We start from the raw sequence: 47,395 nt of genomic DNA on the forward strand, positions 1-47,395 counted from the left end.
GCCGCGCCGGTGCTGGGGCTGCTGCGCAAGGAGCCGGCGGCGCGGACGACGGCGGCCCGCTTCGCCGACGAGCTGCGCGCCGTACTGGACCCGCCGCGCGTCCCCGCCCAGCCCGCGGCCCCGGCCGGCGCCGAGCCGGCGCCCGTCCCCCCGCCGGGCCGTGCGATACGGGTGCTGCCCCGCAGCCGCCGCGGCCGCGCGGTCACCGCGGGGGCGGCGGCCGTCGTGGTGGCGGCGGCCGTGGTCGTGGTGGTGTCGCCGTTCGGCGGCGGCGGGATCCCGAAGGGCTGGAAGTCGTACGACGAGAAGGGCGTCGGCGCCACCCTCGCGGTGCCCGGCGACTACGTACGGAGCATCGACGACAAGGCCGTCACGTACACCGACCCGCAGAAGGTCTTCCGGGTGACCCTCACCAGGGCCCAGGGCGAGAAGCGCAGCGCGGCGGCGGTCGCGAACGCCACCCTGGACTGGTACAAGAAGGGCGGCACGGTCAACTACACCAACACCGCGGACGAGGCCGACGGCACGGTCACCGAGGCCGAGCAGCAGGGCGAGCCGGCCGCCCTGCTCGACCTCCACTACACCGACCTCACCGACGACGACAAGCCGGCGCTGCGCGAACTCGAACTGGACGTGGTCAGCGGCACGGGCGACCTCTACACCCTCGACGTCGTGATGCCGGCCGCCACGGCCCAGTCGCAGGAGGGCGAGCAGATCTTCGACCGGGTCAAGGACCACCTGGAAGTCCACTCGCTCTGATCCGGGGCAGGCCCGCTGCCGACCGGGCGTCAGGACGGCGGGCCGCCGATGAGCAGCCGGTGGCCCTCGGGCAGCAGGCAGCACAGCTCGTGCGCGTCCCAGGGCATGCGCTGCACGGGTCCGTCGGTCCGCCCGCCCGCCGCGGTCCAGCGGTCCGCGAGACCGGCGAGCGGGACACCTGCGTCGAGGGCGACCGTCACCGGCGCGATCGGCTCGCCGCCGGGCGCAAGCGCGAGCCGCAGGCCGGGGCCGACCGACCACGGGCCGAGCCGCGCGGCGGCGTAGCGCGCGGGTTCGCCGACGCGGAAGCCCGGTTCGAGGCCGAGCCCGGCGTGGAGCAGGGCGAGGGTGGCCTCGACGTCCCGCACCGGCAGGACCGGGTGCGCGAGGTAAAAGCGCTGCGGGCCCGGCTCACGGACCCGGCCGAGCACGACCTTCTCCCGGGTGCCGCCGACGGGCGTGGACATCGTGAAGCGGCCCCGTTCGGTCATCCCGGCGCGCCGGGCGACGCCGATCGAGCCGGTGTTGGCGGCGTCGGCCCACGCCTCGACGCGCTCCGTGCCCTCGACCGCGAAGAGGTGGTCCACGAGCGCGGCGACCGCCTCGCCGGTGATGCCGCGCCGCCACTGCTCGCGCCGCAGCATCCACGAGAGCCAGGGCGTCGGGGTGACGTCGGCCAGTTCGACGAGCCCGAGCGCGTCCGGCTCGCCCGCGCGCCGGATCGTCCACAGCCGCCCGTCGGGCCGCTCGACCCGGGCGGCGAGCCGCTCGCGGGTCTCGGCCTCGTCCCGGGGGGCCTCCTCGTCCGCCCAGGGGCGCGAAACCCTCGGGTCGCCGTACGCGAGGTGCAGGCCGGGGGCGTCCGCGTCCAGGTCGAGCGGGGTCAGCACCAGCCGTGCGGAGCGCACTTCGCCGGGCAGCGGGCCCAGTGGCTCGCCGCTCACCCGGCGAGGGGCCCGGCGCCGGACCGGAGCCGTACGACCGCGGTGCCGCCGTCCAGATCCACGGTCGTACGGTGCGGCGGCGCGCCGTCGTCCTCCTCGTCGCGCAGCAGCAGCGCGGAGCGGCGCTCCTTCAGCTCGTTCTGCTTGCCCGGGGACAGACTCGCGTGCAGCAGCTCGAACCCGGTCGCCGCCACCTGCCCCTGCCGCCCGGCGCCGCGCCACGGCAGTATCCCGGCGCGGCCCGCGTGCAGCAGCGCCTGATCGACGAAGGCCAGCACCGTGAGCAGGATGACCAGTCCGGGCAGCGTCATGAACACCAGCAGTGCCATGGCCCCAGTATCGGCCCCCGCCGGCCCCATTCCCAGCCCGTCCGGAGTTTCGCCGCGCAGGGCCGCGGGCCCGCGGATCCGGCGTCCGCGTTCATCCGTTGTCACCCGTTCGGGGTAGTGACACTACGTAAGCAGAGAGTAACCTTGAGTGAGCAAGGGGAGATTCAGCGGTTCAGGGGCCAGGGGGCAGGACATGTCGACGCATCCGATCGAAGTGACACCGGGCGACGCGCGGTACGACGCGCTGCGCAGGGGGTTCAACCAGCGGTGGATCGCCACGCCGGATTCCGTCGTGCTGGCGTCGTCGGCCGACGACGTGGCCGCGGCGCTGCGCACGTATCTGGCCCGTCCGGCGGGGTCGCGGCGGCGGATCACGGTGCGCTCGGGCGGGCATTGCTACGAGAATTTCGTGTCGTCGCCCGACGTCGGGGTCATCGTGGACGTGAGCGGGATGAACCGCGTCCACTTCGACCCCGGGATGGACGCGTACTGCATCGAGGCCGGCGCGACCAACTGGGACAGCACGACGCAGCTCTACCGGACGACGGGACTCGCGCTGCCGGGCGGCTCCTGCTATTCCGTGGGGCTCGGCGGGCACGTGTCGGGGGGCGGGTACGGGCTGCTGTCCCGGCTGTTCGGGCTGACGGTGGATTACCTGTACGCGGTGGAGGTCGTGACGGCCGCGGACGGCAGGCACCCGGTGAGGACGGTGGCCCGCAAGGATGCGGAGGATCCCGCGCTGCGCGACCTGTGGTGGGCGCACACGGGCGGGGGCGGGGGCAACTTCGGGGTGATCACCCGCTACTGGTTCCGCGGGCTGCCCCAGCCGCCCGCCCAGGTGCTGCTGCGGGCCGTCGCGTGGGATTGGCAGGACTTCGTCGACCACCCGGAGCTCTTCCGCTCGCTGGTGCGCCGCTACGGGCAGTTCTTCGAGTACGAGGCCGCGGGCCGGCTCCCGGCGTCGCCGTTCAGGTCCTACGGCTACCGGGACATGTTCAGTCTGCTGAAGCTCACCCACATAAGCGCGGGCAAGGTCGGACTGACCGTGCAGCTGGACGGGACGAAGCCGGATTCCCCCGCACGGCTCGCCGCCTTCCTGGACTGGATCACCGCGGACTTCCGCTCGGGCAGCACCCAGCTCGTGCGCGAGCAGCCGCTGGACCAGGCGATCGGCGAGCACCCCGCGCAGGGCGGCCTGTTCATCCCCACCCTGCTGCCGTGGCTCACCGCGACCCAGAGCCTCAACGACTCGGGGCCCAACCGCTGCGGCAAGTACAAGTCGGCGTATCTGACGAGGGGCTTCACCGACCACCAGATCGAGGCGATCCAGCGCCATCTGACCGCCCCCGGGTACAGCAACCCCGACGCCCTCGTCCAGGTCGACTCCTACGGCGGCGCCGTCAACGACCGGGCCCCCGGCGCCACGGCGGTGCCGCAGCGCTCCTCGGTACTCAAGCTGCAATACCAGGTCTACTGGACCTGGGGCGTCGACGCCGACGAGAACGGCCTCTTCGACTACCGGGACGCCGAGCTCGACCCGGGGATCGCCGCCCCGCACCTGCGCTGGATCCGCGACCTCTACCGCGACGTCCACCGGCCGACCGGCGGCGTCCCGGTCATCGCCGATCCCGACGACCCGGCGACCCGGGACGCCAACACCGACGGCTGCTACATCAACTACCCCGACGTCGACCTGTCCGACCGACACCTCAACACCTCGGGCCAGCCCTGGCACCGGCTCTACTACAAGGCCGGCTACGAACGCCTCCAGCGGGTCAAGCAGACCTGGGACCCGCACGACATCTTCCACCACGAGCAGTCCGTCACCGTGCCGAGGTAGTCGGCGGGGGCCACTCCGCGGGGGCCGTCGCCGGGCCGCGGTGGCTGCGCGGGCCGGGCGGGTCCGCCGGGCCGGGTGCCGCGCGGGTCGTCGGTAGAGTCGGCGTGGCCGCCGGGGTGTCCGGGCGGCGACAGCGGAGAGCGGGGGCCGGTGGGCGTGGAGGACTTCGACGAGGCGGAGCGGCGGATCTGGGCGGGAAGGGCCGCGGCCTTCCGGGACAGCTTCGCCAAGCTGTGCGCGCACACCGCGCCGGCGCTGCTGGACGCGGCCGGGGCGGGCCCGGGGGTCCGGCTGCTCGATGTCGGCACAGGGGCCGGCACCGTCGCGGCCGCGGCGTGCGCGCGCGGCGCCCGGGTGACCGCCGTCGACGCCGAGCCGGGCATGATCGAGCTGGCCCGGCAGGCCGCGCCGGAAGCCGACTTCCGGCGCGCCGTGCTCCCTGACCTGCCGTTCGAGCCCGGCAGCTTCGACGCGGTGGTGGCCAACTTCGTGGTCAACCACGTCGGGCGGCCCGCGGCGGCCGTCGCGGCCATGCGGGCGGCGGCACGGCCCGGCGGCCGGGTCGCGGCGACGATCTGGTGCAGCCCGGCCGGCGCGGGGCACGAGCTGCTCCGCCGCGCCGTGGAGGCGGCCGGGGCGCAGCAGGCGGCCGAGGAGCCGCGGCTCGACCCGGCGGAGGAATTCCCCCGCACGCCGGAGGGCTTCGCGGAGCTGCTGGCCGCCGCAGGGCTCGCCGAGGTGACCTGCGCGCCGGTGACATGGGATCACCTCGCGGCCACGGAGGAGTGGTGGGGCGGCGCGGCGGCCGGGGTGGGGCTCATCGGCCAGACGGTCAGCCGGCAGAGCGCCGGCACGGTCGTACGGATCAAGGCGGCGTACGACGAGCTGGTCCCGGAGTACACGGGCCCGGACGGGCGCCTCGTACTGCGCTACCACGCCCTGCTGGCCCGCGGCCTCGCCTGAGGCGGCGGGGGCCCTTGATAGCGTCGGGCCGCGTGAACGACACCGTCTACACCGGCCACGCGGCCCGCGACGCGGCCCTCGACCGCGGCTGGCTCCTCGGTCACTTCAAGCCCGAGGGCGACCCGCGCCACAGCGACGACCTGGAGATCAAGTGGGGCGTCCACCCACCCGGCGACACCCGCGCGGCATGGGTCCGCAGCGAGCGGCGCACAGCCCTGCTGGTCCTGATCAGCGGCCGCTTCCGCCTCGACTTCCCGCACCGCAGCGTCGTCCTCGCCGAGCAGGGCGACTACGTCGTCTGGGGCCGCGACGTCGACCACTCCTGGGAGGCCGAGGAGGCCTCGGTCGTCCTGACGGTCCGCTGGCCCTCGATCCCGGGCTACGCGGTGCCCGCCGCCGACCGGGCCGGCTCCGGCTCGACCGCGGACACCGGGCCGCGCGACGCCCGGTAGCCGTCGCGGGCCTACGCACTCCCGGCGGCGGCGCCGACCTGCGCCCGCGTCCTGGACGTCCCGGTACGAACCGCTCTGGTACCTGCACTCCTGTGCGAGTACGCCGGATTCGGTCGCTTCGTCTAGCCGCGCCTACGCACGCTGCGTAGTCCGGGCGAAACGCACCACGGGCCGCGGCAGGCGGAGCCTACTGTTCCGGCCATGAAGATCAGTACGAAGATCACTCGCACGGTTGTCGCAGTCGTCGGCGGGTTCGCCGCTTTCACGCTCGCCGCGTGCGGGCCCACCGGGGGGCCGGACGCCGGTTCCGCGGCGACGGTCACGCCGACCGCGACGGCAAGCCCCAGCACCACCTCGGCCACCACGACGAGCCCGACGGCCGACGCCACGACGGAACCGGCGACCATATCCCCGTCGCCGACCACGCCACCGGCGACGACAACCGCTCCACCCACGACGCCGGCCCCGAAGAAGACGACCGCGAGACCCGCGGTCCGGCACACCACGGCACCGGCTGTGCACCGCACAACGGCCCCCGCGCCGAAGAAGACGACCGCGCCGGCCAAGAAGAAGACAGCGGTGTGCAGCATCCGCTCCAACGCGGGGAACTGCTACACGGCCGGCCAGATCTGTCGCAAGGCGGATCTCGGGGCGAGCACGACGGACGCGAACGGGCGGAAGATCACTTGCGGTATGTACGAGGGGTTGCGGCGCTGGCACTACTGACCGCGCTGGGGCGGGCACCGGTCGGTGCCCGCCCCAGCGGGTGTCAGGTCGTGGACGGCTCCTGCCGGAGCGCTACTTGAGGATCCTGATCGTCTTCGTCGTCGTGACCGACGCGAGGGATGCGGCGTCGGTGTAGGGGCGCATGGAGTCGTTCGTCACCGTGACGGTCACCGTGCCGGGGCGCAGGGCGGTGAGGGTGTGGGTGGCGGGGTCGAGGATGGCGGTCTTGCCGTGGTGGCGGGCGTCGTCCACGGCCTTCTTGCCGCTGCCGATCGCGAGGGAGGGGGAACCGCCCCAGTCGATGGTCATGGGGTAGGCGAGCGGGACGACGCGGGTGCCGGTGCCGACGCCTTCGGGCTGGACGATGCTGCCCGAGAGCTGGGCGGTGCCGCCGACACGGAGGGTGTCCGGGGTGTCGAGGGTGACGGACTGCGCGAAGGCGTGCACGTCCGTCTCCAGCCACTGCTGGCCGGCGTTCGCGTGCGCGTCCACCGACCAGTCGGCCCAGCCGGTGAAGCCGCCGCGGTCGGGGGTGCCGTACGGGTCCTTGCCGGAGGACGGCAGCACCACGTACGGGACGCCCTCGAGGCGGTGGACGTCGGCGATCTGGGCGTGCGAGCCGACCATGGCCGCGCCCTTGCCCGTGGTGTCGCGGAAGTGCGTGAGCATGCCCTCGACGAGCGCGACCTCGTCCCGGTCGCCGAGCTGGCTGGACTTCGTCTCGGCCGGGTCGTCCACCGGGTGGTGGGCGAAGACCATGACGTTGTGCACGGACGGGTCCTTCTCCGCGTCGGCGAGCGCCTTCTGCATCATCGGCAGCTGGTCGAAGTCGGTGCCGTGCAGCGTCCCCAGCGAGCTGGCGAGCAGGATGAAGCGCGTGCCCTTGTGGTCGAAGGTCCGGTAGGGCTGCCCGAATTCGGCGGTGAAGTTCGTCAGGTCGGACTGGACGTTGTTCAGACCGTACGACTCGTGGTTGCCCGGCACGTAGTAGCAGGGCACGGAGCCGGACCTCGGGTCCGGCGTGCTGTTCGCGGGCGGCTCCTGGCCGACCGGGATGAGGTCGCAGCCGGCGTCGGTGAGGACCTGGCGGGCGAGCGCGAGGTCCTGCGGCAGGCCGCGGTCGGTGATGTCGCCGTTGAGGACGATCAGATCCGGGTCGGTCGTGCGGATCCGCGCGATCGCCGCGGTCGCGACCTGCGAGAGCGCCGGGTTGTCCGCGGTGAACTGCACGTCGGAGAGCGTCGCGAAATTCCAGGTGCTCCTGCCCTGGAGCAGCGAGCCGTCGTCCGAGACGAGCGGGTCGGCGCGCAGCGGCGCCTGCGCGGGCAGGTCGACGGGGGTGGGGATGTCCGCCTCGATGCGGTCCAGGACGAACGTGCCCGCCTTCTGCTGCGCGACGTTGGTGTTGATGCCCTGGAAGCTGGACACGGAGATCGGGAAGACGGTGTTCGCGGGCAGCGTGAAGGTCGCGTACTGCCAGTCGGGACCGGCGGTCAGACCGGTGCCGTAGACGCCGTTGCCCGCGCCCTTGCCGTCGTAGTAGCCGAGGTAGGTCAGCCCGCTGGGCACGCTGATGCTCGACTTGATCCGCACCCGCAGCCGCAGCGGCTGGCCGGGGACGGCGACGCGCCGGTCGGACGAGGCGGCCGATATGCCGACGTTGCGCATGGCGGCGAAGTCGATGCGCAGGCCGTCGGGGTCGGCGGAGAAGGTGGTGGCCGCGGTGCTGTTGTTGTGCCAGCGGGCGAGCACGTTGTCGTCGAAGTCGTAGACGGTCTTCGTCTGGACGCCGATGGTGATCGGCAGCTGCACGGACCTGCCGCCTGCGGTGACGGTCAGCAGCGTGCCGGCGGCGGCGAGCGGGGTGATCCGCAGCTTGCCGTCCACGGGCGTGATGTCGACGACGGAGTGGTCGTAGTCGAGCCCGAGGTCGCGCGGGTCGATCGGGGCGGTGTAGCCCTGTGCGTCACGGCCGGTGACGGAGACGGTGACCGCGTCGGCGGGCGTGGCGTCGGCGATCGACAGCAGCTTGGAGGACAGCTCGACGGAGTCGACGGCGCCGAGCACCGTGACCTTCCGCTCCGCCTTCGCCCTGCCGTCGTGCGCCGTGACGGTGACGGTCCCGTACGCCCCCGGTCGCACCGTGAGCGTGCCGTCCTTCACGGACGCGCCGGGCGCGGACCAGTGCACGGACCCCGGCGCGACGGTGACGGGCGTGAGGTGGTCGTCGACGCCCTCCGCGACGAGCGCGCGGCGCATCCCGGGGAAGACCTTCACGCCGCCGTCGGCCGCGGCCGCGCCGGGTGCGGGCTTGACCAGGAGCTGGTGCAGCTTGCCGTCGCCGGGGGCGACGAAGACGCCCACGCCGTTGGGGTCGTTGCGCTCCTGGCCGTCGGAGGGCACGTTGCGGACGGTCGCGTCGTCCTCGCCGAGCGAGCGGGCGACTATCGTGGTGGAGCCGCCGCCGTCCAGGTTGACGGCGGTCTGCACGCCCAACGCGGCGAGGTCGCGCGCCTCCTCGTCGATGCCGACGCCGCCCTTGCCCGTACCGCCCGGGCCGTCCCAGGTGGCGAGGACCAGGGTGTGGCCGCCGTCCTTGAAGCCGAGGGCGGTGCGGGGGGCGATCGAGGTGTCGAGGCCGGGGACGGCCTGGCCGCCGGAGACGATGGTGCCGCCGTGGCCGAGCGCGAACTTCATGGTTCTGGCGGCCTGGTCGGCGAGCGCGTAGCTCAGCTTCGCGGGGTCGCCGGGCCGGAGAGTGCGCAGCGCGGCCGCCGCGGCGCCGCGGCCGACCAGCACGAAGCCGTCCGCCGGGACGGCGCCGGAGCCTGCCGGGCCGTTCGGTGTGACGGAGACGACCGCGCCCTTCTCGACCAGGACCTCGGCGATCTGGTCGTTCGCGACGCCGGTGAGGCCGGTGTTGCGGCTGTACGTGCCCCACGCGGAGGTGAAGGCGACGAGCCCGTCCGCCGGGACGCCGCCGCCGTTGGCCGCGTTGAGCGAGAGCACGGTGTGGTCCGTGCCGCCGAAGGCCGCGGTCGCGTCGACCGTGAGGTCCACGAGCTGGGCGATGCCGTCCTGGCTGACGCCCACGTGCTTGCGGTTGCCGGTGGCGTCGGCGGACTTGACGACCTTGCCGTCCTGGACGTCCCCGCCCAGGGCGGCGTTGGAGTTGCCGATGTCGAAGAAGTCGCCGTTGACGCCCGCGACGGCGCCCGCCTTGTTCGCGGCGGCGCTGAGCGGGCCGCCGGACGCGGCCGGACCCGACGTCAGCAGGTTGGTGCTGACGGCGTGGTCGGACAGGTCGACGGTCAGGAAGTGCGCGTCGTACCAGCCCTTGCGGTCGAGCGCCTTGACGTGCTGGAGGCTGATGCCCGGTCCGGTCTGCTCGACCGTGTTCGCGAGCGGGATCCCGCCGGTGGCGGGCGGGGCGGGTACGGCGGGGGCGCCGCCGTGGTTGCCGCCCTTGCCGTGTGTGCCGCCCGCGTCCGCGAAGGCCGCCGCGGGCGTGCCCGCCACGAGCGTCGCGGCGGCGACCACCACGAGCAGGGGTTTCGTACGCCGGTGTTTCAGGACGGTGAGTCTCATGTGCGTGCACCTCGGGCGTGACGTGAGCGGGAGAGGACCGCGCCCGGTGGCGGACGGACGCGCCTTGATCCAAAGGACGCCCCACGGAGGGCGCGTGACGCGCCGTCAAGCACACGGTGAACGCTGCCGTAACCCCGCGGGGTGCGCCATTTTGCGCTCCGGGCTGCCACGTGCGGTGGCCCGCGCGACCGTCTGCCCGTGAGTGGTTGCGCGCGCAGTTCCCCACGCCCCTCAAAACGCTCGCCCTCATCCGCAGGACCAGCTCCGCTGAGGGAAGCCCCGCCAGGGGCTCGCCCATGCCGCGCAGGGGACAAACCAGGGGCGCGGGGAGCTGGGCGCGCAACCACGCACCGGCGGGAGGTCGCGCGGGCCACCGCACGTGGCACCCCGGGGCGGCGGAATACCCGGAGGGCGTCGGGTCGTTGCGGGGGCATGACAGCGAGTGGTGGGCGCGGCACGCTCACGTGGGAACTGGTGGGCGTGCACAAGTACGCGCTCGGCGCCGGGGAGGCGCTGCGCGGGGTGGACGGCGCGGTCTGGGTGCTGGTGCTGGACGGTGACGTGCGGCTGGCGGCGGACGCGTCGGGGGCCGAGGCCCTGCACGCGGGGGACGCCTTCCATGTGGACGCCCGCACCGCCTACCGGCTCACCGCGCTGACCCGGGCCGAACTGGCGGTGGGGCGGCTGCTGGCGGTGCCGCCGCTGCCGAGCCCGCTGGTGGCGCGGGAATTCGCCGACCGCCACCGCGGCATCGCCGAGCTCGTCCGCATCTGCCCGCTCGACCCGGCGTGCGGGCAGTCGCTCTTCGCCGCGAGTTACGGCGGCCTCATCCAGGCCGCGATGCTGCAGTCCCTCGACGAGGACGAGCGCGACCGGCAGGGCCCGGACCCGCAGATCGTCGCGCTCATGTCCGTGCTCGACGCGCATCCCGGGCGGCCGTGGACGGTGGAGGGGATGGCGCGGGTCGCACACCTGTCGCGCTCGTCGCTCGGCGAGCGCTTCCGCCGGGCCCTCGGCCGTACTCCCGCGCAGGTGCTGCGGGAGGTGCGGATGCGGCACGCCCGCGCGCTGCTGGCCACGACCGACCGGCCGGTGGAGCAGGTCGCGTTCGCCGTGGGGTACGGCTCCGCGGCGGCGTTCAGCCGGGCGTTCTCCGCCTACCACGGGACGCCGCCGCAGGTGTGGCGCTCAGACGCCGGGGGTGCGCAGCGAGGCGAATCCGGCGCTGCCCGCCAGGGCCACGAGGGCGCCGAGCAGCATGGCCGCGCGGACACCGCTGTTGTCGACCACGGCGCCGCCGACGGCCGAGCCCGCGGTGATGGCCACCTGGAAGGCCGCCACCTGCAAGGACAGCGCTGACTCGACGCTGCGCGGCTCCGCGCGGGTGACCCACAGCTGGGTGGCGACGGGCACCATGTTGAAGCCGAAGCCCCAGAGGACGATGCCGGCCGTCGCGACCACCGGGTTCGTCGTCGCGACCAGCATCAGCAGGCTCGCGCCGAGCAGCGCGGGCCCGGCGACCACTGCGAGCCGCAGCCGGGCGGCGAGCAGGCCGGCCGCGAGGTTGCCGGCGAGCCCGCCCACACCCCAGCCGAGCAGCAGCCAGACCGTGCCGCCGTCGGTGACGCGCTCGATCGCGAGCCGGATGAAGGGGTAGGCGGCGAAGTTGCCGAAGGCCACCAGCGCGATGCAGCCGACCCCGGCCATCAGCCGGCGTCCGGCCACCACCCGGCGCAGCATGCCCAGCCCCGCGCCGGGCTGCGCGGGCACCGGCGGCAGTGTCGCCACGACCGCGACGAGCGCCAGCACGGTGAGGCCCGCGGCGGCCCAGAACACCGGCCGCCAGCCGACCGCGTCGCCCAGCACCGAGGAGAGCGGGACCCCGATGATGGTCGCCGCGCTCACCCCGAGCGCGAGGCTGGTGGACACCACGTGGTCGCGTCCGGGCATCGCCTTGATGCCCGCGCCGAGCGCGAAGGACCAGAAGCCGGCTATGGCCGCGCCCAGCACCAGCCGTCCCACCAGCAGCAGCGGGAAGTCGGGGGTCAGGGCCACGACCAGGTTGGAGACCACGGCCAGGGCGAGCAGCCAGACCAGCACCGTCCGGCGGTCGGTGCGCGGCAGCACCACGCCGATGGTCGGGGCCGTCAGGGCGCCCGCGACCGCCGTCGCGGCGACCGCCAGTCCGGCGGTGCCCTCGCTGACGCCGATGTCCGACGCCATGGCCGGCAGCACGCTCGCGGGCAGGAACTCGCTCCCGACGAGCGTCGCGATCCCCAGCGTGAGCGCCATCACCGGCGCCCACGAGCCCTCTTCCCCGGCAGCGCCGGACACCACCTTGCCGTCCGCCTCGACAGCGGCTTGCGAAACGGTCGTACGACCCTCAGACATCATGCGCCCAGTCTTCCGGCCCCGCCCGCCCCCGGCTTGACCGTTCTGCCGCTCCGCATGACGCGGACGCCGGACCTGCCCGCCGGGGCGGGCCGGCCGCGGCCCGCTACAGCACCGGGAGGTCGGTGCCGTGGTCCGCGGGCGGGCGGGGGCCGAAGATGCGGCGGTCGGCGGCGTCGATGGGGAGGTCGTTGATGCTGGCCTCGCGGCGGCGCATGAGGCCGTGCTCGTCGAATTCCCACAGCTCGTTGCCGTAGGAGCGCCACCAGCGGCCGCGGGCGTCGTGCCACTCGTACTGGAAGCGCACGGCCATCCGGTTCTCGCGGAAGCCCCACAGGCTCTTGCGCAGGGCGTAGTCCTGCTCGCGCTGCCACTTGGCGGTGAGGAAGGCGACGATCTCCTCGCGGCCGTGGACGAAGGTGTCGCGGTTGCGCCACACGGAGTCGGGTGTGTAGGCGAGGGCCACGTGCTGCGGGTCGCGGGTGTTCCAGGCGTCCTCGGCCGCCTGCACCTTCTGCCGGGCCGTCTCCGCCGTGAACGGAGGGTAGGGCGGACGGTCTTCCGGCACGGTGGCCCCCTTCATGGAGAACGCTCGTTCTCTACGTGGGCACTAAGGTAGAGAACGGCCGTTCCCGACGTCAAGGAGGCAAGGATGCCCGCCCCGATCACCGAGGAGCAGTCCCGCCTCGACCGCGAGGCGCTGCTCGACGCGGCCGAACGGCTCTTCTACGAGCGGGGTTTCCGGGCCGTCGGCATGGACCAGGTCCGCGCGGCCTGCGGGCTGCCGCTCAAACGGATCTACCGCTTCTTCCCCGCCAAGGAGGAGCTGGTGGTGGCGATGCTCAGGCGGCGCGACGCCCGCTGGCGCGGGAGCCTGGCCGCGTACGTCGAGCGCACCGCCGACCCGCGCGGGCGGGTCCTCGCGGTCTTCGACTGGCTCGCGCGGTGGTTCGCGGAGCCCGGCTTCCGCGGCTGCGCCTGGATCAACGCCTTCGGTGAGCTGGGGTCCTCCTCCGGGCCGGTGCTGGCCGAGGTCCGGGCGCACAAGCGGGCCTTCCACGAGCAGCTCACGGTCTGGACGGCCGCCGCGGGCATCGCGGCCGAGCCGGTGTGCCTGCTCGCGGAGGGCGCCATGGTCATGGCCGGCATCACAGGCGACCCCGCCCCGGCCCGGCAGGCCCGCGCGGCGGCCGAGGCACTGCTCGGCGCCGCCGCCACCCGCTGACGGGCAGGGCCCGCGGCACGGCCGCGAACGCGGCCCACTTCCTACGCGCCGGTTGAGCCCGGCGCCGCGCGGAGCGTCGTCGATCCGCCAACCCTGTGTAAAGCGTTGACAAAGCCACGCCGTCCTTGCAACCTGTGAGTCGCAAAAAATCGATGACAACAGCCTCAATTACTCGCTGACGCCCGCAACTTCGTGGCATGACCGCGTTCGGCAGGTCACGGAGCTGTGCAAGACGTCGCCGACGCGGCTCGCGTTCTCCCCCCACCCGCTCTCCCGTTCCCGGCAGAACAGAGGAGTCCATGAAACGCAAGCAGCTCAGACGCATGATCACCGGCGTGGTCACGGCCGGTCTGGTGGCCTTCGGCCTCACCCCGCTCGCCGCCACCGCGCACGCCGCGGACCCGGTCAACCTGGCCAAGGGCAGGGCCGCTTCGGCGACCGGCGCGATCGGCGGCTACCCCGCCGCCAACGTCACGGACGGGAACCAGGGCACGTACTGGGAAGGCCCCTCGAACGTCTTCCCGCAGTCCGTCCAGGTCGACCTCGGGCAGAGCGCGACGGTCGAGCAGGTGGTGCTGCGGCTGCCCGCCTCGTGGGAGGCCCGCTCCGAGACGCTCGGGGTCGAGGGCAGCGCCGACGGCACCACCTTCACCGCGCTGGCCGCCGCGCAGGCCCGGCAGTTCGCCCCCGGGTCCGCGAACACGGTGACCCTCGACGTCACCGACACGACCGCCCGCTACGTGCGCGTCACGGCCACCGCCAACACCGGCTGGCCCGCCGCCCAACTCTCCGAGCTGGAGGTGTACGGCACCACCGGCACCGACCCCGGCGGTCCGGGCGACCCGGGCGACCCGGGCGACGGCGGGGACGGCGACGGCACCGACCTGGCCCACGGCAAGCCCGCCGAGGCGTCCTCGGCGACGCAGAACTTCGTCGCCGCCAACGCCACCGACGGGCAGATCGGCACCTACTGGGAGTCGGCCGGCCTCCCCGCCACGCTGACCGCGAAGCTGGGCGCCGACGCGGACCTCACCTCGGTCGTGGTCAAGCTCAACCCGGACGGCGCCTGGGGCCCGCGCACCCAGAACATCCAGGTGCTCGGCCGCGGCCAGTCCGGCGGCGACTTCACCTCGCTGGCGGCCCCGGCCGCGTACAGCTTCAGCCCGTCCGGCAACCAGAACTCGGTGCGGATCCCCGTGCACGGCAAGGCCGCCGACGTGCAGCTGACCTTCGCGAGCAACTCCGGCGCGCCCGGCGGCCAGGTCGCCGAGCTCCAGGTCTTCGGCACCCCGGCGCCCAACCCCGACCTCACCGTCACCTCCGTGACGTGGACGCCGTCCGCCCCGGTGGAGACCGACAGCACCACGGTCACCGCGACCGTGCGCAACGCCGGCACCGCGGCCTCACCGGCCAGCACCGTCAACGTCAGCGTCGGCGGCGTGGTCGCCGGCACCGCCTCGGTCGGCGCGCTGGCCGCGGGCGCCTCGCAGACCGTCTCGGTCGGCATCGGCAAGCGGGCGACGGGCAGTTACACCGTCACCGCGGCCGTGGACCCGACCGACGCCGTCATCGAGCTGGACGACTCCAACAACAGCCTGACCGCGCCCGGCAAGCTGGTGGTCGCCCAGAGCCCCGGCCCCGACCTGCAGGTGCTCGGCATCACCGCCAACCCGGCGAACCCGTCGCCCGGCCAGGCCGTCTCCTTCACCGTCGCGGTGCACAACCGCGGCACCACCGCGTCCGGCGCGACCACCGTCACCCGGGTCACGGTGGGCAGCACGACGCTCGACACCAGCACCCCGTCGGTCGCGGCCGGCGCCACCGCGACCGTGAGCGTCTCCGGCACCTGGACGGCGACCAGCGGCGGCGCCAACATCACCGCCACGGCCGACGCGACGAACACCGTCGCCGAGACCAACGAGGGCAACAACGCCTTCTCGCAGGCGATCGTCGTCGGGCGCGGCGCCGCCGTCCCGTTCACCTCCTACGAGGCCGAGTCCGGCACGTACACCGGCACGCTGCTGACGGCCGACGCCACCCGCACCTTCGGCCACACCAACTTCGCCACCGAGTCCTCGGGCCGCAAGTCGGTGCGGCTGGACTCCGCGGGCCAGTACGTGCAGTTCACCTCGACCGTGCCCACCAACTCGATCGTGGTGCGCAACTCCATCCCGGACTCGCCCTCCGGCGGCGGCATCGAGGCCACGCTCAGCCTGTACGTCAACGGCTCCTACGTCCGCAAGCTCACCCTCTCCTCGGTGCACAGCTGGCTGTACGGCACCACCGACGACCCCGAGGGCCTGACCAACCGCCCCGGCGGCGACGCCCGGCGGCTGTTCGACGAGACCAGCGCGCTGCTCAACCAGAGCTACCCGGCCGGCACCACCTTCCGGCTGCAGCGCGACAGCGGCGACAACGCGTCCTTCTACATCATCGACTCGGTCGACCTGGAGCAGGTCGCGCCGCCGACCGCCAAGCCGGACAACTGCACCTCGATCACCGAGTACGGCGCGGTGCCCGACGACGGGCTCGACGACACCGCGGCGATCCAGAAGGCCGTGATGGACGACCAGAACGGCCTGATCAGCTGCGTCTGGATCCCGGCCGGCCAGTGGCGGCAGGAGCAGAAGATCCTCACCCCGGACCCGCTGCACCGCGGCCAGTACAACCAGGTCGGCATCAGCAACGTCACGATCCGCGGCGCGGGCATGTGGTACTCGCAGCTCTACACCCTCACCCAGCCGCAGGACGCGGGCGGCATCAACCACCCGCACGAGGGCAACTTCGGCTTCGACATCGACGGCAACACGCAGATCTCCGACATCGCCATCTTCGGCTCCGGCCGGATCCGCGGCGGTGACGGCAACGCCGAGGGCGGTGTCGGCCTCAACGGCCGCTTCGGCAAGAACACCAAGATCAGCAACGTGTGGATCGAGCACTCCAACGTCGGCGTGTGGGTCGGCCGCGACTACGACAACATCCCCGACCTGTGGGGCCCGGCCGACGGACTGCAGTTCAGCGGCATGCGCGTCCGCGACACCTACGCCGACGGCATCAACTTCACCAACGGCACCCGCAACTCGCAGGTGTTCAACTCCTCCTTCCGCACCACCGGCGACGACTCGCTCGCGGTGTGGGCCAGCAAGTACGTGAAGGACCAGTCGGTCGACATCGGGCACGACAACCACTTCACCAACAACACGATCCAGCTGCCGTGGCGCGCCAACGGCATCGCGATCTACGGCGGTTACGGCAACGCCGTGGAGAACAACCTCGTCTACGACACCATGAACTACCCGGGCATCATGCTGGCGACCGACCACGACCCGCTGCCCTTCTCCGGGCAGACGCTCGTCGCCAACAACGCCCTCTACCGCACGGGCGGCGCCTTCTGGGGCGAGCAGCAGAAGTTCGGCGCCATCACGCTCTTCCCGTCCAGCCGCGACATCACCGGGGTCACGATCCGGGACACCGAGATCCATGACTCGACCTACGACGGGATCCAGTTCAAGACCGGCGGCGGCAACATGCCGGGCGTCGTGATCAGCAACGTGACGATCGACAAGTCCAACAACGGCGCCGGCATCCGCGCCCAGGGCGGCGCCCGGGGCAGCGCGACGCTGACAAATGTGACGATCACGAACTCCGCGCAGGGCGACGTCCTGATCGAGCCCGGATCGGGATTCACCCTCACCGGCACACCCAACGGGTGAGCCGCGCCGCCGCCCGCTCCGGCGGGCGGCGAGCGGCCTCCGTGCGACGGGGCTCCGGGCTCAGGCCCGGGGCCCCGCCGTGTGCTCGGCGGGAGGCCGGGCGAACCACTCGACGGTCATGGCCAGGCCCTTGTCGACGTCCACCACCGGCTGCCAGCCGAGCGCCGCGCGGGCCAGCGCGATGTCGGGCCGGCGCAGCCCCGGGTCGTCCACCGGGCGCGGCACGAAGCCCACCGGCGAGTCCGAGCCGCACAGGTCGCGGATGCGGCGGGCCAGGTCGAGGATGCTCAGCTCCACCGGGTTGCCGAGGTTGACCGGCCCCGGATGGTCGGCCACCGCCGCGGCGAGCAGGCCCGCCACGGTGTCGTCGACGTAGCACAGCGAGCGGGTCTGCGAGCCGTCCCCGGCGACGGTGAGCGGCTCCCCCGCGAGCGCCTGCGTCACGAAGGCGGGCACCGCCCGGCCGTCGCCGCGCCGCATCCGCGGGCCGTAGGTGTTGAACAGCCGCACGATGACGGTGTCGACGCCGAGGGTGGTGCGGTACGCGGTGGTGAGCGCCTCGGCGTAGCGCTTGGCCTCGTCGTACTGGCTGCGCGGGCCGACCGGGTTGACGTTGCCCCAGTAGCTCTCCGGCTGCGGGTGGACGAGCGGGTCGCCGTAGACCTCCGAGGTGGAGGCGAGCAGGAAGCGGGCACCCTTGCGGTGGGCGAGGTCCAGGGCGTTGGCGGTGCCGTGGGAGCCGGCCCGCAGCGTCTCCAGCGGGTGCCGGGCGTAGTCCAGCGGGGAGGCCGGGGAGGCGAGGTGCGCCACCAGGTCGACCGGTCCTGCCACGTCGAAGGGCTCGCTGACGTCGCGGACCTCCAGGGTGAACCCCGGGTCGCCGGTGAGGCCGCGCAGGTTGTCGGTGCTGCCGGTGAGCAGGTTGTCGACGCACACGACCTCGGCGCCCTCGGCGCGCAGCCGGTCGCACAGGTGCGAGCCGACGAACCCGGCCCCGCCGGTGACCACCGCCCGCCGTACGGTACGGGGCCGGTCGGTGTCCGGCTGCTGCATCGGCTTCTCCCCCGTCGTCGCGGTGTGCTCCATGGGTCAGGACTCCCGCAGCGAGCGGCCGGTCTTGTTCAGGAACACGTCGTCGAGCGTGGGGCGGTGCAGCTCGATCGTGGCCAGGTCCACCCCGACGTCGGCGAGCGCGCGCATGATCCGCGGCATCGCCGTCTCGCCCGCGTCCACCGCCAGCCGCAGGTCGCCGGCGTCGCGCACCTCGGCGGAGCGCACGCACTCCAGAGCGGCCAGCACCTCGGCGGCCTTCGCCGGGTGGTCGGCGACCTCCAGGGTGACCACCTCGCCGGCGATCCCCCGCTTCAGCTCGGCCGGAGTGCCCTCGGCGACGGTCCGGCCGCCGTCGATGATGGCGATCCGGTCGCACAGCGCGTCGGCCTCGTCCAGGTAGTGCGTGGTGAGGAAGACCGTCATGCCGTCGGCGCGCAGCCGGCGGATCTCGTCCCACATGTGGGCGCGGCTCTGCGGGTCCAGGCCCGAGGTGGGCTCGTCCAGGAAGAGCACCGTGGGCCGGTGGACGACGCCGAGCGCGATGTCCACCCGCCGCCTCTGGCCGCCCGAGTAGGTGCGGCAGTGCCGGTCGCCGTAGCCGGCCAGGTCGAAGGCGTCCAGCGCCTCGGCGGCGCGCTCGTGCGCCTCGGCCCGGGAGGAGCCGAACATCCGTGCCTGGAGGACGAGTTCCTCGCGGGCGGTGACGTCGTCCCAGGTGCCGCCGCCCTGGGCGACGTAGCCGATGCTGCGCCGCACCTGGCCCGGCGCGGTGCGCAGGTCGGCGCCGGCGACGACGGCGTCGCCGCCGTCGGGGGGCAGCAGCGTGGCGAGCATCCGCAGGGTGGTGGTCTTGCCTGCGCCGTTCGGGCCGAGGAAGCCGAAGATCTCCCCCGCGGCCACGGTCAGGTCGAGCCCGGTGACCGCCTCCACGGTGGTGGACGAGCGGCGCCGCCCGGTGCGGAAGGATTTCCGCAGATCCCTGGTCTCAATCATCGAGGCGTCCTTGTCGTGCTCGGGGGTGTGTTCCGTGCGGGCGTACGGGAGGGGGCGGGCGGCCGCGGGTCAGCGGACGGAGCGGGCGAACAGCCGGGCCGACCACGCGAGGGCGACGAGCGCGACCGCGGCCAGCAGCGCGATGCTCTGCCAGACCGAGGAGTCGCCCGCGTGCCCGGCGAAGAGCGCGCGCATGCCGACGACCGCGCGGCTGAAGGGGTTCCAGTCCGAGATCCGGCGCAGCCACAGCGGTGCGAGCGCGAGCGGCAGCAGCGTGCCGGACAGCAGCATGAGCGGCTGCGCGATGTTGTTGACCACCTGGCCCAGCGCGTTCGGGTTGCTGACCTTGAGCGCGATGCCGTACGAGATCGCGGAGCTGGTCAGCGTGATGAGGGCGAGCAGCGCGTATGCCAGCAGCAGGTCGGGCACGTGCACGAACAGGCCCAGCGGCATCGCCAGCACGATGATGACGGCCGCCTGGACGACCAGCACCACGACGTCGCGCAGCGCCCGGCCGAGCAGCAGCGCCACCCGGCTCACCGGGGTCACCCGGGCGCGCTCCACGACGCCTGACGCCAGCTCCGCGAGCAGGCCGAAGCCGACGTACAGGCCGCCGCCGAGGGCGAGGGCGACGAGCATGCCGGGCACGTAGATGCGGTAGGCGTCGGTCATCGAGTCGGCGCCCATGGAGGCCAGCGCGGGTTTGAGCAGCGGTGCGAACAGCGCCATGTAGATGACCGGTTGGGCCACGCCCAGCAGGATGGACAGCGGCGACCGGGACAGCAGCAGCATGTGCCGCTGGAAGACCAGCCAGGTGTCGCGGAGCGTCTTCACGTCGTCGTCTTCTCCCTTGCGGCGGAGCGTGGTTCGGTGGGTGCGCCCAGAAGCCCTTCGAGGTGCCGGGCGGCGGCCGCGGCGCCGCCCGCAGCGGCGAAGGAGTCGCGGACGCGGCCGGCGGCGGCGCGGTAGGACGGGTCGTCGAGCACGGCGAGCAGCGCGCCGCGCAGTGCTTCCGGGCGGACGCTGGGGAATCTGACCCGGCGGCCCGCGCCGACCGCTTCGACCCGGGCGGCGTTGAGCGGCTGGTCGCCCTTGATGGGCGCCACGACCAGCGGCACCCCGTGCGCGAGCGCCTCGCACACGGTGTTCAGGCCGCCGTGGCTGACGACCGCGTCCAGCCGCGGCATCAGCTCCAGCACCGGGGCGCGCGGCCTGACCAGGACGTCGGCCTCCGGCGCGCCGGGCACCGTGCCGTCCGGGGCGATCACGACCGCCTGGACGCTCCCGGCGATCGGACGCAGTGCCTCGACGACCCGGGCGTGGAAGTCCTGGGCAAGGTCGAGCGCCAGGGTGCCCACGGTGACCAGCACATGACGGCGTGCCGGGTCCAGCCACTGCCACGGGAAGGAGGTGTCCGGGGGCCGGGCGGCGAGCGCGGGGCCGACCAGCCGGGCGCCCTCCGGCCACTCCAGTGGGCCGTTGAGGGCCTCGCCGGTGAAGGCGACCAGCAAGTGCGGGGAGAAGCGCAGGTCGTGCGGCGGCCGGCCGGGCATCCCGGCGGCCGCCCAGATCTCCGCCATCCGCGCGTGGATCCACGCCTCGACCGCCGGCAGCGCCCGGTAGGGCCGGGTCAGCTCCATGGTGGTCGGCGCGAGGCTCGCCCAGGGCAGCCCCGCGCGGTGCGCGGCCACGGCGCCGGCCACCGCGTGCTGGTCGACGGCGAGGACGTCGGGCCGGAAGGCGGCGACGGCCTTCTCGATGCCGGGCAGTGTCATCCGGGCGTGCGGGACGATGTAGCCCTCCCAGCGGGACTTCGCCGCGGCCATGCCCCGGTCGGCCTGCCCGCGGTGCGCCCGCAGCGGGATGGGCGCGATCGCGGCGTCCGGCCCGAGCACCGGCCGCAGGAAGGACTCGGAGCCGGCCCACAGCACCTCGTGGCCGCGCGCGACCAGCTCCTTGGAGACGGCGGCGAGCGGGTGCACATGCCCGGAGAGCGGGAGCGAGACGAAGAGGTAGCGGCCCATCAGCCGCTCTCCGCGGGTGCGGTGCCGCCGCCTCCGGGTCCGCCTCCGCCGGTACGGTCGCGGTGGGCGGCGACGTAGGCGGCCACGTCGCCGGCGGTCAGCGCGATGATCGCGTCGATGCCGAGCCGGGCGACATGGCCGGCGAGGTCGACGCGCTGGCCGTAGCGGGCCTGCAGCGCGGCGCTCCAGGCGGCGAGTTCCTGGCTCTCGACGAGCAGGTCGGCGTCCACCCGGCTGGCGGGCGTCACGGTGTCCAGCCACCCGGCGTCCTCGCCGGTGATCTGCCGCAGCAGCTCGGCGACCGGCCGTACGAGCGCGTCCGCGTCCTCGTCCGGCGCGGCGGGCCCCGGTTTGACGGCCCGCAGGGCGCCGTAGGTGATGACGCCGGTCTCGAAGCCCTTCGTCATGAGCGGGCCCGCGTGGAAGAAGCCGAGCACGTCCACGCCGCGCTCGCGGGCGAGCCGGCGCATCTCGGTGCGGCCCTTGTCGTAGCGGGCGATCTGCGCGAAGGACGGATCCCAGGAGTTGGCGACGGCCTTGCTCCAGTCCACACCGCTGACGTCCGCGAAGCCGGCCGCGCGGGCGAGCCGCTCGTGCTCCTCCAGCGACGAGAAGTGCGGCATGACCTGGTGCTGGAGGATCTGCCGTACGAGGTCGCGCTCGTCGTCGGCCAGCTCGCCGTCGCGCACCGCCCAGGTGGCCACGGCGAGGATGCCGCCGGGGCGCAGCAGGCGCAGCGCCTCGGCGAAGAAGGCCGGGCGGTCGGACAGGTGCATCAGGCTCTCCAGCGCCCAGACCACGTCGAAGGACGCGTCGGGGAAGCCGGTGGCGAGCGCGTCGAGCTGGTGGAAGCGGGCGTGCCCGGCGAGGCCCGCGGCCTGCGCCTTCTCGCCCGCCCTGGCCGCCTGCCGGGCGCTCAGCGTGACGCCCTCGACGGTGCAGCCCATCGCTCCCGCGAGGTGCAGCGCGGGGCCGCCGATGCCGCAGCCGACGTCCAGGACGGTGGAGCCGGGCGGGACGCCGGTGAATTCGACCAGTTCACGCACCAGCCGGTCGGTGGCGGCGTGCCGGTCGGCACCATTGACGCCGGGTATTTCGCCCGGATCCCAGAAACCGTGGTGGACGTGTTCTCCCCACAGATCCTCGTAGAGATCGAGCGTGATGTCGTAGTAGCGCTCCACGGCCGTGTTCAGGCCGGCGCCGGTCCCAGGTTCCAATGGCGGCCAATCCTCGGGAAAATGAGCATGCGGAATCGGGAATGCGGTAAACGGAATGACGTGGGCAAGCGTGCACCGGGCCGGCGGCGGCACCGCGGGGTGCGGCGGCCGGGGCGCGGACACGTAAATGAGGAATCGGGGCGCGGTGCAAATGTTGCCCCGGAAGTGCGGGCAGGAAGTGCGGGCGGCGCGGGGAAGCGGAGTTGGTGCAGCACAGGAGCAGGACGTGGGGGATCGTGCAGGACGGCGGTGCAGTGTGAGGCGCGCGGGAGGGCGCGAAGACGCAGGCCGGGAGGCGGCCGCGGAAAAGAGACCACCAAGCCGTGAGGGGCGGCTGGGGGATCACCTGCAAAGGGCGGTGCCGTTCTGAGCTGCCAACTTCCAGCCGGATCACGGCAGTTGGCCAATGAGCGGCCATGCTAGCGGCGGGCGTCGCGGATCGTCAATACGAGAAGATTTGTGTCGCGTGTGACGGATCGATACAGCAGAGATTGATGAGGAATGTGTCGCCGCTGAACGGAGCGGGGCTTGACAGCACGGAATTCTGAGTTGAAAGTTCGGCGTGGGAATTTCGGTCGCCCCGCTATTGATCCGGACCATTCCGATTGCCCCGGCACACTCGGGCCCGCACGGGCCGGATTCGGCCGGCGGCCCGGGAAACCGGGAGCGGCGGAGCGCCGGGAAACCACCAGACCGGGAATCACGAAAGGGGTCCGGGTTCTTCATGAAGGCTGCCTCGACGACATCCTGGGAAGGCCGTGAGGGCCGGGGGGCCGACGGCCCCGCCGGGGACGGCTCCTGGGACGGCTCCTGGGTGGACGACGTGCTGCTCGCCGGCCCCGGCGCCGACATCTGCCTGGTCTTCGACGCACCCGTCACCCGGGCCGACCTGCGCCGCCTGGTGCTGGAGCGGCAGGCCGGACTCGCCGCCGCCGGACTGCGCGCCGGCGGCACCGCCGCGCTGTGCCTGGCGCCCTCGCTCGCGCTCGTCACCGAGCTGCTCGCCGGCTGGCGCAGCGGGGCGCAGGTCGCGCTGCTCGACCACCGGCTCACGCCGTACGAGACCGGGCGCGCGCTGGAGCGGCTGGCCGCCCAGGTCGTGGTCACCGCCGAGCCCGTCGGACCGGGGCCCGCACGCGGCTACCACGACCAGCACCCGGTGGCCCGTCCGCGGCCCGGCGGCCTGCCGGCCCGCACCCCGCACGCGCTGGTGCAGCTCAGTTCGGGCTCCACCGGACCGGCGAAGATCATCGGCCGGACGGCCGCGGACCTCGTCGCCGAGATCGGCCGCTACGCGCGGATCGAGGGGGTGCCGCGGGCCGGCGAGCGCATCGTCTCGATGGCGTCCATGGTCCATGTCCTCGGTCTCGTCGGCGGTCTGCTGCACAGCCTGGCCGCCGGGGTGCGGCTCGCCTTCCCGGCGCGCGCGAGCGCCGAGGGCATCCTCGCCGCCGTCGCCGCCGGGCCCGAGCCGACCACCCTGCTCGGCGTGCCCTTCCACATCGAGCTGCTCAGCTGGGTCGCGCGGCCGCCGCGGCTGCCGCAGCTCACCGGGATGACGACCGGCGGCGAGCTGGTGCGGGCCCGCGTGCACGAGGCCTTCACCGACCGCTACGGCGTCCGGCTCGGCAGCATGTACGGGATGACCGAGGTCGGCGTCATCGCCACCGACCTGTTCGGCGAGCACCGCCCGGAGGTCACCCCCGCGCCCGGCATCGCCGTACGGGAGGTGGACGGCGAACTGCTGATCGCCACCGAGCGGTCGCCCTACATCGGCTTCGACGACCCCGCCCGCTGGTCGGACGGCTGGCTGCACACCCGCGACGGCGGCAGCGTCGACCCCGGCACCGGGCGGGTCCGGGTGCTCGGCCGGCTGGACTCGCAGGTGTCGGTCGGCGGCCTCAAGGTCGACCTCACCGAGGTCGAGCACACCCTGGCCGAGCTACCGGACGTCTCCGCCGCGGTCGTGGTGTTCGGCTCGTCGGTCGAGGCGTACGCGGTGCTGCGCGCGGACGGCTCGGCCGACGCGGCCGGCGCGCGCGGGCGTGTCGAGGCGGGGCTCGCCGAGCGGCTGGCGCCGTACAAGCGGCCGCGGCTGCTGCACGTCGTCGACGAGCTGCCGCGTACCGCCACCGGAAAGCTCGTGCGCGACCTCGCGGTGCTGCGCGCCACCGCCGCACCCGCCACCGCCGCACCGCCGCCGGACCGGCCGCCCGCCGGGTGACCGGCCGCCCCCGCGCCACCCCCCACACCACTGCCACTGCCGTACCGCAAGCCACCGGAGAGGGAGCCCCCGCGATGTCCACCGATGAGATCCGCGCGTTCGTGCTCGAAGCGCTGAGCGAGATGAACTACAGCGTCGACGACGTCGACGACGACACCCCGCTCGGCCCGGCCGGCGTCGACCTGGAGTCGCTCGCCCTGGCCGAACTCGGCATCCGTGCGGAGGAACGCTTCGGCGTCGTCTTCGAGGAGGACGAGGCCGAGCAGCTCGGCACGATGACGCTCGGCGAGTTCGGCGCGGCGCTGGCCGCCCGGATCGCGACCGCCCCCGCCGCCGGCCAGTGAGCGCGCCCGTGCCGCAGCCCTCGCCGTCGCAGGTCCCGCCGCCTCCCGACGCGCCCGGCCGCGCCGAGATCCTGGCGATCCTCGCGGCCTTCGGCGACCGCCCGCCCGAGGAGGTCCCGGAGAGCGTCGACTCGATGGAGCTGGCCTGGCTCGTCCACCAGCTCGAATCCCGTTACGGCGCGACGGTCCCGGACGCCTCCCTGGTCCGCATGACGACGGTCACGACGGTGCTGGACGAACTCGCCGCCCTGGCCGGCCTGTCCACCGGTACGGAGCCGGGCGGTCCCGCGGGCGATGCGTCCGGAAGCGGTTCCGGGCGGAGCGCCTCCGGCGCGGAGGGCTCCGTGGCGGGCGCCACCGGCACGGACAGCTCCGGCGCGGAGGAGGGCCCCCGTACGAGCGCCACCGGCACGGACGGCTCCGGAGGGAGCGCGGCGCGTATGGCGGGCGGCGCCGGAAGTGGGGACGCGGTGTCGGGGTCCCGGGTCGGCGGGGCGCGTGGCTGAGGGCGGGGAGGTGCGGCGCGGGCCCGGGGAGGTCGTCCTCACCGGGGCCGGGGTGTTCAGCGCGTTCGGCGCCGGGACGGAGCCGCTCATGGACGCCGTGCTCGCGGGGCGGCCGGGTTTCGCGCCCGTGGAGCGCTTCGGCGTCGGCGGGCGGCGGACCGGGCACGCCGCGGTGCACCCCGGATCGCCCGTGCTCGCCGACGAGTTGCCGCGGATGATCGGGCTCGCGTGCGAGCAGGCCGGGCTGCCGGCCGCGCTGCGCGCCCGCTGCCCGCTGCATCTGGCCGTGCACGGCGACCCGGCGCTGCCGCGGGTGCCCGCGGGCGAGCGGGCGGCGCACGGCGCGGGCCGCTTCGCCGAGGACGTCGCCCGGGCGGCCGGGCTGTCCGGCGTGGCACGCGCGTACACCTCCGCCTGCGTGGCGTCGAGCACCGCCGTCGCGGACGCCGCCGCGCTCGTGGCCCGCGGGCGCGCCGAGCGGATCGTGGTGGCGGCCGGATATCTGGTCGACGCCGACCAGTTCGCCGTCTTCGACGCGGGGCGGGCGCTCGCCCGCGACGGACAGGTGCGGCCCTTCAGCGCGGGACGCAGCGGGCTGCTGCTCGGCGACGCGGTGGCCGCGGTGGTGGTCGAGTCCGCCGCCGCGGCGCGCGACCGCGGGGCGCGGCCGCTGGCGCGGCTGGCGGGGTGGGGGCGCACGGGGGACGCCCACCACGTCGTCCGCCCCCGCCCGGACGGCGCCGGTCTGGCGCGCGCGATCAGCGCCGCGCTGCACCGGGCGGGTCTCGCGCCGGAGCGGATCGGCTACGTCAACGCGCACGGCTCCGGCTCGCCCGCGGGCGACTCGGCCGAAGCGGCGGCGCTGCACCGGGTGTTCGGTCCGGCGGCCGCGTCATTGCCGGTCAGCTCGACCAAATCCGTGCACGGCCAGGCGCTGGAGGCGGGCGCGCTGCTCGAACTGGTCGTCACCGTCTCGGCGTTGGCGGCGGGCCGGCTGCCGGTCAACGCGGGCTGGCTCGGCCCCGACCCGGACTGCCGCCTCGGCCTGGTCCTCGACGACCCGGCCCCGGCCAGGTCCCCGTACGCGCTGAGCCTGACGACAGCCTTCGGCGGCGCGAACACCGCGCTCCTGGTGGCCGCCGCATGACGTCCACCACGCGTGGAACGGCCCACGCGCCGCACTCCCCCGCCCCGGGCCCCACCCCGGCATCGGCGCACCCGCAGGCCGCCCCGACACCCCCTGCGGCCCCGCCCACCGGCCACGCACCACCCCTGTCCCCCTCCCCCGACGGCGGCCGCCGGACCCCGGCGGACCGGGTGGTGCCGGTCCCTCCGGCGCGGGAGCCGGGGCAGGGCCCCGGGCACCACGCCGAACCCGCCGTTCCCGCGCGGGAAGACGGGCCGCCCGGCGGTGGCGGGCTCGACGTGTCGCCCGCTCCGCCGGAAGGTTCCGGGCCCGACGCCGAAGTCGGCGCTCTCGCACGCGAGTTCGGGCTGCGCGTACTGGCCGCCGCGCAGTGGCCGGAGAGCGCGGAGGACCGGGAGGTCCCGCTGCTGCCCGGGTTCGTGGGGTCGTCGTTCAGCCCGCTCGCCGCGGAGAGCGCGCGGCGGTGCCTGGGACGGCGGGCGGGCGGGCCGGTGGCCTCCACCGGCGTGGTCGTCGTGAGCGCGCTGGGCGATCTGGAGGGGGCCGTACGCGTCGCGGAGGCGGTCGACGGCGGGGGCGCGGTGGGGCCGCTGGCGTTCTTCCAGGCCGTGCCGAACGCCGTGGCCGGCCATGTGGCCGCCCGCTGGGGGCTGTTCGGGCCCGTCGTGTGCGTCACCGGCGCCGCCGCGGGCGTGGAGGTGGCCGCGCTGCTCGTCGAGGACGGCGACGCGGACGAGGTGCTGCTGATCCGGGTGGAGCAGGCGGCGACCGCCGGGGCGCGGGACCGCGCCGCGGCCGTACTGCTGAGTGGAGGGGATACCCCGTGACAGGTGCGCGAGGCGTGGGCGGCGAGGTCGTCGTGACCGGGATGGGCATGGTCACCCCGGTGGGCACGACCGCCGCCGAGGTCACGGCGGCGATGTGCGAGGGGCGTTCGGGGCTGGTGCGGCCGCCCGCCGGGAGCCCGCTGGAGGGGAGCGTGGACGTCGCCGCGTTCGGCCCGCCGGTCGACCCGGCGTCCGTGCTGCCCGCGCCGGAGACCCGGGTGGTGGACCGCTACATCGTGATGGCGCTGCGGGCCGCGGCCGACGCGCTGGCGGACGCGGGTATCGAGGTGGGCCGGGACGTCGACCCGTACCGCATCGGGGTGATCCTGTCCGGCACCGGGGGCCTGGCCACCCTGGAGGCCCAGGTCGTGACGCGGACGCAGCGCGGCCGGCTGGGCGTCAGCCCGTATCTGCTGCCGGGGATGCTGCCGAACATGGGCGCCGCCCGGGTGGCGATCCGGCACGGCATCCGCGGCTACAGCTCGTCGATCGGGACGGCGTGCGCCGCGGGCGCGCAGTCCGTCGGCGAGGGGCTGCGGCTGCTGCGCGCGGGCGAGGCGGACGTCGTGGTGTGCGGGTGCAGCGAGGCCCCGCTCTTCCCGACGCTGGCCGACACGTTCTCCAACGCCCGTGCCCTGGCCCGCGGTTGGGCCGACGACCCGGCGGGGGCGAGCCGCCCCTTCGACCGCCGCCGCAACGGCCTGGTGCTCGGCGAGGGCGCCGGGGTGCTGGTCCTGGAGCGCGCGGCGCACGCCGACGCGCGCGGCGCGGCGGGCTACGCGGGCGTGGCGGGCTGGGGCGCCACCAACGACGCCCACCACCCGACCACCCCGCACCCGGAGGGCGAGGGCGCCGCGGCGTGCATGCGCCGGGCCCTCGCCGACGCGGGGCTCGAACCCGCCGACATCGGCTACGTGAACGCGCACGGCACCAGCACGAAGATCGGCGACCGCGCCGAAGCCCTCGCGATCCGCCGGGTGTTCGGCGACGCGGGCTGCCCGCCGGTCAGCGCCACCAAGGCGGTCACCGGGCACATGCTCGGCGCGTCGGGCGTGGTCGAGGCGGCGGTCTCGATGCTCGCGCTGCGCCGCGGCGTGCTGCCGCCGACGCACAACCTGGACGACCCGGACCCCGCGTGCGACCTCGACCACGTCCGCAAGGCCCCGCGCCCTGCCCCGGGGATCGGCCATGTGATGTCGAACTCCTTCGGGTTCGGCGGCCACAACATCAGCCTCGTGCTCGGCCCGCCGGGCACCCGGCTCGCCCGCACCGTCTGAACGGCGCCCGGCGCGGTTCCCTCGTGGCACCGCCCCGGCGCCCGCACCGCATGTCATCGACCTAGGAGCGGCAATGGACTACCTCGGCATCGACCATGTCGAGTTCTACGTGGGCGACGCGCGCCAGGCGGCGTTCGTCCTGTGCTCGGCCTTCGGCTTCCGGGTGCACGGGCAGGGCGGCCCCGAGACGGGCCTGCCGGACCAGCGCAGCCTGCTGCTCGGCCAGGGGGACTGCCGGGTGCTGCTCACCTCGGGCCTGCGCCCCGACCACCCGGCGGTCGACTACGTCGCGCGGCACGGCGACGGGGTGGCGGTGGTCGCCTTCGGCACCCCCGACGCGGGCGCGGCCTTCGCCGCGGCGGTGGCGGGCGGCGCGACCCCGGTCGAGCCCCCGCGCACGTTCGAGGGCCCGGACGCGTCGGTGCGTACCGCGACCGTCTCCGGCTTCGGCGACGTGGTGCACCGCCTGGTCGAACGGCACGGCGACGCGGGCGACTTCCTGCCCGGCGCGATCGTGGCCGTGGACGAGGAAGCCGCCGCGCCGGGCGGTCCCGAGCTGCTCCGTACGATCGACCACGCCGCGGTGTGCCTGGAGGCGGGCACGCTGGAGACCACCGTCGCCTTCTACCGGGCCGCCTTCGGCTTCGACCTGATCTTCGAGGAATACATCGAGGTCGGCGGCCAGGGCATGTTCTCGCAGGTGGTGCAGAGCCCCGGCAGCAACGCGACACTGACGCTCATCCAGCCGGACCTGAGCCGTACACCGGGCCAGATCGACGACTTCCTGGCCTGGCACGGCGGTCCGGGCGTGCAGCACCTGGCGCTGAGCACCGACGACATCGTGGAGGCGGTGGACGCGCTCGGCGGCCGGGGCGTCGGCTTCGCGCCGACCCCGGCCAGCTACTACAGCTCGCTCGGCGGCCGGCTGGGGGCCGTCGACCTGCCGGTGGACCGGCTGCGGCCGCGCGGCATCCTCGTCGACCGCGACCACTGGGGGCAGATGTACCAGATCTTCGCCCGGTCGATGCACGTGCGCCGCACGTACTTCTGGGAGCTGATCGAGCGGCACGGCGCCCGCACCTTCGGGACGAGCAACATCCCGGCCCTCTACGAGGCGAAGGAGCGCGAGCTCGCCGCCGTCCGCGCGACCACGAAGGCAGGCCTGTGATGACCGTCGACCAGGACCGTACGACCCCCCTTCCGACGGAGGGCTTCGTGCTCACCGAGGCGGAGGCCGCGCTGCTGCCGGACGACGAGGAGGTGGCCTTCTACGCCGAGCACGGCTGGTACCTGACGAAGAAGCTGCTCGACGACGCCGAGGTCGACGAGCTGGTGGCGGCGAGCGAGCGCTACTACGCGGGCGAGCGCAGCCGTACGCTGCCGGTCCGCCCGCCGCGGCTCGCCGCCTGGCAGCCGTCGGACGGGCCCGTGCAGCGGCACAACGACTACGTGCACGTCGAGAGCGACCCGATCGCCCGGATCCTGCGCAAGCCGCTGATCGGCGCGGTCGCCGCCCGGCTCGCGGGGGCGGACGAGATCCGGGTCTTCCAGTCCACGCTCATCCTCAAGCCGCCGGTCGCGGGCGAGCCCAGCAACATCGTGCCCTGGCACATGGACAAGCACTACTGGTCGACGTCCACCTCGGAGCGGATGCTCACCGCGTTCATCCCCCTGCACGACTGCGACGAGGAGATGGGCACCCTCACGGTCGTCGACGGCAGCCACCGGTGGCGGGAGACCGGCCGCGAGGACTCGATGACCCGGCACTTCGCGGACCGCGACCGCAGCCAGCTGGACGCGGTCCTCGCCGCGAACGCCGCCCACAACGGCGCGGAGATCCGCAAGGTGCCGCTGGTCATCCCCAAGGGCCACATGAGCTTCCACCACTGCATGACCTACCACGGCAGCGGCGCCAACCGCAGCGACCGGCCGCGCCGCGCGATCTCCTTCCACCTCCAGGACGGCGGGAACGAATACCGCCGCTTCCCGCTCGAAGGCGGCGGCGAGGCCTCCTACAACCACGACGTCCTGGTCCGGCGGCTGCCCGACGGCCGCCCCGACTACGCCGACCCCGCGTACTGCCCGGTGCTGTGGCGCGCGGAAGGGCCGGGGGCGCATGGCTGACGCGGACCGGGCGGCGGGTCTCTACCGGACGATGGCGCTGATCCGCGGCTTCGAGCAGCGGGCGGTGGAGCTGGTGCGCACCGGCGTCATCAGCGGCGGCATCCACCCCTGCACGGGGCAGGAGGCGGTCGCGGCCGGGACGTGCGCGGCGCTGCGGCCCGACGACCTGATCACCAGCACCCACCGCGGCCACGGCCACGTGCTGGCCAAGGGCGCCGACCCGGCGCGCACGATGGCCGAGCTCGCGGGCCGGACCACCGGGCTCAACCAGGGCCGGGGCGGCTCGATGCACGCCGCGGACTTCGCGGCGGGTGTGCTCGGCGCGAACGCGATCGTCGGCGCGGCGGTGCCGATCGCGGCGGGCGCGGCCTGGGCGCTGCGGCAGCGCGGCTCGGACCGGGTGGTGCTCACGTACTTCGGCGACGGGGCCGTCAGCCAGGGCGTGGTGCTGGAGGCGTGCAACCTGGCGGCGCTGTGGCGGGTGCCGCTCGTGCTGGTCTGCGAGAACAATGGCTGGGCCACCTCGATGCGCCCCGCCGACACCATGGCCGGCACCGTGACCGGCCGCGCGGCGGCCTTCGGCATCCCCGCGGCCACCGTGGACGGCATGGACGCCGAGGCCGTACGGGACGCCACCGCCGGCGCCGTGGCGCGGGCCCGCTCCGGCGCGGGTCCGACGCTGCTGGAGTGCGTCACCTACCGCTTCGACGCCCACCACACGTGGGAGCACACCGCCCGCCCCCGCTACCGCACCGAGGAGGAGGCCGCGGCGGGCCGGGCCCGCGACCCGCTGGAGATCCAGGGCGCGCGGCTGCCCGCGGCCGTACGCGCCGCGGCCGACGCCGAGACCGCGCAGGTGCTGGACGCCGCCGTACGGTACGCGCTCGCCGCCCCGCACCCCGACCCGGCGACCGCGCTGGAGCACCTGTACGCGACCGGGCTGCGGCCCAGGGCGGGGGCGCTGTGATGCCCAGGCTCTCCTACCTCAAGGCCCTCAACCGGGCGATCGCCGACGAGATGGCGCGCGACCCGGACGTCGTCGTGCTCGGCGAGGACGTCGGGGTGGCCGTCAGCAACGTGACCGCGGGGCTGCTGCGGCGCTTCGGCCGCGACCGGGTGCTGGACACGCCCATCTCCGAGCAGGCCTTCACGGGCTTCGCGACGGGGGCGGCGATGGCCGGGATGCGGCCGGTCGTCGAGTTCCAGATCCCGGCGCTGCTCTTCCTCGCCTTCGAACAGATCGCCAACCAGGCGCACAAGTTCTCGCTCATGACGGGCGGCCAGACCCGGGTGCCGGTGACGTACCTGCTGCCCGGCTCCGGCTCCCGCGAGAGCTGGGCGGGCCAGCACTCCGACCACCCCTACAGCCTCTTCGCGCACGTCGGGGTGAAGACGGCGGTGCCGGCCACGCCCGCGGACGCGTACGGGCTGCTGGTCACGGCGATCCGGGACGACGACCCGGTCGTCGTCTTCGCGCCGTCCGCGGCGCTGGGGGTGCGCGAGGACGCCGACTTCGCGGCGCTCGCGCCCGTGCCGCTCGGCTCCGGGCGGGTGCACCGCGCGGGCACGGACGTCACCGTCGTGGCGGTGGGCCACCTGGTGCACGACGCGCTCGCGGTCGCGGAGGAGCTGGCCGGGACGGTGTCGGTGGAGGTCTTCGACCCGCGCTCGCTGTACCCCTTCGACTGGGCGGGCCTCGCGGCGTCGCTGGAGCGGACGGGGCGGCTGGTCGTCGTCGACGACTCCAACCGCTCGTGCGGCATCGGCGCGGAGATCGTCGCAACCGCCGCGGAGGAGATGCGCCTGACGGCGCCGCCGCGGCGGGTCACCCGCCCGGACGGCGCGGTGCTGCCCTTCGCCCGCGAGCTGGACCTGGCGTGCCAGCCGACCCGGGCGCAGGTGCGCACGGCGGTCGAGAAGGCGGTGCGCGGCGGATGAGAGCCACCGCGACGGGCCTGCCCGCAAAGCCATATGACGACATGACGACGAGGCGACACGCAGGAGGAATGCCGTGACCGGCAGCGACATCCGGGCCAGGCTCGCCGCCGACCCGGACCTGGGCGCGGGCAACGTCTTGCCCAAGCTCTTCGAGCACGGCGCCGACCCCGGGGGTCCGGGCGCCGCTTTCGACCAGCCCGTGGACGGGCACCCCGCAGGGAGCGAACTGACGCTCGGCGGGCTGCGGGAGCGGGTCGCCGCGCGGGCCGCGTGGTGGCACGAGCGGGGCATCGGCCCGCGCGACCCGGTCGCGGTGTACGTGTCCGGCTCGGCCGACACCCTGCTGACCTTCCTGGCCCTGACCTGGCTGGGCGCGATCCCCGCGCTGATGAACCAGTACCTGGCCGGCGACACCGCCGCCGCCTATCTGCGCAAGCTCCGCGGCACCGCCCTGGTGACCGACCCCGCGCACCGCGAACGGCTCGCCGGGCACGACCTGGGCGACCTGGCCCTGCACGCCGACGCGGCGGAGACGGGCACCGGCGACCCGGAGCGTGCGCCCGCGCCGTACCGGCACCACGCCGACGACCCGATCGCCGTCACGCACTCCTCCGGCACCACCCGTATGCCCGCCGCCGTGGTGCACTCGCACGCCAGCCTCTTCGCCGCGATGCGGCTCTTCCGGCTGACCGCGCCGCGCGCCCGCGGCGCCGCGCGGATGCTCAGCGCGCTCCCCGCCGCGCACGCCGCGGGCATCTCGGCGCTGAACATGGCGCTGTGCCTGCGCAGCGACCTGCTGTTCCTTTCCACGCAGAACGACGGGGCGGCGGTCGTCGACGCGATCGAGCGCTGGCGGCCCACGGGCGTCCTCGGCTTCGCCGCCACCTGGGCGCAGATGGCCCGGCAGGATCTCGCGGCGCGCGACCTGGAGTCGGTGTCGCTGTGGTTCAACACCGGGGACTGCGCGCACGAGCCGCACATCCGGCGGCTCGTCGCCGCCGGCTCCCGGGAGACGGCGACCCGCGACGGCGTCCGCCGGATGCCCGGTTCCAGCTTCGTCGACGGCCTCGGCTCGACCGAGATGGGCCACTCCGCCTTCCACATCACCCACACCCGCACGACCGAGCGCTACGGCCGCTGCGTCGGGGTGCCGCACGGCTTCGCCGAGGTCGCGCTGCTGGACACCGTGACCGGCCGCGAGGTCCCGCCCGGCGAGGTCGGCCAGCTCGGGCTCCGGGCGCCGACGCTGGCGCCGGGCTACTGGAACGACTCCGCGGCGACGTACCGCAACCGGCTGGGCGGCTACTACCTCACCGGCGACCTGATGTACCGGGACGAGGACGGCTACTACTTCCACGTCGACCGGGCGGTGGACGCGGTCGACCTCGGCGGCGGCGAACGCCTCTACACGGCCATGTCGGAGGAGCGGATCCTCGCGGCGTGCCCGGACGTGCACGACTGCACGGTGGTCTCCGACCGGGTCGGCGAGCAGGTCGTCACCGATGTGCTGCTGGCCCTCCACGAGGGCGCCGACCCGGACGCCGACCGCACCCCGGCCGTCCGCGGCGCCCTGACCGCGGCGGCCGCGGCGACGCTGCGCCGCGTCGTCGTCATCACCGACGCCGACCTGATCACGGGCCCGACGGGGAAGGTCCGCAAGTTCCTGATGCGCCAGCAGCACCGGGCCCGGACGGCGGAGGTGGCGGCGCGATGAGCGAGCGGGAAGGGACGCCGGTCGTCGCCGAGCGGATCGCGGTCGACTTCGCCGGGGAGGGCTCGGGCGAGGGCGAGATGTCCTGGGGCATGTGGGAGATCTGGCAGGCCATGGGACGGCAGCGCAACCCGCTGCCCATCGGCGGCCGCGCCCCGCTGGCGCCGGGCACGACGCTCGACGACCTGGCCGCCGAGCTGCGCTATCTGCTGGAGCGCTTCCCCTCGATGCGCACCCGGCTGCGCCTCGCCCCGGGCGGCCGGGTCCTGCAGCGGCTCTCCGCCACCGGGCGCATCACGCTGGAGGTGTACGACGCGGCTCCCGGCGAGGACGCCGACGAGGTCGCCGCGGCCGTCGAACAGGCCTACCGCGCCCGGGAGTTCGACTTCTGCGCGGAGTGGCCGGTGCGGATGGGGGCGGTACGGCAGGACGGCCGGCCCGTCCACCTGGTCACCGTCATGCACCATCTGGCGACGGACGCGCTGGGCGGCGCGATCATGCTGGGCCAGGTGGCGACCCGGGACACCGCGCCAGTCAGCGGGATGCAGCAGCTGGAGCAGGCGCGGTGGCAGCGCTCCCCCGCGGGGCAGCGGCAGAGCGCGCGGGCGATGCGGCACTTCGAGAGCGTCCTGCGGACCATGCCGGCGCGGCAGCTCCCCGGCCCCACCGATCCGCGCGAACCCCGGCACTGGGGCGCCGAATTCCACTCGCCGGCGCTCACGGCGACGCTGCCGCTGATCGCCGCGCGGACCGGCGCCGCGGTCCCCGGCATCCTGCTGGGCCTGTTCGCGACCGGGCTGTACCGGGCGACGGGGATCAGCCCGGTGGTCGTCCGCCCGGTGGTCGGCAACCGCTTCCGGTCGGCCCTGTCGGACGTGGTCTGCATGGTCGCGCAGGCGGGCGTGTGCGCGATCGACGCGGCGGACGCGAGCGCCGCGGACGTCGTGCGGCGTGCCGGTCAGGGCGCCCTGACCGCGTACAAGAACGCCTACTTCGACCCGGAGGCGCTGGACGAGCTGGTCGGGCGGATCTCCGTCGAGCGCGGCACGGACGCGAGCATCAGGACGTACCTCAACGACCGCAGCAGCTACACCCTGCCCGCCGAGGACACCGGTGCGGGCCCGCGGGAGCTGCGGGAAGCGCGGCGTGACACCGTCTTCCGCTGGTACGAGCAGCAGGAGGACCAGACGGAGCGGTTCTTCGTGCACGTCGACGACACCCCGGAGGGCGGGCTGCGCTTCGAGATCCACATCGACACGCACTACGTCTCGCCCGCCCAGGCCGAGGCCTTCGCGTACGCCATGGAGGCGGCCGCGATCGAGGCGGCGACCCCGGAATCCGGGGAGGGCGTGACGGCCGACGAGCCGGTCGGGGCCGGGGGGTCCGCGCGGTGACGGCTCTCACCGGGGTGGCCGCCTACGTACCGCCGGGCCGGCTCACCGTCGAGGAGGTCGCGGAGCCGCTCGGGCTGACCCGGATGCAGGTCAAGGTCTTCCGCCGCTACCACCGGCTCGGCGAGGTCGCCCGCGACCCGGGCGGCACGGTCGAGGACCTGCTGCGCGGCGCGCTCGCCCGGCTCCATGCCCTGCGCGGGCGCGAGCGGGACGTGCGGTACGTGCTGCACGCGCGGACCTTCCCGACCGTCGTGCCCTACCCGTACGACCCCGTGCGCGCGGTCTGCGAGGAGTTCGGCCTCGGCCACGCGGCCGTCTTCTCCGTCGGCCACCACGCGTGCGCGTCCGGGCTGCTGGCCGTGGACGCGGCGGGGCGGCTGCTCGCGGCGGACGGCGACCCGGACGGGCTCGCCCTCGTCCTCAGCGGTGAGAAGGCGTTCACCCCGGAGGCCCAACTCGTCCCCGCCACCTCCTTCTTCGGCGAGGGAGCCGCGGCCTGCCTGGTGGCCGCGTCCGGCGAGCGCGACCGGGTGCTCAGCTACGCGGTGGAGCAGCGCGGCGAGTTCGACGGCGAGGCCCCCGAACTCGCCCTGGAATTCCAGCGGGTGTACGCCGACGCGCTGGCCGCGGCGATCACCGCCGCGCTCACCGGGGCCGGGCTGACGGCCGGCGACCTCGCGCTGTTCCTGCCGCACAACGTCAACCGCGTGGCCTGGCACCAGGTGTGCCGCATCCTCGGTGTGCCGCGCGAGCGCGTCCTGCTCGACAACGTCGCCGACACCGGCCACGTCTTCTGCGCCGACGCCTTCGTCAACTACCGCACCGCGCTGGACCGCGGGCTGCTGCGGCCGGGCGAGCCGTACGTGATGGCGGCCGCGGGCGCCGGGCTCGGCGCCGCCTTCTCGGCGACCGTCCTCGTCCACTGAAGCCCCGCCCCCGCGAAAGACCCGAACTCCCCTGAGAGGCTTGACCGATGACGGAGCAGCACTCCGCCCCGACCGCGATCGACCCCGAGCTGCGCGAGCGGCTCGTCGACGGCATCCGCGACCTCCTCCCGCGCGTGCTCAAGCGCGAGGTCGACGCGGTCACCCCCGACACCGCGCTGCTGGACGCGCTCGGGCTGACCTCCACCACCGGCCTCGAACTCGTCCTGGAACTGGAGGAGCAGCTCGACCTGGAGATCAGCGTCGAGGAGCTGGGCCGCGAGGACTTCGGCACGGTCGGCTCGCTCGCCGACTACGTCGCGGGCAACCTGCTGACGGACGCGGACGCGTGAGCGTACGGACCCTCGTGCCGGGCGCCGCCGCGGCCGCCGCCCCCGCGGGCTGGGGCGTCCGCCGGGCGGTCCGCCTCGCCTTCCCGGACCCCGCGCCCCGCGCGCCCGATCCGGAGCGCGACGAACGGCTGCGCGTCTACCTCACCGACCTGCTGCACCCGTACGGGCTCGCCCTCGACGCGCAGGAGCCACCGGACCGCGGCGGCCACTCCTACGGCGACCTGGCCGCGGCGCTGATCCGGCAGGCGGTGCCCGCGGGCGAGCACGTCGACCTGCTCGTCCTCGCGTACGCCGTCCCGGACGTCACCCCGGGCCGCGCCACCGCGACCTGGCTGAGCCATGTGTGCCCCGGCAACCCGCTGGCCTTCGCCGTCGCCGACCAGGGCCCGGCCGCCGCCTTCACGGCCCTGCGGCTGGCCCACGCCTACGCCACGACCGCCGCGCTCCCCCGCGCCCTCGTCCTGATCGTCGAGCAACCGGCCCTGCCCTACGAGCCGTTGACGTCCCCTGGAGCGGACGGGCCACCCGCACCGGACGGCGCCGCGACGCCCACCGCCGCGCACGCGCCGTCCGGCACCGGCGCCGTACCGCGATCTCCCGCAGCATCCGCCCCGACCTCCCCCGCACAACCGGCCCCGGACACCGGTGCGTCCACCCCGGCCCTGCTGCCCGACGGGGCCTACGGGGTCGCCCTGCTCCTCGGGCCGCCCGCGCCCGGTGAGCGGGTCGCCGGGCTCGGCGCCCTGCGCGCGGGGGGCGCGACCGCCGCGGACGTGACGGACGCGCTCGGCGGCGGGGTCGCGGTGCTCGGGGCCGGGGTCGACGGCCGGGTCCTCGCGGCCGGGGCGCGGGTGCGGCAGGCCGCCGCCGGGCGGCCCGGCACAGGGGTGTGGTGGGAACTGGCCGGCGTGCTCGCGGAGCCGGCCGCCGAGCCCTGCCGGGTGGTGCTCGCGGACCGCGCGCCCGGGTCCGGCGGCCTCGCCCTGGCCGCCGTCGACGTCCCGGCCGTCGCCGCGCGGGAGACCGCCGCGGCGGGAGCGCGCCGATGACGGCCCCGGCGCCGACCCTCGCGGGCTACGAGCGGGCCGCCCGGCAGCAACTCGACGCACCCGTGTGGGACTTCATCGACGGCGGCGCCGAGCGCGAGCGCACCCTCGCCGCCAACCGCCGCGCGTTCGAGCGCGTTTCGCTGCGCCCGCGCGTCCTCGTCGACGTCTCGCGCTGCGACACCGGCGTCGAGCTGCTCGGCGCGCGGCTGCGCACCCCGATCGGCGTCGCACCCACCGCGTACCACCAACTCGCCCATCCGGACGGCGAGATCGCGACCGCGCGGGGCGCCGCGGCGGCCGGGGCGCTGTTCGTCGTGAGCATCTACGCGAGCCGCTCGCTGGAGGAGATCGCCGCCGCGGTGCCCGGCCCGCGGTGGATGCAGCTGTACTGGCTGCGCCGCCGCGAGGCCCTCGCCGACCTGGTCGACCGCGCGGCCGCCGCAGGCTGCGGCGCGATCGTGCTGACGGTCGACGCGCCGAGGCTGGGCCGCCGCCACCGCGACGCGCGCAACGGCTTCGCGCTCGGCCCCGGTATCCGCGCCGCCAACCTCGACGCGGCGCTGACCGCCACCGCCCATGTCGCCGCCGCCGGGCGCTCCGCGCTCGCCGTGCATGCCGCCGAGGCGGTCGACCCGGCGGTGACCTGGGCCGACCTCGGCTGGCTGCGCGAGCGCAGCGCCCTGCCGCTGGTTCTCAAGGGCATCCTGACGGCGGAGGACGCGCGGCTCGCCGTCCGGCACGGCGCCGACGCGGTCATCGTCTCCAACCACGGCGGCCGGCAGCTCGACGGCGCCCCCGCGAGCCTGGACGCGCTCGCGGAGGTGGTGGACGCTGTCGGCGGGGCCTGCCCCGTCCTGCTCGACGGCGGGGTGCGCGGCGGCACCGACGCCTTCGCCGCGCTCGCGCTCGGCGCCCGTGCCGTCCTGCTGGGCCGCCCGGTGCTGTGGGGACTCGCGGCGGACGGCGCTGCGGGCGTGTCGGGCGTGCTGGACCTGATGACCGAGGAACTGGCGCACACCATGGCCCTGGCGGGCCGCCCCGCCCTGGCGTCGCTGGACGCCTCGGCGGTGACGACCGGAGGAGGAGCCCGATGACGGTGGAGCTGTCGCGCGACGACCTGCACATCTCCGTGACCGACCCGGAGTCGGCGTCGATGAACTTCCTCAACGAGGTCGCCGCCCGCTTCCCCGACGCCGTCTCGCTCGCGGCGGGCCGCCCGTACGACGGATTCCACACCACCGACGACCTGCACCGCTACCTGCGCACCTACCTCGCCCACCTGGAGGCGCTGGGCCTGGACCGCGAGCAGCGCGAGCGGCAGCTGCTCCAGTACGGCAGGACCAACGGCATCCTCGGCGACCTGATCGCCCGGATGCTCGCGGTGGACGAGGGCGTCGAGGTGCCGGCCGAGGCCGTGATGGTCACCGCGGGGTGCCAGGAGGCCATGGTCGTCGCGCTGCGCGGGCTGTGCGCGCGGCCGGGTGACGTGGTGCTGGCCGTCGAGCCCTGCTACGTCGGCCTGACCGGAGCGGCCCGTGTGCTCGGCGTCGAGGTCGTCCCGGTGCCCGAGTCGGCGGACGGCCTGGACCCGGAGACGGTGCGCGAGGTCGCCGCGGCGGTACGGGCGTCGGGGCGGCGGCCGCGCGCCCTCTACGTGGTGCCGAGCTTCGCCAACCCCTCGGGCGCGTCCATGGCCGTCCCCGCGCGGCGGCGGCTGCTGGAGGTCGCGGAGGAGGCCGACCTGCTCGTCCTGGAGGACGACCCGTACGGCCTGTTCGGCCTGGACGACGAGCCGCGGCCCACCCTCAAGGCGCTCGACACCGGCGGCCGGGTGGTCTACCTCGGCTCGTTCGCGAAGTCGTGCTTCCCCGGTGTGCGGGTGGGCTTCCTGGTCGCCGACCAGCCGGTCGTCGGCGCGGACGGGCGGCGCACGCTGCTCGCCGAGGAGCTGTCGACCGTCAAGAGCCTGCTGACGGTGAACACCTCGCCGGTCGCGCAGGCCGTCGTGGGCGGCTACCTCGTGGAGTCCGGGTGCAGCGTGCGGGCGGCGGGCAAGGCGAAGACCGCCTTCTACCGCGCCAACCTGCGCACCCTGCTCGCCGCGCTGGAACGGGAGTTCGCGGACGAGCCGCGGGTGCGGTGGAACGCCCCGGCGGGCGGCTTCTTCGCCGTGGTGGACGTGCCCCTGACCGCGGACGAGGCGATGCTGGAGGTCTCGGCCCGCGAGCACGGGGTGCTCTGGACGCCCATGAGCTTCTTCTACGCCGCCGGGTCCGGCGGTGGCCGGCGCCGGATCCGCCTGTCGTGCAGTGCCCTGCCCCCCGATCGCGTCGAGGAGGGCGTCCGCCGCCTCGCCGCCCTGGTCCGCGCCCGCGCGGACGCCCCGGGGGCGGGCCGGTGACGCTCCCGCGGGCCCCGCGGCCCACCGGCGTACCGGTGCAGGCACAGGCACAGGCGCGGGTGGAGGTTCCGGTGCAGGTGTGGCTCGTGGCCGACCGGCGGTCGGATCCGCTCGTCGCCGAGCTGCTCGGCGTCCTCGACGACGAGGAGCGGCGCCGCGCCGACGCGTACCGCTCGGCCGACGACCGGCGGCGCTTCGTGCTCGCACACGGCGCGCTGCGGCACATCGTGGCCGGGGCGCTCGGCGCGCCGCCCGGCGGGATCCGCTGGGCGCGCGGCCCGCACGGCAAGCCCGAGCCCGCCGGGCGGTGGCGCGGCGTGCACGTCAACCTCTCGCACTCCGGCGAGGTCGCGATGGTCGCGCTGTGCCCGTCCCACCCGGTCGGCGTCGACGTCCAGCAGGTGCTGCCGCGGCTGGACGCGGTGGCGATGGCCCGCCGCTGGTTCCCCCCGCAGGAGGCGGCCGCGGTGCTCGCGGCCCCCGGCCCGGAGGCCCGCGCGAACCGCTTCGCGCGCCTGTGGGCCCGCAAGGAGGCGCTGACGAAGGCGCACGGGGGCCGCCTGGCCGAGGGCCTGCGCGTCGCGGTGCCGCCCGGCGGCCCGCCGCCGGACACCCCCGCGGCGGACGCCTGGGCGCACGGCTACCGCGTCCACGACATCCCGGCGCCCGCGGGCTACCGGGCGGCGGTGGCCCTGCCCGCCGGCGCGGACCCCGCGATCACCCACCACGACTGGTCCGGCCCGGCACCGCCCTGACGGCCCCCCTTCCCGCACACCCCGCCGCGCTCCACCGGCACCGCGGCGACGGCCGGCGCCCACCGCGCCGCCACCGGCCCGCGGGCGAAGGCCCCGCGTCCCGCCCCCTCTTCCCGGAGATACGCCATGCCGCTCGACCCGCAGCTCCAGGACCTGCGCGACCAGCGCGCCCGCAGCGGAGCGACACCGCTCTACGCGCTCTCGCTGGAGCAGGCCCGCGCCGCCGACCTGGCCGCGATCCGCGCGTCCGGGGGCAGCCCGCGCGAACTCCACGACGTCACCGACCGGACCGTGCCAGGGCCCGGCGGACCGCTGCCGATCCGGATCTACCGGCCCGCGCCGGGCGGTGGACTCCCCGCGCTGCTCTACTACTTCGGCGGCGGCTGGACGCTGGGCAGCCTCGACACCGCCGACCTGCTGTGCCGGACGCTCGCCGCGGAGGCCGGCTGCCTGGTCGTCGGCGTCGGCTACCGGCTCGCGCCCGAGCACCCCTTCCCCGCGGCGGTGCACGACTGCCACGCGGGCCTGCGCTGGGTCGCCGCGCACGCCGCCGAACTCGGCGCCGACCGGGCCAGGCTGGCGGTCGGCGGCGACAGCGCGGGCGGCAACCTGGCGGCCGCGGTGACGCTGCTCGCGCGGGCCGACGGGGATCTCCCGCTGGCCGCGCAGCTCCTGGTCTACCCCAACACCGACCAGCTCGCCGACGACCCCTCGATGCGCGACAACGCCGACCCGTACCTCTTCAACCACCACTCGGTGGCCTGGTACACCCGCCACTACCTGACCGGCGCGGCCGACGCCGCCGATCCGCTGGCCTCGCCGCTGCGCGCTCCCGACCTCGGCGGCCTGCCGCCCGCCCTGGTCATCACCGCGGAGTACGACCCGCTGCGCGACCAGGGCGAGGCGTACGCGCGCCGGCTCGCCGAGGCGGGCGTGCCGGTGGAGGCGACCCGCTACCCCGGCATGGCGCACGGCTTCTTCGCGATGGCCGGCGCGGTGGACGCGGCCGCGCAGGCCACCGCCCAGGCGGCCCGCCACCTGCGCCGCTGCTTCGGGCTGCCGCCGGCAGCGGAGTGACCCCGCGGTGCGCCGGGAGGGGCCGGCGCACCGCGGGGCGGCCGGGGGTCAGCCGCGCGACCACTTCTGGTTCGCGCCGCCGTTGCAGGTCCACAGCTCCAACTGGGTGCCGTTGGCGGTCCCGTTGTCGTAGGCGTCCAGGCACTTGCCGGAGCCGGTGTTGACGACCGTGCCGTCGGAGCGGACCTGCCACCGCTGGCCCGCGGTGCCGTTGCAGTCGTAGATCTGGACGGCGGTGCCGTCGGCGGTGGCGCCGCCCGCGGCGTCCAGGCAGCGGTTGGCGAAGGCCGTGAACTCCCCGCTGACGGTGGAGGACCAGCGCTGGTTGGCGCCGCCGTTGCAGTCCCACAGCGCCGGGCGGGTGCCGTTGCCCTGGTTCCCGTTCGGGAGGTCGATGCAGCGGCCGGAGCCGGCGCCCTTGTAGGGGGCGGTGGTGTTGGCGCGGGCCCAGTTCTGGTTGGCACCGCCGTTGCAGGACCAGATCTCCAGCGGGGTGCCGTCGGTCCTGCCGTTGCCGGTGGCGTCCAGGCACTTGCCGGAGGCCGGGTTGACGACCGTGCCGTCGGCGTTGACCGTCCAGACCTGCGCCGCGGTGCTGTTGCACGTCCAGATCTGCACCGCGGTGCCGTCTGCCGTCCCCGAGCCGGCGGCGTCCAGGCACTTCGCGCCGCCGAAGACGGTCAGCTGCCCGGCCGACGTGGCGTGCCAGCTCTGGTTGGTCTGGCCGTTGCAGTCCCACAGCGCCACCCGGGTGCCGTCGGTCTGCGCCGAGGCGGGCACGTCCGCGCACAGCCCGGACTCGGCTCCCTTCAGGGCGCCCGCCTGGCCGTGCGGGTCGCACGTGGTCAGGCCCGCCGTGTAGGGGCACAGCGCGGTCGCAAAGCCGCCGTTGGCGGCCTCGGCCACCGACAGGGTGTCGGCGGAGGTGACGACCCGGGTGTCGTGGGTCAGCCCGCCGGAGCCGTCCCGTACGGTCTCGGCGAGCCACTGGCCGGAGCCGAGGAAGGACAGCGGGGTGGAGTACGTCTTGGCGGCCACCGCGGAGATGCCGCCGACGAACCAGCGGTCGCCGGCCCGGCGGGCGACGTACGCCTCCTTGCCGGGGCTGCCGCCGAGCAGCCGGGTCTCGTCCCAGGCGGTGGGCAGCTGGTCGAGGATGCGCAGCGCCTCGGGGTGCGCCTCGTAGCTCTCGGGGCTGTCGGCGAAGTGCTGCCAGCCGGACTCGAAGACCACGGCGGTCGCGAGCTCCTGGGCGTCGGTGGTGTCCCGGCCGCTCATGCTGAAGACGACCGGTGTGAAGTCCATGCTGGAGATCACGTTGCGGGTGAAGGGCAGGATCGTGTTGAACGCGGCCCGGTTGCGGAACTGCTCCGAGCCGTACACCGCCTCGGCCGCGACGACCTGCGGCCAGGTGCGCTGCATGCCGCGCGGCATGGCGGTGCCGTGGAAGTTGACCATGAGCTTCAGGCTCGCGGTCTGTTCCAGCACCGCGTCGTACCACTGGAGCGTCGGCTGGGTGTATTCGTCGATGAAGTCGATCTTGACCCCGGCCACGCCCCAGCTCTTGACCTGCGGCAGCCACTGGTCGCGCTGCTGGGCGGTGCGCAGGTCCGAGGAGTTGAACCAGAGGATGAGCTGGACACCGCGGGCCTTGGCGTAGGCGGCCAGGTCCGGCACCCAGGAGGAGGACCAGCCCTCGTCGACCAGCACATAGGGCCAGCCCTGGCGCTGGGCGAAGTCGATGTACTGCTTCTGCCGGGCCTCGCTGGACGGGCTGCCGTGCTCGCTCAGCCAGGACCAGGCGACCGCGCCGGGCTTGATCCACGAGGTGTCGGCGACCCTGGACGGGGTGGCCAGGTCGTCGACGAGGGTGGACGAGGTCACCTCCGCCAGGCTGCCGAGCGCCGCGGTGCGCCAGGGGGTCGACAGCGGCAGCGTGGTGGTGACGCCGCTCGCGAGCGAGACGGCGTAGGTGGCCGAGCCGGAGGTGTGGGAGAGGTACGAGGCGGCGTAGCGCCCGTCGAGGTCGGTCTCGGCGACGAGCGCGTACGCGCTCCCGACCTGGAAGAGCGCGGGCTGCCGGTAGGTGTCGGAGGGGGCGCCGGACGCGGTGCTGCCGAACCACTGGCTCTGGTCCTCGCGGTCCGGCGGTGCCAGCCAGGCGGGCGACGAGCCGGGCACGGTCCAGGACGAGGCCTCGCCGGTGACGGTCACCGAGCCGCTGCCGGGCAGGACGTAGCGGTAGGCGACACCGGTGTCCGAGGCCCGGACAACGATGTCGAGCCGCGCGCCGCCGGTGCCGGAGAAGGAGAGCGTGCTCTCGGTGTAGCGGGTGGAGTGGCCGCGCTGCTTGCCGGTCGTCATGGTGTACGACTCGGTCACGGTGCGGTCGCTGCGCTGCAGGAAGGTCAGGTTCTTCGTCAGGTCGGCGGCGCTGGTGCGGATGCCGATCGGGGACGGCGACAGCACGCTCTGGCCGCGGCTGGTGGCGGCGAAGGTCAGACTGCCGCCGTCCAGCGTGACCTGGGCCGCGGTCGGGGAGCCGGCGGAGGGGCCGCTGACGGTCCAGCCGGTCGCGGCGGCGGCGCTGTGCGGCGGGACGACGAGCAGTGCGAGCGGGACGAGCAGCGCGAGCAGGCAGCGTCGCAGCAGATGTCGGGGAACGGTTGCGGTCATGGGGGTCCTCGGGTTGGGGGGGGCGACGGGGCCGCCGGCAGGGATCGGCCGGGGGTTCACTGACGGTTGCTGCTGCGGGGGGCGGTTTCCCCGCCACGCCGGGGGCGCTGCCGTGACCGGCGTGGCGGGAGGGCGCCTGGGGCGAGGGCGTTCTAACCGCGCCGCCAGACCTGGTTGGCCTGGCCGTTGCAGGACCAGATGTCCAGGGCGGTGTTGTTCGCGGTCCCCTGCCCGACCGCGTCCAGGCACTTGCCGGAGGCGACGTTGACGACCGCGCCGTCCGCGCGGACGCGCCACTGCTGGTTGGCGCTGCCGTCGCAGTCGTAGATCTCGACGGGGGTGCCGTCCGCGGTGGCGCCGCCCACGGCCCGAAGGCACTTGGTGTCGTAGACGGTGAGCTGGTTGGTGGTGGTGGAGGACCAGATCTGGTTGCTGCCGTTGTTGCAGTCCCACAGGGTGGGCCGGGTGCCGTTGGCCGTGGCGAAGGCGGGGACGTCGACGCAGCGGCCGGACTGCCCGCCCCTGACCGGGCCCGCGGTGCTGCCGCGCGTCCAGGCCTGGTTGGTGCCGCCGTTGCAGCTCCAGATCTCCAGCAGGGTGCCGGGGTCGGTGCCGCCCTTGGCGGCGTCGAGGCACTTGCCGGACGCCGGGTTGACGACCCTGCCGTTCGCGTCGACCGTCCAGACCTGCGCCGCGGTGCTGTTGCAGGTCCAGATCTGCACGGCGGTGCCGTCTGCCGTCCCCGAGCCGGCGACGTCCAGGCACTTGGCGCCGCCGTAGACGGTGAGTTGTCCGGCCGGAGTGGCCGTCCACTGCTGGTTGGCGCCGCCGTTGCAGTCCCACAGCGCGACCTGCGTGCCGTCGGTACGGCTGGAGGCGGGCACGTCGGCGCACAGGCCGGAGCCGCTTCCCTTGAGGATGCCGCCGATGCTGCCCGCGGCGTTCGGCGTGACCGAGAGGTTGTCGAACTGGTCGGTCTGGTAGCCGGCCACGCCGAAGCCGATCTGCCCGGCGAGGTAGGTGCTGTCGTGGACGGTGCCGAGGACGCCGCCGTCCACGCTCGCGGTGATCTGGTCGCCCGAGAAGCCGAGCGCCAGGGTGTGCCAGGAGCCGGTGCCGAGCGCGGCGCGGGTGCCGGAGGCGAGGGTGGTGGAGGCGCCGGCCGCCGAGGTGCGCACGATCGACCAGCGGCCGCCGTCGTCGGCCCGCAGCTCGTACGCCGCCTGGTGGCTCTGCGGGCGGTTCTGCGTCCCGGCGCGGCCCAGCACTTCGGCGGTGCCGGCCTGCCGCAGGTCGACGTCGACGCTGACGGTGTAGTTCGACCAGGCCGGGTCGCCCGCCAGGGTGAAGGCGTCGGAGTCGTCCTGCCACTCGATCGGCTTGACCGGCGCCATCTGCTGCACGCACTGCCCGGCGCGGCCGTTGGCACACGGCTGGGCCTCGAAGGAGCCCTGCATGTCGGACAGGTAGCGCGCCTCGGTGCCGCTGCCGTAGCCCTCGAAGGCGTCGGAGTAGGGCAGGGCCAGCGCGTGCGCGGCGGGCGGGGTCGCGGTGCCCTTGCCCTGGCCGGTCGTGGTGGTGACGGTGTAGATCCAGCCCGGCTGAAGCGTCAGCGTGTACGCGCCGCCGGAGGGGGTGACGTCCTGCGTGTGGACGAAGTCGGTCGCCGCGCTCGGGCTGTTGACCCGGGTGGCCCAGACGTGGACGGTGCCGGTGGACAGGCCGCCCTTGACGGTGAAGTTCACCGTCTGGTCCTCGGTGGCGGTGGTGGTCTCCAGGACGGTGGAGTAGTCCTTGCCGTTGGGGGACTTGAGGCTGACGTACGCGCCGTTGGTCTCGGCGCCGCCGAGGTAGCCGGAGGCGGAGTCGACGAACTGCCAGCCGGGCTGGGCGAATTGGGTGACCTGGGCGGTGGCCCAGGTGTTCTCGCCGATCGAGTAGCTGCCCGACCAGGGCGAGGGGGCGGTGGCCAGGCCCACGGTGTTGTAGGGCAGGTTGGGGTAGAGCGCGGCCACCAGCGGCCAGTTGAGGTAGGCGGTCATGCGCGCGTCGGTGTAGCCGCGCACGATGGAGCGGATGAGCGCCGGGGCGCCCGCGTCCATGTCGAGGGAGCCGTTCTCGCTGGCCCACAGCGGCCGGCCGTTGTTCTTCGCGGCGGTCGAGGAGGAGCAGGTGTGGGCGTTGCCGCCGTCACCGCCCTCGCAGGGGTAGTGCGCGCCGATGATCGACACGGCGTTGTTGAAGGCGGAGTCGGACGCCATGTCGTCCGCGACCTGCCAGCCGGAGTCGTCGGCGACGAGTTGCACGCTGCCGTATCCCGCGTTGTCGAGTGCGGTGCGTAGGTGGACGTACCAGTTGGCGTCGTGGCCGCGTTCGTTCCAGCCGCCGAGGTAGCTGATGGGCAGTCCGTGCTGCTTGGCGCAGCCGAGCCAGGTGATGAGGTAGTTGATGG

The 47,395-nt window shown here is 74.7% G+C and carries 38 protein-coding genes and 1 pseudogene (1 of these 39 running past the window's edge); 27 read left to right on the forward strand and 12 right to left on the reverse strand.

Going from position 1 to position 47,395, the window contains the following annotated elements:
* Positions 1–759 carry the final stretch of a serine/threonine-protein kinase gene (locus ACH4SL_RS36250; RefSeq protein ID WP_398454317.1) on the forward strand. The gene continues 879 nt to the left of window position 1, outside the view, so the window shows 759 of its 1,638 coding nt (coding positions 880–1,638); its start codon lies beyond the left edge, outside the window; its stop codon occupies positions 757–759.
* Between the two features lie 29 nt (positions 760–788).
* Here the strand turns inward: ACH4SL_RS36250 and ACH4SL_RS36255 are convergent, their stop codons facing one another.
* Together ACH4SL_RS36255 and ACH4SL_RS36260 are read right to left on the reverse strand one after the other, a co-directional pair.
* Positions 789–1,703, reverse strand: a complete 915-nt coding sequence (locus ACH4SL_RS36255; protein ID WP_398454319.1) for a GNAT family N-acetyltransferase — start codon at positions 1,701–1,703, stop codon at positions 789–791.
* Positions 1,700–2,032, reverse strand: coding sequence for a DUF6191 domain-containing protein (locus ACH4SL_RS36260; RefSeq protein WP_398454321.1), 333 nt, complete (start codon positions 2,030–2,032; stop codon positions 1,700–1,702). Before ACH4SL_RS36260 ends, ACH4SL_RS36255 begins: the two co-directional genes overlap by 4 nt.
* 193 nt (positions 2,033–2,225) lie before the next feature.
* Between ACH4SL_RS36260 and ACH4SL_RS36265 the strand changes: the two genes are divergently transcribed.
* From ACH4SL_RS36265 to ACH4SL_RS36280, 4 genes are all read left to right on the forward strand, one after another.
* Positions 2,226–3,872 carry an FAD-dependent oxidoreductase gene (locus tag ACH4SL_RS36265; RefSeq protein WP_398454323.1) on the forward strand — a complete coding sequence of 549 codons (1,647 nt, stop codon included), beginning with the start codon at positions 2,226–2,228 and terminating at the stop codon, positions 3,870–3,872.
* A gap of 150 nt (positions 3,873–4,022) precedes the next feature.
* A complete protein-coding gene (locus ACH4SL_RS36270) occupies positions 4,023–4,835 on the forward strand; it encodes a class I SAM-dependent methyltransferase (protein WP_398454325.1) in 813 nt (270 codons plus the stop codon).
* Positions 4,836–4,867: 32 nt separating this feature from the next.
* A complete protein-coding gene (locus tag ACH4SL_RS36275) occupies positions 4,868–5,287 on the forward strand; it encodes a signal peptidase I (RefSeq protein ID WP_398454327.1) in 420 nt (139 codons plus the stop codon).
* Between the two features lie 201 nt (positions 5,288–5,488).
* Positions 5,489–6,013: a hypothetical protein gene (locus tag ACH4SL_RS36280; RefSeq protein WP_398454329.1), complete on the forward strand. Its 525-nt coding sequence runs from the start codon at positions 5,489–5,491 to the stop codon at positions 6,011–6,013.
* A gap of 72 nt (positions 6,014–6,085) precedes the next feature.
* On the opposite strand, the gene ACH4SL_RS36285 is transcribed toward ACH4SL_RS36280, so the two are convergent.
* Positions 6,086–9,601 carry a phosphodiester glycosidase family protein gene (locus ACH4SL_RS36285; RefSeq protein WP_398454331.1) on the reverse strand — a complete coding sequence of 1,172 codons (3,516 nt, stop codon included), beginning with the start codon at positions 9,599–9,601 and terminating at the stop codon, positions 6,086–6,088.
* 432 nt (positions 9,602–10,033) lie between these two features.
* Here ACH4SL_RS36285 and ACH4SL_RS36290 point away from each other — a divergent pair, with 432 nt between their 5' ends.
* Positions 10,034–10,960, forward strand: coding sequence for a helix-turn-helix domain-containing protein (locus ACH4SL_RS36290; RefSeq protein WP_398454333.1), 927 nt, complete (start codon positions 10,034–10,036; stop codon positions 10,958–10,960).
* 30 nt (positions 10,961–10,990) lie between these two features.
* Here ACH4SL_RS36290 and ACH4SL_RS36295 read toward each other — a convergent pair.
* Together ACH4SL_RS36295 and ACH4SL_RS36300 are read right to left on the reverse strand one after the other, a co-directional pair.
* Positions 10,991–11,995 (reverse strand): annotated as a pseudogene (locus ACH4SL_RS36295) (MFS transporter); the annotation flags it as partial.
* A gap of 103 nt (positions 11,996–12,098) precedes the next feature.
* Positions 12,099–12,560 (reverse strand): nuclear transport factor 2 family protein, encoded by a 462-nt coding sequence (locus ACH4SL_RS36300; protein WP_398454336.1) that lies wholly within the window; start codon positions 12,558–12,560, stop codon positions 12,099–12,101.
* 84 nt (positions 12,561–12,644) lie between these two features.
* Here ACH4SL_RS36300 and ACH4SL_RS36305 point away from each other — a divergent pair, with 84 nt between their 5' ends.
* Together ACH4SL_RS36305 and ACH4SL_RS36310 are read left to right on the forward strand one after the other, a co-directional pair.
* Positions 12,645–13,217: a TetR/AcrR family transcriptional regulator gene (locus ACH4SL_RS36305; RefSeq protein ID WP_398454338.1), complete on the forward strand. Its 573-nt coding sequence runs from the start codon at positions 12,645–12,647 to the stop codon at positions 13,215–13,217.
* A 299-nt stretch (positions 13,218–13,516) separates the two neighbouring features.
* The gene (locus ACH4SL_RS36310; RefSeq protein ID WP_398454340.1) at positions 13,517–16,930 is read left to right on the forward strand and encodes a CARDB domain-containing protein; all 3,414 of its coding nucleotides are present in this window, start codon (positions 13,517–13,519) and stop codon (positions 16,928–16,930) included.
* A gap of 60 nt (positions 16,931–16,990) precedes the next feature.
* Here the strand turns inward: ACH4SL_RS36310 and ACH4SL_RS36315 are convergent, their stop codons facing one another.
* The 5 genes from ACH4SL_RS36315 to ACH4SL_RS36335 form a co-directional block, all read right to left on the reverse strand.
* Positions 16,991–18,016, reverse strand: coding sequence for an NAD-dependent epimerase/dehydratase family protein (locus ACH4SL_RS36315; protein ID WP_398454342.1), 1,026 nt, complete (start codon positions 18,014–18,016; stop codon positions 16,991–16,993).
* Between the two features lie 3 nt (positions 18,017–18,019).
* A complete protein-coding gene (locus tag ACH4SL_RS36320; protein ID WP_398454344.1) occupies positions 18,020–18,976 on the reverse strand; it encodes an ATP-binding cassette domain-containing protein in 957 nt (318 codons plus the stop codon).
* A 69-nt stretch (positions 18,977–19,045) separates the two neighbouring features.
* Positions 19,046–19,810 carry an ABC transporter permease gene (locus ACH4SL_RS36325; RefSeq protein WP_398454346.1) on the reverse strand — a complete coding sequence of 255 codons (765 nt, stop codon included), beginning with the start codon at positions 19,808–19,810 and terminating at the stop codon, positions 19,046–19,048.
* Positions 19,807–21,000, reverse strand: a complete 1,194-nt coding sequence (locus ACH4SL_RS36330; protein WP_398454349.1) for a glycosyltransferase — start codon at positions 20,998–21,000, stop codon at positions 19,807–19,809. Before ACH4SL_RS36330 ends, ACH4SL_RS36325 begins: the two co-directional genes overlap by 4 nt.
* Positions 21,000–22,217, reverse strand: coding sequence for a methyltransferase domain-containing protein (locus ACH4SL_RS36335; RefSeq protein ID WP_398454352.1), 1,218 nt, complete (start codon positions 22,215–22,217; stop codon positions 21,000–21,002). The genes ACH4SL_RS36330 and ACH4SL_RS36335 overlap by 1 nt, the downstream gene beginning before the upstream one ends.
* Positions 22,218–22,941: 724 nt before the next feature.
* Here ACH4SL_RS36335 and ACH4SL_RS36340 point away from each other — a divergent pair.
* From ACH4SL_RS36340 to ACH4SL_RS36430, 19 genes are all read left to right on the forward strand, one after another.
* Positions 22,942–24,441 (forward strand): class I adenylate-forming enzyme family protein, encoded by a 1,500-nt coding sequence (locus tag ACH4SL_RS36340; protein ID WP_398454355.1) that lies wholly within the window; start codon positions 22,942–22,944, stop codon positions 24,439–24,441.
* 74 nt (positions 24,442–24,515) lie between these two features.
* Positions 24,516–24,785: an acyl carrier protein gene (locus ACH4SL_RS36345; RefSeq protein WP_031512113.1), complete on the forward strand. Its 270-nt coding sequence runs from the start codon at positions 24,516–24,518 to the stop codon at positions 24,783–24,785.
* Between the two features lie 8 nt (positions 24,786–24,793).
* Positions 24,794–25,291: an acyl carrier protein gene (locus ACH4SL_RS36350; RefSeq protein ID WP_398454358.1), complete on the forward strand. Its 498-nt coding sequence runs from the start codon at positions 24,794–24,796 to the stop codon at positions 25,289–25,291.
* Positions 25,284–26,438, forward strand: a complete 1,155-nt coding sequence (locus ACH4SL_RS36355) for a beta-ketoacyl synthase N-terminal-like domain-containing protein (protein WP_398454361.1) — start codon at positions 25,284–25,286, stop codon at positions 26,436–26,438. Before ACH4SL_RS36350 ends, ACH4SL_RS36355 begins: the two co-directional genes overlap by 8 nt.
* A 173-nt stretch (positions 26,439–26,611) precedes the next feature.
* The gene (locus ACH4SL_RS36360) at positions 26,612–27,265 is read left to right on the forward strand and encodes a hypothetical protein (RefSeq protein ID WP_398454363.1); all 654 of its coding nucleotides are present in this window, start codon (positions 26,612–26,614) and stop codon (positions 27,263–27,265) included.
* A complete protein-coding gene (locus tag ACH4SL_RS36365; protein WP_398454365.1) occupies positions 27,262–28,542 on the forward strand; it encodes a beta-ketoacyl-[acyl-carrier-protein] synthase family protein in 1,281 nt (426 codons plus the stop codon). Before ACH4SL_RS36360 ends, ACH4SL_RS36365 begins: the two co-directional genes overlap by 4 nt.
* Positions 28,543–28,615: 73 nt before the next feature.
* The gene (gene hppD / locus ACH4SL_RS36370) at positions 28,616–29,710 is read left to right on the forward strand and encodes a 4-hydroxyphenylpyruvate dioxygenase (RefSeq protein ID WP_398454368.1); all 1,095 of its coding nucleotides are present in this window, start codon (positions 28,616–28,618) and stop codon (positions 29,708–29,710) included.
* On the forward strand, positions 29,710–30,666 hold the full coding sequence (locus ACH4SL_RS36375) for a phytanoyl-CoA dioxygenase family protein (protein ID WP_398454370.1): 957 nt from the start codon (positions 29,710–29,712) through the stop codon (positions 30,664–30,666). The genes hppD and ACH4SL_RS36375 overlap by 1 nt, the downstream gene beginning before the upstream one ends.
* Positions 30,659–31,633 carry a thiamine pyrophosphate-dependent dehydrogenase E1 component subunit alpha gene (locus ACH4SL_RS36380; RefSeq protein ID WP_398454373.1) on the forward strand — a complete coding sequence of 325 codons (975 nt, stop codon included), beginning with the start codon at positions 30,659–30,661 and terminating at the stop codon, positions 31,631–31,633. The genes ACH4SL_RS36375 and ACH4SL_RS36380 overlap by 8 nt, the downstream gene beginning before the upstream one ends.
* A complete protein-coding gene (locus ACH4SL_RS36385; RefSeq protein ID WP_398454376.1) occupies positions 31,633–32,604 on the forward strand; it encodes an alpha-ketoacid dehydrogenase subunit beta in 972 nt (323 codons plus the stop codon). The genes ACH4SL_RS36380 and ACH4SL_RS36385 overlap by 1 nt, the downstream gene beginning before the upstream one ends.
* A 73-nt stretch (positions 32,605–32,677) precedes the next feature.
* Complete coding sequence (locus ACH4SL_RS36390; protein WP_398454379.1) at positions 32,678–34,318, forward strand: class I adenylate-forming enzyme family protein; 1,641 nt, start codon at positions 32,678–32,680, stop codon at positions 34,316–34,318.
* Positions 34,315–35,709 (forward strand): condensation domain-containing protein, encoded by a 1,395-nt coding sequence (locus ACH4SL_RS36395; RefSeq protein ID WP_398454381.1) that lies wholly within the window; start codon positions 34,315–34,317, stop codon positions 35,707–35,709. The genes ACH4SL_RS36390 and ACH4SL_RS36395 overlap by 4 nt, the downstream gene beginning before the upstream one ends.
* Positions 35,706–36,635, forward strand: coding sequence for a 3-oxoacyl-[acyl-carrier-protein] synthase III C-terminal domain-containing protein (locus ACH4SL_RS36400; RefSeq protein WP_398454383.1), 930 nt, complete (start codon positions 35,706–35,708; stop codon positions 36,633–36,635). Before ACH4SL_RS36395 ends, ACH4SL_RS36400 begins: the two co-directional genes overlap by 4 nt.
* 47 nt (positions 36,636–36,682) lie before the next feature.
* Positions 36,683–36,985, forward strand: coding sequence for a phosphopantetheine-binding protein (locus ACH4SL_RS36405; RefSeq protein WP_398454386.1), 303 nt, complete (start codon positions 36,683–36,685; stop codon positions 36,983–36,985).
* Positions 36,982–38,034: a hypothetical protein gene (locus ACH4SL_RS36410; protein ID WP_398454388.1), complete on the forward strand. Its 1,053-nt coding sequence runs from the start codon at positions 36,982–36,984 to the stop codon at positions 38,032–38,034. Before ACH4SL_RS36405 ends, ACH4SL_RS36410 begins: the two co-directional genes overlap by 4 nt.
* Positions 38,031–39,128 carry an alpha-hydroxy acid oxidase gene (locus ACH4SL_RS36415; protein WP_398454390.1) on the forward strand — a complete coding sequence of 366 codons (1,098 nt, stop codon included), beginning with the start codon at positions 38,031–38,033 and terminating at the stop codon, positions 39,126–39,128. Before ACH4SL_RS36410 ends, ACH4SL_RS36415 begins: the two co-directional genes overlap by 4 nt.
* Positions 39,125–40,435: a PLP-dependent aminotransferase family protein gene (locus ACH4SL_RS36420; protein ID WP_398454393.1), complete on the forward strand. Its 1,311-nt coding sequence runs from the start codon at positions 39,125–39,127 to the stop codon at positions 40,433–40,435. Before ACH4SL_RS36415 ends, ACH4SL_RS36420 begins: the two co-directional genes overlap by 4 nt.
* Positions 40,436–40,506: 71 nt before the next feature.
* Complete coding sequence (locus ACH4SL_RS36425) at positions 40,507–41,190, forward strand: 4'-phosphopantetheinyl transferase family protein (RefSeq protein ID WP_398454395.1); 684 nt, start codon at positions 40,507–40,509, stop codon at positions 41,188–41,190.
* Positions 41,191–41,316: 126 nt separating this feature from the next.
* The gene (locus ACH4SL_RS36430; RefSeq protein ID WP_398454397.1) at positions 41,317–42,267 is read left to right on the forward strand and encodes an alpha/beta hydrolase; all 951 of its coding nucleotides are present in this window, start codon (positions 41,317–41,319) and stop codon (positions 42,265–42,267) included.
* A gap of 48 nt (positions 42,268–42,315) precedes the next feature.
* On the opposite strand, the gene ACH4SL_RS36435 is transcribed toward ACH4SL_RS36430, so the two are convergent.
* Positions 42,316–44,943: a glycoside hydrolase family 97 catalytic domain-containing protein gene (locus ACH4SL_RS36435; protein ID WP_398454400.1), complete on the reverse strand. Its 2,628-nt coding sequence runs from the start codon at positions 44,941–44,943 to the stop codon at positions 42,316–42,318.
* A gap of 152 nt (positions 44,944–45,095) precedes the next feature.
* Positions 45,096–47,395 (reverse strand): ricin-type beta-trefoil lectin domain protein (locus ACH4SL_RS36440; RefSeq protein WP_398454403.1); only part of this gene is annotated, 2,300 nt, incomplete at its 5' end.

This window comes from Streptomyces sp. NPDC021020, from assembly GCF_044333285.1.
Lineage (GTDB): Bacteria > Actinomycetota > Actinomycetes > Streptomycetales > Streptomycetaceae > Actinacidiphila.

Bases quoted from the DNA above. Each gene is read 5' to 3' on its own strand.
- ACH4SL_RS36385 (WP_398454376.1), top strand. From the start codon at position 31,633: ATGCCCAGGCTCTCCTACCTCAAGGCCCTCAACCGGGCGATCGCCGAC.
- ACH4SL_RS36415 (WP_398454390.1), top strand. From the start codon at position 38,031: ATGACGGCCCCGGCGCCGACCCTCGCGGGCTACGAGCGGGCCGCCCGG.
- ACH4SL_RS36375 (WP_398454370.1), top strand. From the start codon at position 29,710: ATGACCGTCGACCAGGACCGTACGACCCCCCTTCCGACGGAGGGCTTC.
- ACH4SL_RS36395 (WP_398454381.1), top strand. From the start codon at position 34,315: ATGAGCGAGCGGGAAGGGACGCCGGTCGTCGCCGAGCGGATCGCGGTC.
- ACH4SL_RS36340 (WP_398454355.1), top strand. From the start codon at position 22,942: ATGAAGGCTGCCTCGACGACATCCTGGGAAGGCCGTGAGGGCCGGGGG.
- ACH4SL_RS36430 (WP_398454397.1), top strand. From the start codon at position 41,317: ATGCCGCTCGACCCGCAGCTCCAGGACCTGCGCGACCAGCGCGCCCGC.
- ACH4SL_RS36420 (WP_398454393.1), top strand. From the start codon at position 39,125: ATGACGGTGGAGCTGTCGCGCGACGACCTGCACATCTCCGTGACCGAC.
- ACH4SL_RS36280 (WP_398454329.1), top strand. From the start codon at position 5,489: ATGAAGATCAGTACGAAGATCACTCGCACGGTTGTCGCAGTCGTCGGC.
- ACH4SL_RS36345 (WP_031512113.1), top strand. From the start codon at position 24,516: ATGTCCACCGATGAGATCCGCGCGTTCGTGCTCGAAGCGCTGAGCGAG.
- ACH4SL_RS36320 (WP_398454344.1), bottom strand. From the start codon at position 18,976: ATGATTGAGACCAGGGATCTGCGGAAATCCTTCCGCACCGGGCGGCGC.
- ACH4SL_RS36435 (WP_398454400.1), bottom strand. From the start codon at position 44,943: ATGACCGCAACCGTTCCCCGACATCTGCTGCGACGCTGCCTGCTCGCG.
- ACH4SL_RS36265 (WP_398454323.1), top strand. From the start codon at position 2,226: ATGTCGACGCATCCGATCGAAGTGACACCGGGCGACGCGCGGTACGAC.
- ACH4SL_RS36315 (WP_398454342.1), bottom strand. From the start codon at position 18,016: ATGGAGCACACCGCGACGACGGGGGAGAAGCCGATGCAGCAGCCGGAC.
- ACH4SL_RS36260 (WP_398454321.1), bottom strand. From the start codon at position 2,032: ATGGCACTGCTGGTGTTCATGACGCTGCCCGGACTGGTCATCCTGCTC.
- ACH4SL_RS36305 (WP_398454338.1), top strand. From the start codon at position 12,645: ATGCCCGCCCCGATCACCGAGGAGCAGTCCCGCCTCGACCGCGAGGCG.
- ACH4SL_RS36380 (WP_398454373.1), top strand. From the start codon at position 30,659: ATGGCTGACGCGGACCGGGCGGCGGGTCTCTACCGGACGATGGCGCTG.
- hppD (WP_398454368.1), top strand. From the start codon at position 28,616: ATGGACTACCTCGGCATCGACCATGTCGAGTTCTACGTGGGCGACGCG.
- ACH4SL_RS36310 (WP_398454340.1), top strand. From the start codon at position 13,517: ATGAAACGCAAGCAGCTCAGACGCATGATCACCGGCGTGGTCACGGCC.
- ACH4SL_RS36405 (WP_398454386.1), top strand. From the start codon at position 36,683: ATGACGGAGCAGCACTCCGCCCCGACCGCGATCGACCCCGAGCTGCGC.
- ACH4SL_RS36290 (WP_398454333.1), top strand. From the start codon at position 10,034: ATGACAGCGAGTGGTGGGCGCGGCACGCTCACGTGGGAACTGGTGGGC.
- ACH4SL_RS36285 (WP_398454331.1), bottom strand. From the start codon at position 9,601: ATGAGACTCACCGTCCTGAAACACCGGCGTACGAAACCCCTGCTCGTG.
- ACH4SL_RS36330 (WP_398454349.1), bottom strand. From the start codon at position 21,000: ATGGGCCGCTACCTCTTCGTCTCGCTCCCGCTCTCCGGGCATGTGCAC.